Below are 57671 nucleotides of genomic sequence, written 5' to 3'. Positions count from 1 at the left end.
TCCTGAGTATGCTCCGGGCAATCCTTTTCTGATCTTGGTTAAAGGTAATCTACGATTAGGTATAATCTGCCTTTGTGGTCAGTTACTTATGCCTCCTTGTGATAATCCTTTCAATGCATTGGATAAATTCATAAAAACCAATTATAATGAAGATGGTGAACAGAAAGGCGTTTATACATTACCATTCCCCGTTATCCTGGATTTTCATACTGAAACGACCAGTGAAAAAAGAGCCATGGGTTGGTTTGCGGATGGCAAATTAAGCGCTGTTTTAGGAACTCATACCCATATTCAAACAGCCGATGAAGAAATTTTACCGGCAGGGACAGCATATATAACCGATGTAGGTATGACTGGCTCTCATGATAGCGTAATCGGAGTTAAAAAAGAAATTATTGTTGATAAATTCAGAACCTCCATTCCCATCCGTTATGAATCTTCCGATAGTGGTTTACAGGTAAATGCCGTTGTTCTGGAAATCAATTCAGAAACCGGCTTGGCAACAAAGATAACCCGCGTGAGAAGAACTTTAGAGTAAAAATATATGGAAAAAGTATTAACCGGAAAACCGGTTGCCAAACTAATTAACCAAGTATGCCGAGAACTAATCGCTCATTATGAATTACAGCCAAATATGCAACTAATTCAAGTAGGCAGTGATCCTGCTTCCAGCTATTATGTGCAAAGTATCATCAATAGTGGTAAAAAGCTTGGCTGCAACTGCACACTGCAAAATTTGCCCGCTAATATTACGGAAAATGAGTTGTTGGCTATTTTGAGTTCCGCTAATAATGATTCCGAAATTCACGGTATAATGCTACAAAAACCACTGCCCTCGCATCTCAAGGACAGCACCATAAATTTTGCCCTCCATCCGGATAAAGATCTGGATTGTTTACATCCTCTTAATCTGGGTAAAATTATCAGTGAAGAAGATGGTTTTTTACCTTGCACGCCAGCTGCGGTGCTTTTTTGTATGCTCTATTATGGAATAAAACCGCAAGGTAAAAATACAGTGATTTTAGGACGCAGTAATGTAGTGGGAAAACCCTTGGCAAATATTTTACTGTGGAAAAAACCCTTTGCAAATGCTACGGTAACCGTGTGTCACAGTAAAACAGATAACCTTAGCGATATTGTCCATAATGCAGATATCCTCATTTCAGCCATTGGGAAGGAAAATTTTGTAACTCCTTCGATGATAAAAGAAAATGTAGTTATCTTGGATGTAGGTATTAATGAAATAATATCTCCCAACGGCGCACTTGCTTATGTTGGAGATGTTGATTATAACTTATGCCTGGATAAGGCATTAGGCATAACTCCTGTCCCAGGGGGAATTGGCGTAATTACTACTTCAGTTTTATTTTTAAATTTGGTTAAGGCATGCCTTGAACAAAGAAATATACACAAAACTATTGACGAATATCTTGACTTGATTTTTAAGGAAAAATAATGAACCATACTAAATATGAAGTTTGGGAGGAATAATGCGAGTAAAGAGGATAAAACTCTTATCTATCATTATGTTAACTATATGCACTTTACTGTTGGTATCGGGTTGCGGTAAATCCGGAAACCGATTTGCTAATCAACCACCGACAATTAAAATAACATCTTACGAAGGTTGGGACAGCACTTATGTTACAGCTGGTTACGACACTACATTAGTTTATAGTTTCCAGCAACGAATTTACTGGCACGCTACAGATCCTGACGGTATCATAACAGGTTATGCTTTTAGAATTTTGGACGAAAATAACAATCCTATCCCCACTCCCGGTTATGACTATATAGACACAACAGGAGAGCTTACGCCTGATAATTTACTTCCTTTAGGAAAGGGTTGGGTTATTCATTATTTGTCCGGAGCTGATCAAACCATTCCTTTGGATAATCCTGCTGCGCGTCGTTCTATTTGGACTTCCCAAAAATATGCAGTTATTAATTTCCCTTCTGCTGACGCGAATGGAAATCCCATCAACAAATATAATAGATTCGAAGTTGTGGCAATTGACAATAGAGGGGATATTACACCGCAAGTTGCTTGGCGCAATTTTACTACCCATTCAGACAGACCCAAATGCTCAATTAGCACTACTAAAGGAAATCCTAATGACAAAGAAGTGGGTTCGGGACTAAAACTATCCTTTTCGATGAAAGACACTGATCCGTTCATTACACCTGCTCCTTATAAATATGAATTTAAAATGATGAAAGTTACAGCCCCCGGGGGTGTTGTTAAACCGGAAACCGAAACAGATTGGTTTTCCACTACTGCAGAAGATAATGAAACCGGAAAGATAAGTGAATATCTTTTAACTGCTCACACAACTCCACAATTAACTTATGATTACAATGAAGAAACAGGTGTCGCTTTACCGCAGAAAACCAGAATAACTGCTCGCGTTACAGACCTGGCAGGAGTTGTTTCTATTCCCGATTCCAATACGGTTATTAACTTCCGCGTTCGCCCCGGTTTCAGACCTCACACTGTCATTTACCCCACAAAAACTTATGCTCTTACCAATAATCACTTTGAGGATTATGGCGATGATTCAACACCTGAACTAACCGTTTTACCGAGAACTATAACTCAGGGCTCCATTCATTATGCCACTCCGTTATTTAAGGATACTGAGCATAGAAACACGGCAGTATATTCCTCCAATATAAAACTTTGGGTCCGTTGGGGCTGGTGGGGTGAATATGGAGACATTCGCGATAATTCTGCAGATTATGGAGATACAACTAAACTTAATTCTATGCCTTATGGTAAGAAAGTAGATGTAGTTTTAGACAGCAGAACAAGTAGCAACTACTTCAGTGAAATAACCGCTTATGATATTCGGTTCGACGGTGAGCCATATAGTTATCCTCCTTATCCTTTCAGCGAATATGGTGTTACAGATCAGGATGGTAAAAGATGGTTGCGGCTTCCCACTAATTCACCTTTAGGACAAACTATCGTCTTAACGAGCAGTCAGCTTCCTGCTCCAGTTGGAACTGAACCTGGAGAACATACTTTTGAAGTAAGGGTGGTAGATTTACAGAATGAATATGATCCTACACCCGCAGTTTTCACCTTCTATTTGTTCCCTTATATTGAACCAGCCAATCGGAATGGAATTCTTGTTATTGACGATGATTTAGATTCAGCTCAAGCTCCAGATGATAAAATAGATGGAAAATATGCAAATATGTTATCAGAATACTCTGGAATAATAGATGTTATCTCGCGGACACCCCATTTGAAAGGAAAAGTTAATCCTGATGAAGATACACGCGGCAGAGCATTAGCTTTCAGTGATTTACAGAAATATAAGCTTATCATCTACCATAACGACAATGTAAATGATACGGGTAATTTAATGTATGATTCAGATGGAATTAGTTTATACTTGATGAGAGGTGGAAATTTGGTAATTTCTCATACTCATAGGTTAAGCCCAATTTTAACTGAGATTTCCAGACAAGGCGTTAGAACAACTTTAGTTAACTATCTCGGTTTTGAAAATCTACCCAAAATTTCCTATGTTGATAACAATAATTTAAAAGCTTTCTTCCAGAAGGCAGTTCCAGCAATGACAAATTATAATGAAATGAATCTTCAATTTGGAACTGGAGATCAAGCCGCTTTTTATAGTATGGTTAATCTCCGTCAGGGTTTGGGATACTTATCCTATTTTGAAGATACCCATTTCACTGGAGAACCGCTTTATACATTTGGTTGTAAACCAACTAATTATTCTGTGTATCCTCCCACTCAAGCACAGTATGATTTATATAATGGTAAGACAGTTGCTTTCCGGAAGGTAAATTCTAATAACAGTCATGTATATATCTTTGGTTTCCCTCTATCCTTTATGAAGGATTCAGAAACCAAAGCAACAATGAATCAGATACTTTCAGAGATTATGTAGAAGGAGGATTCCAATCCTCCTTCCCAAAAGTGTTTTAAATAGTTACCTATAATTCGGTAGGAACTTCAGAACTCGGTTGTCAGGATGACGATGCGAAGATCGTTTTCCAGATAACCGAGTTTTTATTTGCGCTAAAAATAATGGCTAATTTACTTTATTTCTGTTTTGTATTTTTCCCATTCGCTAATGATGTCATTTCTTATCTTATTTAAACGAAGTTTTGCCTCAGCCCAGTCACTATAATGATAGGTCTCTTTCACTTCAATGGTTTCCTTATTTTTTAAGTGAATCGCAAAACCAATATGCTGTTTCTCAACTATATTTTCTGCCTGCCCGTAATCCCTAATCTTAGAAATACTTTCCACCCTCGCGAAATCCAATTTTTTGCCATCTGGCAATGTGTAGAGCATATTCTCCACCTTTATAAAGTATTTCCTACAAGCTCATAATTATTGCCGAGGTTTTACTGTCAATGTTTTTTTCACCAAAATAAAGAAACATTTTAAAAGTGAAAGGGAAATTAAAATCACTTTAAATTGATTTGCTGTTTAAAAAAAATTACTTGAGACGAAAGAGCCGTTATAAAGATAAAAGCTACATAAGAAACGAAGAGTTCGTCCAAAATCTTCTCATAAAACAAAAATTGCTGCTCCAATCCTTTTTGCTCTCTTCTAACTAATCACTTTTATCTTCAATAACGGAACAAAAAATGTAAGTTATGCTTGACATTATCTCCAACTGAAATAATATATCAATAAGGAGCAGATAATGAATGATAAATTGACCGCTATTTTCAATGAGATAAGAGCAGAGCACGAAAGCAGTTTAGGCAAATATGCATTTTACGATTCCAACTCTTGGCGAACCAAAAAAGAGGAACCGGATATTATGCGTTCTCAATTTGCGGTTGATAGAGATAGAATTTTATATAGTGGAGCGTATCGTCGTTATCATGGCAAGACCCAAGTTATTTCTTTCACCAATATGATTGATGAGGAGATGACCAATCGCAATTTACATATTGCCTATGTTTCTCAGATATCCCGCACCATAGGAAAATACTTAAAGCTAAATACCGAGCTTATTGAGGCAATCGCTTTAGGGCACGATCTTGGGCATTGCCCTTTTGGTCATGATGGTGAAAATGCTTTATCTCGTTGTTGCGAACAAAATGACATCGGTCAGTTTCATCATAACATTGAAAGCTTACACATAGTGGATCACATTTCCCGCAAAGGAAAAGGATTGAATCTTACTTTTCAAGTGAGGGATGGTATTATTTCTCACGATGGAGAGGTTCATAATACTCGTTTGATTCCCGATGCAAAAAAATCAGAAACAGATATCCAAAATTATATCGCAGCCAAAAAATCCGGTAAAAATTTAGATTCTATGCCCTCCACTTTAGAGGGCTGCGTAGTTCGCATTACGGATACCATTGCCTATATCGGACAGGATATTGAGGATGCCATTCGTTTTAATATATTGCGTCGAGAGGAGCTTCCAATTGAGCAAGCAGCTTATTTGGGAAACACTAATAGTCAGATAATCGATACTCTTATAAAAAGCGTGATTACAAACAGTTATGATGAAAATTTTGTCGCTTTCGATACTGAAACCAGTAAACACCTCTTAGCGCTGAAAAAATTCAATTACAAAAGAATATACACCGATGAAAATGTGAAAAAATCCAATTCCATAATTTACCGAACTATGCCAATTCTCTTTGACATTTACTTAAATGACATCAGAGAGAACAATCGGGAATCCAAGATTTTCAAACATTTTCTTGATCACAAACGCCCCGAATATTTGGAGCATTTTTCGCCTCCTGAACAAGTGCGCGATTTTATCGCCACTATGACAGACCGTTATTACAATGAAGAAATTAAAGCATATTTGCTACCTTGGAAAGGATAGACCAACAAACTAATATAAACGAAAACATAAGGAGTACTAATGAAAAAAACCTTGCTAACCCTCATATTTACGGGTGTTCTGCTATTTGCCTTTGCAGTTCCCCGCAATCTGGTAGTAGTAGAAATAGCTACTGGAACTTGGTGTACTTATTGTCCCGGAGCGGCTATGGGAGCCGATGATTTAATAGCGAACGATCAACCGGTAGCGATCATCGAAAATCATACTGGCGATACTTTCGCTAACACTTACTCTAATGCACGCAATACCTATTACAACATTAGTGGAGTTCCCACCGCTTATTTTGATGGATTAAGTCCAGTGGAAGGAGGCAATCATACTCAATCGATGTATAGCCAGTATCTTACAAAGGTAAATGCCCGCATTGGAGTTGCTTCTAAATATACTATTTCCGCAACCGGTTCTCTTACAGGTAACACTTTAAATATTTCTGCCACGGTTGCCAAACCGGAAGCCGATACGAATACCAATGTCCTGTTACATTGTGTCATTACTCAATCCAACATTGAATTTTCCTGGCAGGGAATGACGCATCTTAATTTTGTAAATCGTTTGATGATGCCTAATCAAAATGGAACAGCAGTAAATCTTGCCACAGGTGAACAGCAGACCTATGAGTTATCGGGAACTTATAACCCTGCCTGGAATATAAACACTTGTGAAGCAGTGCTCTTCCTGCAAAATAACTCAACCAAAGAAATTCTGCAAAGTGTTAAGTATTCTTTACCCGGCCTGGTGGGAGTGAATCCTGTTTCCGCTACCGAACTTAATTTCCCTGATACTTATGTGAGCGGGCACACCAATCTAAATATAGACCTGAATAACTTCTTTGAATATGAAGTGAATGGAACTGTCACTTCTTCCAATCCTGTTTTTACTCCCGAACCTGCCACTTTTACGATCCCTCCCTATCAATCATTTACAGTCACCGTAGAATTTGCCCCAGAAGCAGCAACTGATTATACTGGAACTTTAACCATCAACAGTAATTTAGGTGGATATCCTCAGGTGCAAATTCCTCTTACGGGAACAGGATTTAACAATGCTGCTCCAGTTGCCAATAATGTTCATTTGGACGGTCCTCCGGTCATTTACCAAACTTTAACCGCAAATTACGAATTTTCTGATCCCGATGGTAACACGGAAGGTGCAACTCAATTTCAATGGATGCAGATGATCAATAATCAACCTGTACCCATTGAAAATGCTACAGGGCAGACCTATACTATTGCAATTGCAGATCTTGGCTGGTCGCTTGCTTGCCGCGTAACCCCTGTAGATCAATATGGTATGCCGGGAACTGCCGTGCTTAGTGCACCCACTTTACCCATTGAAGAATTGCCTTATCCCCAAAACTTTACGGGAACTCTTGTTCCTCCCAATTCCATTCGCTTGCAATGGGCAAAACCAAATCACTTTGACAACAGAGGTTTTATCGGCTATTGCTTGGTTCGCAACAACTCTGTTTTACAAAATATTATGAATCCGAATACTCTTGAATACTTGGATAGCGACCTTCCAGATGGAACTTATGAATACTGGATCAGCTCTATTTTTAGCAATCCACTGCAATATTCCAACCCTTCCGAAATCGTTTCCATTGTTATCAATGTTCCAGTTAGCGATGAACTTGCGCCTGCTTTGGCAAGTGTAAATGTATATCCCAATCCCTTAAAAGCAAATACCACTTTCCAAATTTCGGGAAAAGCCAATAGACCTCTTACCGTGGAAATTTTTAACCTGAAAGGACAACTTATTCAACGCATTAATTCAGTTATTGATCAAAACGGTTCAGCAAAATTAACCTGGAATGCTTTGGACACTTTATCCAAACCTGTCCCCACCGGTATTTACCTCTATAGAGTAATTAGCGAAGGGACAAGCCAAAACGGAAAACTGGTAATCGTTAAATAATCCTAAAACTAAGTATAAATAATCATTAGAGTAATTCCCGTCGGCAATCTAAACCGACGGGTTTTTTTATGCCCAAAATACGGTTTATTCAATTGAAGCAGAACAGATTGCAGATTTATTCTTTGGTTATTATAACTGGTATTGCTAAGCAGGTCTGCCCTATCTTTTGTCATCTTTGCTTGCCTACTCATAATTTCTTGTCCCTTAGTGCATTATGTAACAATTCTCTTACACTGAAGTAACACTGCTCTAATATCATTACTGAAGTGTTAGGTGATTGTTACTTTGCTATCAGATGATGAAGCGAGTATCGGATTATTGTTTTGGGGTCGAGGGGTCTGGAAGTCGAGAGGTCTGGAGGGTCTGGAGGTCTTGAGGTCTGGAAGTCGAGAGGTCTTGGGGTCGAGAGGTCTGGAGGTCGAGAGGTCTTGAGGTCGAGAGGTCTGGGGGTCGAGAGGTCTGGAGGTCGAGAGGTCTGGAGGTCTTGGGGTCGAGAGGTCTTGAGGTTAATCACAACCTCAAATTATTAAGCTGTATTCAAGTTACTTAATTAGATAATTCCTGTCAATTTTATCTTTGCTTTTGATTCTTTTTCCGTTGCCAAAACTGGTGCATCTCAAAGTTCCGTTTCCATATATAATAATCAGAAAACCAAGTTAACAAATTATCATCTAAAATCCCCAAAATCCCATAAATCCTGTTCATCCCTTACCTATTCAAATCTGTGTCATCTGTGAAATCTGCGAAATTTGCGTGAGATCTTTATCCGTGTTATCTGTGAAATCTGTGAGAGGAAAAACAGGAACGGCGTCCACTGGTTCAATGTGATTTTTGTACCGGCGCTCGCTGTAGCGCCGCAAAAGGTACTTTTTTTTAAAGGAAGAACGAATTCCTCGTCGTTCCCCTGACAACCAAATTATGCAGTTTCCACGAAATTTTTAGGATTGCTTGAGAGTTTGTTTGTTGTGGTTGACGAGGAAGTCAACCCTCCTATATTTTAGCGCCGGGTTAAAACCCGTTGCAATTATCTGTCGTCCCGCTGGGACTTATATAAAGGATACTCAATGCGCCGGGTTAAAACCCGTCGTTAGTATGTATCGTTCCTATCGGAACTTTTTTTTCGAAATCCTATAACTCCCATAAATCCTGTTCAACCCTTTCCTATTAAAATCTGCGAAATCTGCGTAATCTGCGTGAGACCTATTCGGTGGCTTATCAATAAATCCCCAAAATCCCATAAATCCTGTTCATCCCTTACCTATTCAAATCTGCGTTATCTGCGTGAAATTTTCATCTGTGTTATCTGTGAAATCTGTGAGAGGTAATTATCTAATTCAGGCAGTTTCGGGTTGGCAAACTTTTTGCGGCTTGACCTTAATGATAAAGTAAAAAGTTCCCAACAAACCGCAAACGGAAGCAGTGAGGAAATTTAATTGGGGACTTTTTTGCCAGAGAAAAGCGCCCCCGAAAGCAGCAATAGAAACAATCACATCGCGGATGAGATAATAGGTTCCAAAGGTGGATGCTTTGGCATTTTCGGGAGCCATATCCATAATCAATGCCTTACGAGTGGGTTCTCCGAATTCTTTCAAGCCCCGAATGATAAAGGCAACTACCATAGCGGCAAAATTATGACAAAAGAACAAAACGAGCGGGAAAAGGGTAAAATTAGCAAAAGTTATAGCTACATAAGGTTTACGGGTGCTACGATCAGCAAGATAGGCAACCGGAATGTAAATCAGCATAGCGGTTATCATTTCTATGGTGGTTAAAATTCCAAATTGCAATTCATTAATGTGATTATTTTCCACTACCCAAACCACTACAAAGGCATAAGGAATCTGTTCGCAAAAACGGACTAAGATATCGGATACAAGCAAATGACGCAAATTGGCAGAAAAGCGACGGGAACCTTTACTAACTTCTGTCTTCTCTTTTTGCGGTTGTTCATTGATAAATTTACTTTGAACCAATAAAGCTACGCCCGCCAAAATAAAAGCAACGATAAAAGCATAACGGACGCCTTGAATTCTTCCATAACGCAAAATAAGAGCTCCACCCAAAATTGGACCTAATGACATAGGAATGCGTTTTACAATGGAATTCATCGAAATTCCCATAGAACGGCGATTCACCGGAACTACGGAAGAAATTAAACTCATCGTTGCAGGCAGGGAAATAGCCGTCCAGGAAATAAAAAAGACAGCCCCCACCAAAACGGCTATCCAAGAAGGAAATATAATCACGATTAAATAACCAAACATAGCCATCAGATTGAAAACAGAAAGGGCTTTCTTATAACCGATTTTTTCAGCCAACCAACCGCCCGGATATGAATATAAGGCACTAAGCAAATTATCCATACCATTCAGTAAACCAATGATGATGGGAGTTCCCCCCATCGCTATCAGATATAAAGGCAGAAAACGCTCTGCCATTTTTTCGCCCATTCCCACCAAAATTACCATTATCAACATTCCCAGCATACTGCTATTGATACTGAAAAAGGAGATAATTCTATGGCTTAGACCCTTACTTTTCGGTTTGAGATCGTCATTTCCAAGCATATTCTTTGCTCCCGTTTTCATTATTGACATTATGAAATATAGTTACTTTACAGTCAAGCAGAAAAGATCTGCCTAAAATGTGTCTTACATTATATAGGGGGTGACAAAAATGGATTTGTCACCCGTAAAGATAAAGATAAGATTAGCCAGAGTGCTTTTCTTAGTTTGAAAAAGTCGGAATTCTTCGAACTGCAAAAACACCCGCTAAAGGTCTTAGATAAAAAAAGGGCAGAAAACAAATTTGCTCTCTGCCCAAGCTGTAAAGGAATTTAACTATTTGGCTTTTTTCACAGCTTCTTTAAGTTTTTTACCAGCTTTGAAAACCGGAACTTTGCGTGCCGGAATCTTCAAAGGTTTCTTGGTTTTGGGGTTGATGCCATTGCGTGCTTTACGATGGGCAACACTAAATGATCCAAAACCGACCAATGTAACTTTTCCACCCTTTTTAAGAGTGTCGGTTACGCCCTCTAAAAATGCATTGAGGGCTAAACTGGCAACTTTTTGAGAAATGCCAGCACTTGCTGCGATCTTTTTTACTAATTCGTCTCTGCTCATTTTACCTCCTTATTGGTTTTTGTATAAAGAGTGAGAGATCAATCAAAGTTAATAAAAGTGCGCTCCGAAAATTCTGTCAACTAAAATAATACGAATTTTCGTTTTTTTTACGAATTTATGCGGTTTATAACATTGTTATGAACTTATATGTCTTTATTTAACAGCCAATTAGCCATTAGCTAAGAAAGCAAAAAATATTTTCAAAATAACTCATTTTTTTTCTTCTTTTACTTTTTAAGTTGACAAAATTAAGACACCTTAAGACAAAGGAACATATAAAATTTTGGAGGATTTACCAATGAAAACTAAAATATTAACCTTCATAGTCCTCGCTCTTTTAATGCTGCTTAGTGCTTGCAGCGGCAATAAAAAAGAGGAAATGAAGACAGAACCAGAACCGGTTCGCAATCCTTATGTCTTGGCTCATCAGGATGCTACTGCAGGAACAGAGGCATATAATAATCAGTCATATAATGAGGCAATAAACTCGTTCACGGAAGCAATATCTTTATTTAATGAGGCAGCTGCTAATGCTGCTCCAACCGATTCTATCGCCGAAAACATAGAAAAAATGAATCTGAACATTGCTAAGTCCTATATACAGCTGGCAGATGAAAGCGGTAAAATGAATAGTTATGATGAAGCACTCTCCTATTACAATCAAGCTTTGAACATCTACAAAACCATCACTCCCATACAGATTTCTCAGGAAGAGCTAACTCAGGACATAATAGGTACCTATAATAATATGGCTATAATAGCCAAACAGGCAGGTAAATATGAACAAGCGCTGACATATTACGATCAGATATTGAAATTGAATCCTAAAGATGCAGATACTATCTATGCTAAATTCTATGTTTTAAAAGATAATTTGAAGAATGAAGCCAGCGCTTATACGGTTTTAATTGATTATGCAGAATTGACCAAAGATGCCAAGGCATTTATCAATATTGGAGATTTTTACTTGGAAAAAGGAAATCTGGTGGAAGCAGGAAAATATTACCAGAAAGCTCTTGCCATTGAACCCGGCGCTGATATTTATCGTCGTTTGGCAAATTATTATCTTAGTATGAAGGATTGGCAAAATGCCAACATTTATCTGCAAAAAGTAGTTGATACCAATCCGCAACCTTCTGAACTGGCACAGATCTATATAATGATGGGCAAGAATTATGATGCACAGAAAGATAAAAAGAAAATGGTGGAATATTACGAAAAAGCATTAAGCATTGATCGTGATCCTCAGCTTGCCTTGCTCCTTGCCAGTTATTACAATACCCAGAAAAATTATGCCAAAGTGATTAGCAACGCAAATATTACTCTCAGTATGGATGCCAAAAATACGGATGCTGTAATGTTGAGGGGAGTAGCTTATTTTCAAACCAAAAATTATTCTGCCGCAAAAGCCGATTTGGAACGCTTGCAAAACGATCCCAAATATGGAGCACAAGCAAAAAATCTGCTTAAGAATATTCCTAAGTAACAAAAAATGAATTAGGGACGGGCTATCAGATTAAGTCCGTCCTTACTTTTATAATGAAATGAAACTACATAGCGACGGTTCAGTTAAAGCCATTTACTCTGTTGAGGAAGGAAAAAAGCAATACCGTCCCTTGATGAGTTCCAAAATTGCTGCAGGTTTTCCTTCTCCAGCTCAGGACTATATAGAAGGCAAACTTGATTTAAATGAACATCTTATAGCGCATCCTGCTTCTACTTTTTTTGTTAAAGTAGATGGATTTTCTATGCAGGGAGCAGGTATTTTACCCGATGACTTATTAATTGTTGATAGAGCAATTGAAGCAAATAATAACCACATAGTGATTGCTATCGTGGATGGTGAATTAACGGTAAAACGCCTTAAAATAAATGGGACTGATTACTTTTTAATGCCTGAAAATGATGAATTCCAACCCATACAAATTCAAGAAGGGATGGATTTCATAATTTGGGGTGTTGTAACCTTCGTTATTCATAAAGTTTAATCAGTTGGCAAAAATCAAATTCTGCTTACTTTTATTGCTATTTATAACTGGAATTTCGTTTCTTTATTCCCTGTCATTATATCAACAACAGAATATCATTTTGGAAACTGACAAAAAGGTCTATACTTTTGCCAAATCGCCCGTAATTAAGAACAGCGTTTGTGTATATGCTGATTCAATTTTATATAGAGAAGGAATCGAATATCAAGTAAACCATCAAAAGGCAGAGCTGATTTTATTGACTGTGCCCACTGTATCTGCTTTGAGAATTGAGTATTTATTAGTCCCTTTATCATTAACTGAGCCGTTACAGGAATGGAAAGAAATTGCATATAGCGATACTATGCTGACGGAAATTAAAAAAAGAACAAATCCGATTTTAGCATCTGACGCTCGTTTAGACATTCAAGGCACGAAAACATTCGCCATCACTTTTTCCGATGAATCCACTTTTGATTTAAAACAATCTCTCTTTGTTAATATTTCAGGCGAACTGGCAAAAAATGTAAATATCAATGCCCGTCTTTCGGATAGTCAATCCAAACTGTCTCCGGAAGGCGATTCCAAAGAATTAAGCTCATTGGATAATGTGTTCATTCGCATTTACGGTCCAAAATATGAACTCGCCATGGGAGACCTGGAATTGAAATTCTCGGGAACTCGTTATCTTGAATATTATACAAAATTTGAGGGCTTGAATGCTTGGATAAAAGGTAAACATTATGTTCAAACAGCTTACTCGGCCGGCGGAGGTAAAAATGCTTCCATCAAAATCACTATTGTGGATGGAAAACAGGGTCCCTACTATCTAAAAGCAAATGATACTCAATCCAACTTTCTGATCATCGCCGGAAGCGAAGAGATATATATTGACGGCAGACATACTGAACGCGGAATTGATTACAGCATAGATTACAGTGAAGGCAGCGTGATGTTTAAAAGCTTAGTAAGTGCGTCCAATTCCGTAATTGCCAGATTTCAATATTCCAATGAATATTATCCGCAAAGCAATTATCTTACTTCCAGTCAAATAGAGCTTGCAGAGCATCTTACTCTTACCCATCATTTCATTTGGCAACAAGATGATAAAAAAAATCCCTTGCTTTCTGAATTCAGCCCAGCGGATTTGGATTCGCTAAATAATGCTGGAGATGTATATGTTTGGGGTGAAGGCGTTTCCGAAGTAGAAGCAGGAACCGGAGAATATAAAAGGTTACTTAATTCGCAGAATGAATATTATTATGAATATGCTTTGGGAGATACACTTGCCTGTTATGATGTTATTTTCAGTTATGTGGGAAGTGGACAGGGCGATTATGAAGAATTTTCTGCCGGCAAATATCGTTACATAGGAGCAGGAATGGGTTCTTGGCTCCCTCGAAAACGATTGATTCCTCCAGAACAAAAAGGTAATTTGGATGTGGAGCTGAAATATGAAAATAATGGATTTAAGATCGGAATCGAAACATTGGGTAGTATCAACGACAAAAACACTCTATCTGCCAAAGACGATTCCGATAACGATGCAGGTATTTTTTATACCTATCTGGAAGTACCTTTTTCGCTATATGCCTTAAACTTAAATTATGAACAGCGGAGTGAAAAGACCTTTCTTTTTGGTCAATATCGTAATCTGGATGCAGAATATGATTTTGCCTCTTTGGAAACAGCGGATTCTTTGGCTCAACAAGAAAGTAATATTCAAATCAGTCGCGAACAACAAAATTGGACTGCCTCGCTTTTATATCGCTACCGAAATATTTACGATCTCTATTCTCTTATGGCTTTGCGTTTTATATCTATCTCTTCAGGGAAAGGCCTTTTACCCGCCATTAATATTAGAAGTACAATTTCTAAACAGGATTACAAACAAGAAGACGATAATGACGGAATAATGCAATATCATCAGGGAGATTTATCTTGGGCATTGAATAATTTGCGTTTGCATTTCGAGGCCCTTTATAACCTTCTGGATAATACCCAATTCGGCAACAGTTACTTAAAAATAAGCCCCGGAATCACTTTCGGCAAGGCATCTTCCTTTCTTACCCAATTTTCTCATAGTAATGATAAAACCCGGATTAAAGAAAACGAGCTGTGGAATACTACTTCCAAAACACAGACCTATAATGTAAAGCAAATGGTGAATGTAGGTTCGCAAAGAATTGATCTGGATGTTACTCACCGTGAAATAAAACAACCGGATTTAATTTCCAGTTCCAAATCTAACTATGATCTGATAACCTTACATTCCAGCAATAGCTTTTTTAAAAATGCCATCGGTATTTATAGTAACTATCAGTTGAATCAAACGGAGTTCTATCCCAAAATAAGAGAATTACAATATGTTGGATCTGGCTTAGGATATTATGACAGCACCGGTGTAAGTGTTAGCGACGGAGATTACGATTGGGTATATATTACCAGTTCCACGGGAAGTTTATCTTCCGAAATCAATTGCCTTCTGAATGTTTATCTGAAACCGGGCAATGTTTCCACCAATGATTTCTGGCAGCGTTTACAAAGTGATACATCCATTAATCTGAATGAACAAAGCTCGCAGCGAAATAATTGGAGAAGTTACTTTTTTCTGCCAGGAAGCGTTTATAATGACGATACTACAATATATGGCAGGCAAAGTATTGATGAAGTTTTTTGGCTGGATTTAATGCGCAATAAAATAACTTCAAACCTTCAGATATCGATGGAACGAACTTTGGATAAACGATATCAGACCCCGGAAAGAAATTTAAGCTGGTCTCAAATAGCCCAATTTGATTTCAAAGATATCATTTCTTGGAATACCCGTTTACGCTTTGGGAGAGAAAATAGCAGTGATACTCGTTATTTGAACGAAACGAATACTTTAAGCGCAAGCGCTATGATGCAAAAAATATTAAATCCGCAAAGCAATGTTCAGGCAGAACTTAGTTATAGTTCTGAACAAGGGAAAAAACAAGACGGTAGCGAAAATTATACTCTCGAGACCTTGGCTTTGGCTCCTGCCTGGAAAAGCGTGTTTATGCAAAAATACCGTTTGACGGCAAGCTTGGGAATAACATATAATAAGCTTTCCGGTAGCGATTACTTTGCTTTCCTCCCTCAAAAAAGAGCCGGCTGGATTCCTTCCGCAACCATAAATGGCGTTTATAGGATAAACAGTTTCAGCGTAATTACTCTCGACTATAAGTTTTACGATTACCCTAAACAAGACAGTTCGCATGAACTAAAATTAGAATTTAAAGCGGAAATTTGAGTTATGACTGGTGTTGTATTATCCCCGCTTGATTATGCAATCGTTCTTCCTTTTATCTTTCTTGCTGGTTTTATAGATTCCATTGCCGGGGGAGGCGGATTAATTTCTTTGCCAGCATATTGGAGCGCTGGAATTCCACCCCATCTGGCTTTGGGGACCAATAAATTTTCTTCCAGTTGGGGAACTTTCTTTTCCACCGCCAATTATTTCAAAGCGAAAATGATCGATATCCCCGTAGCTTTGTTAAGCGCAGGAATGGCTTTGATTGGTTCTTGGCTGGGAGCTACAACTGCTTTGCAGATATCATCTTCGGCGCTAAATTATTTACTGATTATTCTCATTCCTATTATAACCGTCTTTTCTCTCTTTAATAAAAAAATGGGGATGCAAAGCAATGCCCAAACAATGGCGAAAATTTTCAGAATGATATTGGGAGCGATTACAGGACTTGGCATAGGTTTTTATGATGGCTTTTTTGGGCCTGGAACCGGAACCTTTCTTATCCTTATTTATACATCCATAATGCATTACGATTTTGTAACTGGAAATGGCAATACGAAAGTAGTAAATTTGGCTTCCAACTTGGCAGCAGTTGTAACATTCGCTTTTACATCCAATATTTATTATCCTTTAGCCATTCCGGGTGCTTTATGCGGAATTGCGGGAAATATTATCGGTTCAAAACTCGTTATCTTAAGAGGAAATAAACTGATCCGAAAAGTATTTATTCTTGCTTTAGCGTTGTTATTTGCCCGGGTTATTTATAATCTGTTATTGCCTAAATGAGCGTAATTTATTATTATTTTTCAATCTGATAATAGCAGATAAATTGGCTGTTCCAAATTAGGCAAAGTATAGAGCTTGTGGTTTTAGCTATGAAAAATTCTTGACTGAATAGCACACCCAATTTTTATGCCTTAAAGCTAAAATATTTAGAGGAGATTTCCTGATGAAAAAGCTTTCACTCATTTTAACCGTGATACTGTTAATAATGCTTGCCGCTTGTTCAACCGCACGGCAAAAATTAAGTCCACAGGGTAATGTAAATTTAAAAACTGCTGATGTTTACTATTCTCAACAGAATGTAGATCAAGCAGAGATTTATTATTTAAAAGTGCTTGAGGATAATCCTGAACATATCATTGCTTTGCGTCGTTTGGGGGATATCAATTTATTCAAAGCTGAGAACTTCACCGCAAAAGAAATTGACTATTATAAAGATGCATATCAATACTATTCAAGAGCCATAAGCGTTTGTGAACAGTTTTCGGAACTTACAGACCAAGAACGCATTGATCTGAAAGATATGAAAAAAAGAAAAGAAAGAGCTTGGACTCGCATTTTCCTAGCTGCAAACAAAGAAAAGGAAGCTGGAAACACAAAAAGAGCAATGGAAATTTACGAACTGGCTCATCAACTGGAACCAGAAAGACCTGAACCTATGATTCAGCTAAAAAATATCTATCTGGTTGATCTGAAAGATGATGTAAAAGCTGAACAACTCCTTTTACAATTATTGCAGAAAGATCCTCAAAAAATCGATTATTTAATGGAATTGGGAACCTATTATTATACTAAGGGAAACTATGCAGAAGCAGTTAAATACTTTGAGCAAGCAAGACCTCAGATTCCCACTAATATTGATAACTTAATGAATATTTCCGCCTGCTATTATGAGCTGAAAGATTACACCAAAGCAATGGCTGCCACAAATGCCGCTTTGGAAATTGAACCCAATAATCCTGACTTGTTAGAAAATGCTCGTTCCATTGCTGATCAAATTAATGATATTGATCAAAGTATTGCTTATTTGAAAAGATTGATCCAAATTCGTCCCACCGAAGAAACATATAGTTTACTGGCTGGACACTTGATGCAAAAACAAAACTGGTCAGAATTGATTAAATATGCCGAAGAATGGTATAATTGGGATAAAAACAGTAAAATAGCCGTTGAATATATTATCTGGGCAGCTCAGCAATCGGGAGATAAGATTTTAGCTACTAAATATAACGACATAAAAAAGACAATGCCTTAATAGAATAACTGGGAGGATACCCATTCCTCCCCAATTTTGTGTAGTCGGAGAATTCCATCCCTCCGCCCTAATAAATGATTAAGCCACATAAAAAAAAGCTGAGCATTGGAAAGCTCCGACTACATTAGGAAATTTTAGTTATGCCACAACCAACAAAGGCATATCTTTATGCCGGTTGTTCAATTCTTGCCTGGTCAACTATCAGTACCGCTTTTAAGCTCTCTTTACAATACTTAACATCTATCGGACTATTATTTTTTGCCTCGCTCACTGCTTTTCTCTTTTTAGGAATTACGAATGTTATTCAGCATTCTTGTTTTCAATCAAGCCAGAGATGGTATCGAAGTGTTTTTAGCAATCTAAAGCAATCTCTGTTACCAGGACTGCTGAATCCTTTTATTTACTATTTAATGCTTTTTGAAGCATATTCACGCTTACGGGCTCAAGAGGCGCAAGCATTAAATTATACTTGGGCAATAGTTCTTTCTCTTTTCAGCATCTGGTTATTGAAAGAAAAATTCCGTTGGGTAGATTTGATGGCATTACTTATCAGCTTTTTTGGGGTTTGGATTATTTCTACCAAAGGCAATATTACCTCGCTTAAGTTTGATGATGGGTTTGGTTCATTTTTAGCTGTTGCTACTTCTTTAGTTTGGGCTTTTTACTGGATCATCAATATCAAGGATAAGAGGCCGGCTCTCACCAAACTTTGTTACAATTTCCTGATCGGTTTTTTGCTGATTGCTCTTTTTGCTTTGTTTACGAATGCTTCTCTTTTTACTAACCCAACAAGTTATGGATACGGCATTCTGGGAGGTATTTACATAGGTATTTTGGAAATGGGTTTAACTTTTCTACTTTGGAATAAGGCACTGGAACTGGCAAATAACACAGCATCCATTTCCAATATGATTTTTTTTACTCCCTTTCTTTCGCTGCTGTTTATCTATTCCATTTTGGGAGAAAGCATTCATCCGGCAACCTTCATCGGACTTTTGTTAATTGTCTTTAGCAACTTGTTACAAAAAGGTTTTGCCAGTATTTTAAAGCGGCAGGATTAGCTGTTCATCAGAGACGATATTTTCCAATTTACTAACCCCCAAACCCAATAGACGAACTTTCCTATTATTATCCCAGTTGGCAATTAAAAGCTGTTCTCCATACTGATAAAGTTCCTCTTTTTTATTGGTATAACTTTGCATATTACAGCTACGGGTGATCAATTGAAAATTATCATATTTCAATTTCAGAGTTATGCCATTTCCTTTTATGTTTTTTCTTACCAGGCGTTCTGACAGCCGCACCGAAAGGTGTTTTAATATGGCAAGGAGTTCTCCCAAGTTATCACTATCGGTATCAAAAGTTGTTTCACAGCTAAGCGTTTTGGGCTCAAATTCCGTAATTACTTCTCTCTTGTCTATGCCTCTAACTACATAATAATAAAATACGCCGACTTTCCCAAAAATCCTAATCATATCGTTCAATTCCATTTTATACAAATCAGCTCCGTTATATATGCCCAATTTTTTCATCCTGGCTGAAGTCACCTTGCCAATTCCGTGAAATTTTTCTATCGGCAAGGCAAAAAGAATTTCCTGAGCTTTTTCGGGAGGAATATAAGTTAAACCATCTGGCTTATTCAATTCACTACCTATTTTGGCTAAGAATTTATTATAAGAAACGCCAGCAGAACAGGTCAAATTGGTTTTTTGCTTAATCTCCGCTTTGATTGACTGGGCAATCTCCACCGCGTCTTCAACCTTCGCTTTATTTTCCGTTACATCTAAATATGCTTCATCTAAGGACATCGGTTCCACTAAATCTGTCCATTGATAAAATATTTCTTTAATTTGACGAGAAACCTCCATATATAAATGAAAGTGAGGATAAACAAAAATTGAATCAGGACACAAATTCCATGCCTGATAACTACTCATTCCACTATGCACACCAAATTTTCGCGCTTCATAAGAACATGTGGAAACCACGCCTCTACTATTTGGGGGTCCTCCCACAATTACACATTTTCCTTTCAACAAAGGATCTTCCCGAATTTCGATCGCGGCAAAAAAAGCGTCCATATCTATGTGAATTATTTTCTTCATTTTGTCTTTATTTCCCAAAAGACCTTTGTTCGTCAAGCAAAAAGAGAAAACAGATAAAAAAGACCTATTTTGGGGATTACTTCTCCCTATCAGCCAAAAAACATCGGGATAATGCTCTTGCTCCTATTTGTGCAGTGGTTTTAGATTGTTAGCTCTGTTTGAGAAAATGCCCTTTTTGTTTGTCTCTCCATAACCTTATACCAATCAATAAAATCCCGAATCCTTCCCGTATCGCGATAAGGGTTGGATTCGGGATGGATTCGGGAATCAAATGATGAGCAAGTTAGAAGGGACTAAGACGATATTTATAACAATTTATGCTATATTGAGTTAGCTGTATTATTTAGTTTAAAATTCTGAAACCTGGGTTAGTTCCATTTAGCAGAGATATATCTTGCGGAGGAATGGCGTTTTCAGAGGATATATCTTGCGGAGGAACAGCGTCCTCCGACTACACTTTTTGCGGAGGAACGGCGTCCTCCGACTACACTTGTGAAAATTCTTGACATAATCATAGCTTATGGAGATAAAGATTTTTCAAAGAAGAGGAGAAGCAAGAAAAGATGAATGAGCTGACAAAAAGAATAAAGAAATACAAGCAAAAAATAAACTTACGCTTTGCTTTACGGGCAGTTATCCAAGCTCTGATCAGCTTTATGTTAGCTTTGCATCTCTATTTTTTATTGTGGTTAAATCTTCCTTCGGATTCAATGGTGCTTTTTTATGCGAACATTGGCATACGAACCTGTTTGATTCTGGTGATAATCTATTTTCTTTTAAGCGGTTATCGTAATTTCTGGCATAATTTGGCAGTAGCGCGTTTTCTGGATAGACAGATTGACTATCAGGATGATCTCTTTCAGAATACGATGGAACTTGCTGAAAAAGAGCAAGATAGTCCGATTGTGAAAACCTTGGGAACAATGGCAAAAGAGCGAATGGAAACCAATCATTATAAAATCCCCGCTCTTTATTCTTCTCGGATTATTTTTGCCTTGCTCTTTCTAATTTTAGGATTAACAAGTATTTGGGCATATTCTTTTGAGGACTTTCGGCTTGCCGTTAAGCAATTTTACACAAACAAAGGTGAGGAAATCATCTATAAAAATTACATAGAATTAAGCCCTGGAAATATGCTAATCGGTAGAAATCAATCAGTTGAGATAAAGATAATAAATCCCGATCCGCATTTAAAACACCGGCTTTTTTATCGGATAGATAAACAATGGCGAGAATTGGGTTTGGCGGATAACCGCTATATTTTTCAGCGACTTGATAACAGTATAGAGTATTATGCAGAAAATGAGGTCTGCAAATCTCCCGTGTTTAAAATTCAGGTTTTGGACGAACCGATCGTGAAAAAGTGGTTTGTACAATATAATCCCCCTGCCTATTCCGGTTTGCCAACTTGGACTGATACTTTAAGTTACGGTAATATAGAGGCATTGAAACATAGCATCGTAAAACTTTCTTTTACTACAAATATACCTGTGGAATCAGCAGTTATGGTTTTTGACGATGCCAGTCGCCAACCTTTGCAAGCCATTGATAAAAATAATTATATAACTCAACTAACTATTGAAAAGCCGCGCACTTGGTATTTGGAACTAACCGATGCCTTAGGACGCAAAAATAAACCGGAAGAAAAGACCATAGAAATTCAGGAAGATAATCCGCCTGAAATTAATATCACTTTTCCGGGCGAAGATGTAAATTTGAATCAAAATATGCTGCTGCCGCTAATTATTGAAGCGGATGACGATTACGGATTAAAAAATTGTGCTTTGAACATCCAAGTTATGGCTTCCGAACCGCAAGTTATTAATATCCAAAGTGTTATTTCCGGTAAAATGTTCTCGACCGATTTTCTGCTGGATTTGAAAGAGGCAAATTTATTCCCCGGTGATGTAGTTACCTATTGGGCTGTTATTTACGATAATTCTCCGGAGCAACAAAAGGCAGAAAGTACTAAATTTAAAGCTCGCTTTCCTTCCATTGAAGAAATCTACCGAGAAATTGAAAATAAGGAACAAGAAAAGAAAAGCGAATTGCAAAATGTTTTAGATAAATCCAAAGACCTGCAAAAAGAATTTGAAAACAAGCGACGCGAACTGCTGAAACAGGATACTCCCAAGTGGGAAGATAAAAAACAGCTGGAAAAGATATTACAGGAACAGGAAAATCTTACTCAACAGGTTCAAAATATTGCCGATAATTATCAAGAACTAATCAATAAAATGCAGGCAAATGAGACGCTTTCTCCTGAGACCTTGCAAAAAATGCAAAAAATTCAGGAATTGATGCAAGAAATTAATAACGAGCAACTTCAGGAAGCAATGCAGAAATTTGAAAATGCCTTAAAAAATATTAAACCCGAAGACCTGAAAAAGACGATGGATAATTTCAAATTCTCTATGGAGGACTTTGCCAAAAAGATAGACCAGACCCTTGCCCTGTTAGAAAGCATTAAAAAAGAACAAGCAGTTCAAAAGGCATTGCAGATTTCCCAAGAAATGGAAAAAATGCAAAAAGCATTGAGCGATCGGACTTTGGATGAAAAACAAAACACCAAAGACCTTGCCTCCGACCAAAAACAAATTAGCGACACTTATGATAAACTGCAACAGGAATTGGAAAACATTAATAAAATGCTGGAATCGCCTCGCGACAATGCAGTTCAAAAGCAAATGAACGATTTAAAACAAGATATGCAAGATAGCCAACTAAAACAAGATATGCAAAATAGTCAGAATGCTCTGAACCAAAATCAACGCAATCAGTCCCTTACGGCACAAAATCAAGCGCTGGAAAAAATGCGCCGCTTTTCTTTAAAATTAAATCAAATGAAGGAATCTATGGGAGGAGGAAATCAACAAAAAACGATGCAGGCAGTGCAAACTGCAATAAGAGAATTGCTTATTTTTTCCAAACAACACGAATCAACCGTCTCCCATTATAAAAATGATCCTTATGTTATTGTCCCAGATCTGATTGCGGAATCGGAAGGAATCCAAATATCTCTGAATAAAATGTTTAGTGAAACACAAGTGCTGATGATGGTTCCCCCCAAATTTTTTATTGATTTGACTGATACCGACAAAGCATTTAGAGATATTTTTAGCTCCATCAACGAATCGCAATTTTATCAACTTAATAATTACCTGAATATAGTTCAAAAAGGTATAAATTTAATGGTTTACGATTTGAAGCAAGCATTGCACAATGCTTCCTCCCGAAGTGGAAGCGGTGGAGGTATGCAATCCCTTTTACAAATGCTGGAACAAATGAGTCAAGAACAAATGGCTTTAAATATGTTAACCGAACAATTAATGATGCAAATGCAAGCACAGGGCGGAAAAATGGATGGCTCCATGCAACAACAAATGCAACGCCTCGCGGCTGATCAAGAACGACTTGCGGAAAACTTGAAAAGAGCTCTGCAAAACGATCCTGAGGCACAAAAACAAGGAAACGCCATTAAACAAATAACGGAAGAAATGGATGCCATAACTCGCCAACTGAAAAATAACCAGCTAAACCAAGATATTTTGGAACGCCAGGAAAGAATTATCAGTAAAATGCTGGATGCTCAACGCTCCATAAATAAAAGAGAATTTTCGGAAAAACGCAAAGCGGAAACCGGACAGGATATATATAATCAGAATAAAGCCAAAATTGATTTGGAATCCTTAAAACGCAGCGGACTTTTAAATGACGGCTTACAAGGTTATCCTAAAGAATATCAACAGGTTATTATGCAATATCTAAAAGCGCTAAATGAAGCCGCCAATCACTGATAATGGAGAAAAAGTGATAAAGGATAAGAAAGAGTGAACAAAAAAGTTCTCTTGATACTGATACTATTTGCTTGCCTTAGCGCTATTTACGCTCAGTATGATGAAAAGCAAATTATTACTCAGCAAGCAAATCAATTGCTGATTCAGCGTCAGTATGCTCAAGCGGAACAACTTTTCTTACAAATCTTGGAAAAATATCCTAACGATCTAAATTCCATCTATCAGCTGATGAACCTATATTTTACTTTGTCTCAAACAGATAAGGCAGAGGCAACTTTAAACAAATATCAAAGAATTTTACCTCCTCAGACCTATAGTGAATTACACATCCAATTATTAGTTTTGCAGGCAAATGTAGATACCGCTTGGCAAGAAACGATGCGTTATCTGGAAACCTTTGGTGAAGATGAATTTAAATATCGGCGCTTGGCAACTTTTTTTGAGCGCAAAGCATTTTACGATAAAGTGATGGATCTTTATACAATGGCCAGAAACCGTTTGGGCAAACCAGATTTATTTCGTCTCGAAATGGCAAATACGGCTCTGAACTATCGTCAATTTGAAAAAGCAATTCGCGAATATATGGCTTACACGGAAAATAATCCACCCTATCTATTTTTTACTAATAATCAGCTGAAAACCATATTGCAAGAGGATTCTTCGTTAATATCAGTTGTTTCTGCCATTGCCGATAGCAGCAATAGTTCCATCTTAAAAGAAATTTATGCAAATGCGCTAATTCAATTGCAAGATTATAAAACGGCTTTGGATATATACAAACAACTGGAACCCCAAAAATTGTTGCGTTTTGCGGAAGATCAATCCGCTGCCGGAAACGATAGCATTGCTTTTGAGGCATATAACTATCTGGAAAGTAGAGAAACGGATATGGTTAAAAAGATGGATTTGCTTTATCGGCTGGCTGAATTAAAATATCAAGAAAGGGATTTTTCAAGTAGTGAAAAGATAATTTTGGAATCCCTCTCTAAGCCATTTTGGAAAGATAAAAATTTATCCACTCGTTTTAGCGTGGGAGTTAAACTACGCAAACTGATGGCTGATCTTAAACTGGCAAAAAATGAACCCGTGGATAGCGTTCTATTTTGGTTGAACGAGGCAAAAAAATATTGCCGCAACAATCTTGAGACACAAGAAATGGATGTGGAAATTGCCCGACTGCATATTTTACAGGGTGATAAACAGAGTGCGGAAAATATCTTGAAGACCATAAATTATAGTAACTTACAGGAAAAAGTGGCATACCTTAACTTTTTTAATGTGCTTCTTGCCGGAGAAACATCTTTGGCAGATACTTTGATGAATGAATTTATCATAAAATATCCTGATAGCATTTATGCCAATGATGCTATCTATCTGATGATGTTCACTTTAAATATTGCAGATCAAGATAAAAATAGCTTTTATTCCGCTATCCGTCTATTACAGTTGAACAGACAAAGCGGAATTGACACACTGGAAGTAATTTTCAGCCATAATCAAGATGAAGAGATATTGCTGTTGGCAATTGAATGGGCAATTGCCTTCGGGAATGTTCAAAAAGCTGAAACACTTTTACAGTATGATTTTAAGGATGATGTTGCTTCCGATTATGCTGCCTTGTTGCGTTTAATATTGGTTCTTGATCCGGTAGAAGAACAACGCATAGCTAAAGAATTTTTAAAAAATAAGCCCAACAGTGTTTTCTCGCCTGATTTCAGACAAAAAATAAACCGCTGGGCTGCATCCCGTCCGAATTTATAACATACAGGAGATAATATGAAATTGCGCAAAGCTTACACCTTTGATGATGTTTTACTCGTCCCTCAGGATTCAGAAGTTTTACCTTTGGAAGTGGATTTGAGCACCAAAATTACTGCCAAAATTGCCTTAAGGATTCCTATTTTGAGCGCGGCAATGGATACCGTTACCGAATCTTCGATGGCAATAGCTATGGCAAGAGAAGGTGGCATTGGTATCATTCACAAAAACTTATCCATTTCAGAACAGGCAAAACAGGTAAGTTTAGTTAAACGCGCTGAAAGCGGAGTGGTCACTCATCCCTATATTCTTTCGCCGGAAGATACTTTGGAGAATGTATTGGCTTTGAAGGAAGCACATCACATTGGTGGTTTTCCCGTCGTGGAAAATGAATTACTGGTTGGTATATTAACCAATCGTGATATCCGCTTTGAGACCAATCCCCAAGCCAAAGTTAAAGAATTGATGACTCCCAAAGAAAAGCTCATCACAGCAAAAACAGGTATTTCAATGGATAATGCCATAGACCTTTTACAAAGCCATCGGATTGAAAAACTTCTGTTGATTAGTGAAGACGGAAAGCTGGAAGGAATGATAACTGTGAAAGACATTATGAAACGCCTGAACTATCCCAAAGCAGTTCAAGATGTGAAAAATCGTTTATTGGTGGGAGCCGCGATTGGAGTTACGGGTGACTATCTGGAAAGAGCACAGGAACTTATTAAAGCAGGGGTAGATTTGTTAGTTATAGACACCGCTCACGGTCATCATAAAAATATTGGAACGGCTTTACAGACGGTTAAAAAGAATTTGAACTGTCAAGTTATTGCTGGCAATGTAGCTACTGCCAATGCTTGTCGTTATCTTATAGATCAGGGTGCAGATGCAGTTAAAGTTGGCATAGGTCCCGGTTCAATATGCACTACCAGAGTAATTGCTGGAATTGGAGTTCCTCAATTAAGCGCGATTATGGATTGTGCCTTAGAAGCAAATAAAGATAATATTCCTATTATAGCCGATGGAGGGATAAAATTTAGCGGTGATATCGTAAAAGCAATTGCTGGAGGTGCATCCGCAGTTATGATTGGTTCTCTTTTTGCTGGATGTGATGAAAGCCCGGGTGAATCAATCATTTACAATGGACGCCGATTTAAAAGTTACCGCGGAATGGGTTCTTTGGCTGCGATGAAACAGGGTAGTAAAGATCGCTATTTTCAGGATGCGCAAATGGAAGAAAGCAAATTGGTAGCCGAAGGTATTGAAGGAATGGTTCCCTACAAGGGTCCTTTGAAAGATTTCCTTTATCAATTGATGGGCGGATTGCGTTCCGGAATGGGTTATTGTGGAGCAGCAACATTAAAAGATTTAACTAAGAGAGCCGAATTTATCGAGATCACTTCAGCCGGCTTGAAAGAAAGTCATCCTCACGATGTCCACATCACTAAAGAAACCCCGAACTATTACAGCGGGGATTGAAGAAGACCTTCCGCCTTCTTTAAAAAGTTATCTCTCCAGCTTTATTTATCACTTGAAAGTAGAGCGGGGGATGGCCAAAAACAGTATCGAAAGTTACCGTAGGGACATAGGTGACTTTTTACTATATAGCCCAAAAGACATTGGCAGCTACGAAACAAACGATTTAATTCAATATCTTACTTCCTTACAGGAAATTGGATTGCTAAACTCCAGCATAGCCAGAAAAAGAGTTGCCATAGGACAATTCTTCGGTTTTTTGCAAGAGAATGACATTGTTACCAAAGTGGATATGGATTTGGTGCCCAGAATCAAGTCATCCGTGCATTTACCTGATGTATTAAATGTGGAAGAAATGTTTCAGCTCCTTAATTCTTTACCGCTTAAAACTCCTCTGGAAATACGCAATAAATTTATGATGGAATTACTTTATGCTACAGGAATGCGCATTTCCGAGCTGTTGGATTTGTCTTTGCATAATATAAATTTTGAGGAGCATTTAATTCTCGTGCAGGGTAAAGGTAGCAAGCAACGATATATTCCCTATGTAAATACGCTGGATAAACTTTTTGCCTCCTACTTAAATCGAAGCCGTCCCATACTACTAAAACTGAAACAATCCGAAATTCTTTTTTTAAATAACCGCGGCGAAAAAATGAGCCGAATGGGATTTTGGAAGATTTTAAAGAAGGCAGCTCTAATGGCAAACATCAAAAAAGAAATTACTCCGCATACTTTTCGTCATAGTTTTGCCACTCATTTACTGGAAGGAGGCGTGAATTTAAGAATCGTGCAGGTTTTATTAGGCCATTCTTCCATTGACACCACTCAAATTTATACTCATATAGATATGAAACGGTTGGTGGAAACATATAAACAATTTCACCCACGAGCATAAGAAAAAAGAGATGGATATGATGAGAGAACTTTGTTCAGTAAAAGAACTTTGTTCATTCAGAATTCGAAATAATGAATCTAAGAGGAGAAAATATGAAATTCCATAAACAGCAGCTAAATCCGTATCTGTATTTAATTTTAGCCATTTCATTATTTGCAGGGCTAACTTCCTGTAAATCACAAGCTCCAAAACAGGAGCAGAAAGAAATTCAGAAGATTTCCATCACTTTGGATTGGACGCCCAATACCAATCATACCGGCATTTATGTTGCCAAAGAACTTGGCTATTTCAAAGAACAGGGTTTGGAGGTAGAAATTCAACAACCGGGTCAAAATATCACCGACCAAATTGTTGCCACCGGTAAAAGTGAATTTGGCGTAAGTTATCAAGAAAATGTGATTAGAGCAAGAAGTGAAAATATCCCTTTGGTATCTATCGCTGCCATCATTCAGCATAATACTTCCGGTTTTGCCTCCTTAAAACAAGCAGGGATAAAAAGTCCCGTAGATTTTGAGGGCAAAAGATATGGCTCTTGGGATTCACCTTCCGAACTTGCCATTTTAAAAGCGGCAATGGAAAAATATGGCGCCGATTTTAAAAAAGTAACAATCATCTCTGGCATTTATGATTTCTTTTCCACAATTGGCAAAGATGCCGATTTTGAATGGATTTATTATGGTTGGGATGGTGTGGAAGCAGAACGAAGAGGCATTGCCATCAACTATATTCCCCTGAAAGAAATTGACCCTGTTTTTGATTATTACACTCCTGTTATTATCAGCAGCGAAGCATATCTATCCAATAATCCGGAAACAACCCAAAAATTTCTGACGGCACTAAAAAAGGGGTATGAATATTGTATTGCCAAACCTGATTCAGCGGCAGACATTTTACTGAAAAGCGTTCCCGAATTGAATTCCGAACAAGTGAAACGCAGTATGCAATTTTTAGCCAAAGAATATCAAAGCGATGCTTCAGCTTGGGGTAAGCAAAAACAAGATGTTTGGAAAAGATTTTGTGACTGGATGTATCAGCAACGCCTCATTCAGCTTGCAGTTGACCCCAATAAAGCATTCACCAACGAATTTCTTCCCCAATGATATGTTTCTGAAAGCCCAAGACATTCGCAAAACATTTTTCCTAAAAAGTTCGCCGGTTGTCATACTGGATAAAGTGCAATTCCGCATTGAAGAAGGTCAATTTGTAAGTATCATAGGTCCCAGCGGATGTGGAAAAAGCACTTTTTTAGAACTTTTGGCAGGAATCACAAAACCCGATAGCGGAAGCATTATTTTGGATGGAAACGAGATAACCGGAAAAACAGGTTTTTTAGGTTATATGCCACAAGACGATTTACTTTTCCCTTGGCTAAATACAATGCAAAATATTTTGCTTCCAGTTAAAGCCACAGGTAAAGATGAAAAATTGGCAAAGCAGAAAATTACCGAATTGCTCCCTTTGTTCGGTTTGCAAAATTACACGGAACATCTTCCCTATCAGCTTTCCGGTGGATTGAAACAACGGGTGGCTTTATTAAGAACTTATATGAGCAGTGCCTCGATTTTACTTTTAGATGAACCCTTGGCAAAATTGGATGCCTTAACTCGCAGTCAGTTGCAAGCGTGGCTTAAAGATATCGTTCATTTGTTGAATCTGACAGTTGTATTGGTTACGCATGATATAGATGAAGCAATTTTGCTGTCGGATAGAATCGAACTAATGGGCATAAATCCCGGAACTTTTGTGGAAAGTATAGAACTAAATCGCAATATACCTTTGGATGTAGAAAAACACATAATCCTAAAATCCAAACTCCGCAGCAAATTAGTGAATGAAAATATATAGCCACAAGATAGTATTATAGCGTTACAATGCTAATTCTGTTTTCAAGCACCTAAATAAAATATATGGCAACTCGATGAACTTATTCTCCCAAATTATACATTATATCCATTAGCAAGCGGTGTTTCCACATATTTTCCGAGCTCTCCAAAACCCCAATATTTTACCCAAGTTTGGTTGCTTATTTGGCACAGATAAAAGTGACCAGCCCACTCTTCCAATTTGCCTCTTTGAAGCATAGTTAATTGCTTGTTATACAGTGGTTTCTCTAACGCTACAGTAACACTTCCGTAACACCGCTGTTATCTCGCTACTGGATCGTTACTGATTTGTTACTGCGTCATAAAAAGAAGATGCCGGCAAACATTGTCAGCGAAGTCGGTTATTGGATAGAAGATGGCGAATTGAAAGGAAGTGCGCTTTATCCTGTTGTGAGCTGTAAAATTCCACCCGTGTTATACTTGCAAATGGTGGACACTGTCCTAAATGCTGTGCAAAAATAATATCGCCTTACAAAATCAGATCATAAAAAGAAGATGCTTGCAAGCAGGTTATCTAATTGCTAAGACAATTCATTTTGTGGCAATATGTTAGGTAAATTCGGCAATCTCGGCTTACACTGTATAATCAATTTCCGAATTTTCCGCCCATCATTCTTTCGATATGTTTCATACCTTGAGGCGTATTAACTTTTTTCAGCATTTTTTTCATTTCTTCAAATTGACGCAACAGGCGATTAATTTCAGTGACACTACGCCCACATCCTTTGGAAATTCGCAAGCGTCTGCTGCCATTTATAATTTCTGGATGCTCTCTCTCCTGCTCTGTCATCGACTGGATAATTGCCTCAATATGTTTTAGTTCCTTATCGTCAATTTTAAGATCGGCGGGAAGTTTATGACCTAAGCCCGGAATCATTTTGATTATTGACTCCAGAGAACCCATCTTTTTTATGCTTTGCAGTTGTTTCAGAAAATCATTGAAAGTAAATTGATTTTTCAGCATTTTGCGGGCAAGTTTTTCTTCTGCCTCCGCATCCATTGCCTCTTCTGCTTTTTCAATGAGCGTTAAAACATCGCCCATACCCAAAATTCGGCTTGCCATACGATCCGGAAAAAAAACTTCCAAATCGCTAACTTTTTCTCCAATGCCTACATACGCCACCGGTTTTCCCGTAACTGCTTTAATTGATAAAGCCGCTCCTCCGCGTGCGTCACCATCCATTTTGGTTAAAATGACGGCATCAAAAGCAAGTTTATCAAAAAATTCCCGGGCAATGGTAACGGCATCCTGACCTGTAGTTGCATCGGCAACAAAAAAGATATAATCTGGCTTAATGTGATTTTTCAGCCGAACCACTTCTTCCATCATCGGTTCATCAATATGTAAACGCCCCGCTGTATCAAAAATAAGCAGATTGACTAATTCCTTGTCTGCCATAGCCAGTGCTGAATCCGCGATTTTAAGCACATTTTTGGTATCTTCGGACACTACGGGAACATTGATTTGCTTACCCAAAATCTTCAATTGGTCAATGGCGGCGGGACGATAAACATCACAGGCAACAAGCATTGGCTTAATATTTTTCTTGCGGTAAAACGCGGCAAGTTTAGCACAGGCGGTGGTTTTTCCTGAGCCCTGTAAGCCAACCAGCATAACTTTAGTAAGACGGTTGTTATAGACCTTGAACTGGAAACCCTCGGTATCCATAAGGTTTACAAGCTGTTCATAAACAATTTTTACAACCTGCTGACCCGGAGTTAGTGATTTCATCACTTCCTCACCCAATGCCCGTTTTTCCACTTCGCTGATGAAATTCTTCACAATTTTAAAATTTACATCTGCTTCCAGCAGCGCCATGCGAACTTCTCGTAAACCAGCTTTGATGTTATCTTCAGTTAAATATCCTTTACCGCGTAAGTTACGAAATATTTTATCCAATCGATCGGAAAGATTTTCAAACATTATTTATCCTTATTGTCATTAAGCATTTTTCAGGGCTGCGATGGCTTGATTATAATCCTCACTCTTAAAAATATAGGAGGCAGAAACCAGAATATCCGCACCTGCTTCTTTAAGCGCTTTCGCATTGGAAGCAGTAATGCCTCCGTCAACTTCTATCAAAAATCGGTAATTGTTCTTTTTCCGCAAATTGAATAAATCCCAAATCTTATAGATGGCAGAAGGGATAAAATCTTGAGCTGCAAAACCAGGATTTACGCTCATTACCAAAACATAATCCAAATCTGGCAAAATTGCTTCCAAAGTCCCTATCGGAGTGGATGGATTTAGTGCCAGACCTGTTTTTATGCCCTTCTCTTTTAAAATTCCTATCAACCGATGACTGTGATAACAGGTCTCCTGATGAAAACTGACCCACTGCACACCCATATTCAATAACAAAGGAATATGAAAATCGGGATTGGTAACCATTAAATGCACATCCAGAGGCAAAGAAGTTAAATTGCGAATGGTTTTTAGCAACGGAAAACCAAAGCTCAAATTGGGCACATAGTGTCCATCCATAATATCTAAATGCAGAATATCCGCACCGGCATTTTCTAAAGCGGTTATCTCGGTGGCAAGATGGCCAAAATCAGCCGCTAACAAAGAAGGGGCTATTTGTGTTTTTTGCATTTGCGTTTCGGACTGCTGATGAGAAAAACAATCTCAGCAATCTCCTCCTTGTAAATGGATTTGTATTTGGAAATTATTTCATCTTTAATCAAAATCAGTTCCTGCATCCAAGTATTATTCTGCACTGCTACGAAAAGAACTCCGTTTTCCAACTTTTCGGGATACGATTTGGAAGCTAAAAGCTCACCTACAACTTCCTTCCAATAAAGAAATATGTGGATGAAAGACCTGTATTTATCGCCTCCCAGCCGATACATTAGCTCTTCTGATAATTGAGATATGGAACTGAAAGCCATTAGATAAATAAAAGCTCTTCACCGGTAAATTGAAAAACCGGTGAAGAGGATAATTTTGATTTTGATAGCTTATTCTTGGTTGGTAATCAATCCGTAACCACTGTATGCCAGAATCAAAGCAATCAAAGCTACATAATATACGGAACCGATACCAATTGTGGTTTTTTCTACCCTGCTCATAAATAATCCAGGAAGAATCGCCGCTACCAAGTATAAAATATAGCCAAGGATTCTGTTATTCTTATTGCTTCCCCGCTGATTGATAAAATAAACGGCAAACAGAGTTAAAGCAACAAAAACAATGGTGATTCCTATCACGATTGCTGCAACTAAACCTTTGGATACTGCCTCCGGCAAAGCTACTAAATTAGTAAACAAAACAATAACCGGTGGTGTTATTAAAGATAAAACCAGCAAAATGATGCCAAACACTTTTCTAAAAGTGCCTGATGTCTGTTTAACTGCTTCAAAATGGCGTTGACGCTTTCGGGTAAGATAAAACATAATAGCTATTACCACTAAAAAAAAGACACCATAAGCAACAATCATAATAGGTCTGCCGCTAACCATTCCCAGAAGGGAAAGAACCAGGACAAATATGCACAATGTTAATATTTGCCTGATATTATACCATTTATCAGACATTAAAACCTCCCGGTTTTATTCTTGTTCCGCCTCAATGGAAATATTGAGCGAACAAATTATATCTTTATGCAAACGCACTGGCAAAGTGAATTCGCCCAGTTCTTTAAAATGCTTGTCCATTGCCAAAGAGTCCTTTTGAACCGCTAATCCAAGTTCCTGTAAACTATGGACGATATCCATTTCGGAAACTGAACCGAACATACTACCGCTTTCATCAATTTTGCGTTTGAAAACCAATTTTGTATTATCTATTTTTTCGGCAAGATTTTTTAATTCGGCAAGCATTTTCTGCTCTTCATCAGCCAGTTTGTTTTGAATAACGGTTAGGTTTTTCATATTGGCGGGAGTAGCATAAATTGCAAATTTGCGGGGAATTAAATAATTTCTGGCAAAGCCCCGTTTCACATTAACGACTTCACCCTGCTTCCCGACTTTTTCAATCGTTTTCAGCATAATAATTTTCATACTGCATTTCCTCCAGAAGTAAAATTTCTTTTCGTATGCCACATATTGGCAAAGCCCAATAAAACAAGTAAAATATTGGCATAGAGAACGATAATTATCATAATAATGCCGCTTATAATCCGGTTAGCAAAAATTAAACCCAATCGATGCCAAACCAATGCCGCTCCCTGAAAAAAGGGAATTAAGCACAAAGATATAATCAAATTAATGAAAAGCACCTTCGTTTGGCTGAATAAATATAGAGGTAACGCCGCTATTATGAGCAAATTATAATATGCGGAAAACCTCAAATTATCTATCCGTTCAGGTATTTGGAGCTGTCTTTCAAAAAACAAATAGCCAATCAGCAAGGCAATTCCTTGAGCAATAATCCAAATGGATGAAATCACTTCTTTCCACATCGGTAACATTTGCCCCATCATCTGTGAATTTAGCACAGCTGGCATTTTGTCTTTAACCATTTGCAAACCCTGCTCAAATAGCTGATCCTGATATGTTCTGAAAAAATAATACCTCAATATGCCCCAGGCAACTATCATTAAATAGGAAACCAAAAAGGCATTATTAAGAATATGATGGTATTGCAATATTAACAGAAATACCAAAACCGGCAACCCGACAGCAAAAATGGCATCCAAACATAATATGCGGGAACTAACTTGCTTGTCTAAAATCAGCATCACAACCGGAACCAGTATAAACAGCAAAAATGCCTGCAGCGGCTTTCTTAAATTCAATTCAGCCGCGCGAGCAATATAAATCATATACACTATTAAAGCCAAAAAAGGACTTAATAGTGACAAAGCTCCAAGGATTAGAGGATATATAGGCATTTACTCTATTACATAAGGAATTAATGCCATCTGACGAGCACGCTTGATTTCCCTGGTTAATTTGCGCTGATGTTTTGCACAGGTACCAGTTAAACGAGCCGCTTCTATTTTTCCTACCTCAGAAACATACTGTTTTAGCATATCCACATTCTTGTAGTCAATCTGTAATTCTTTATTGGCACAGAACTTACAATATTTTTTACGCGAGTATTTCTTTTTTCTATCGTTTGGATTCATTCTTAACTCCTAAAAGGGAACATCATCAGTTGTTGTGTTATGAGGAATGGACTCTTCAGGAGGAAGAGGAACATCCTCGCCGGGAGTTACAGAACCCTCTTCACGAGGTTTCCATTCCAGAGAGTGAAGAGTTTCTACAATAATTTCAGTGGTCTTGCGGTTTTGGTTGTTTTGATCTGTCCAATTACGCGTTTCAATTCTTCCTTCTACAAGAACTGGACTTCCCTTATGAGTTTGATTGGCAATAAATTCAGCCCATTTATTCCATGCTACGCAATCAACCCAACTGGTAACTGTTTGCCACTGTTCAGCTTCATCTTTGTAACGGCGATCGCAGGCAACGACAAAACGGACTACAGGAGTTCCTTTGGGAGTATATTTTAGCTCAATTTCATTGCCGATTCTACCGCAAAAGATACATTTGTTTAAGCGCGGAAGTTTTAAATCTGCCATTTTTTTCTCCTCAATCCTTTGCCACAAAAATGTGACGAATAATGTTTTCGTTAATATTGAACAACGCTTTCCATTTCTTGATTAGCAAGCTGTCCAGTTTAAAATAATCCACGAAGTAATATCCCTCGCGAAACTTCTTGATGGGGTAAGCCAACATTCGCTTTCCCCAAGGGTCAATCTTAATAATCTCGCCGCCGTTATCTGTTACAAAAGACAGTAAACTATCGTTCATTGCCTTTGCTTCTTCTAAACTTAAAGCGGGAGTTAAGATTAGCATTAGTTCATAATCCTTGGTCATTAACTTTCCTCCTTTGGACTTATGATTCCGGAACTTTCTGCTCCGGAACAGGATTTTTTCCATATACTGTATTCATTCAACACAGCATTGAAATCGTATTTTATGTAAATATCAATAAATTTGCCTGCCAATGCCAAAACAGAATTAAGCAATACCTTTTCTTCCGGCAAAAAATCGCTTAAAACATAGTCACGCGGAGCAATGGCTTTGTTTCTGCCAACCCCGATTCTGATTCTTTTCAATTCCTCTGGCGGTATAACTTTCAATAATGATTTAATTCCATTATGTCCACCATCTCCTCCGCCCTGCCGAATTCTGATTTTGGCAATGGGTAATTCTATGTCATCATAAACTACCAGAAATTCGTTTACTTTCCACTTTGCCAATACCTGTTTAACGGCTTCTCCAGAATTGTTCATAAATGTTTTGGGCTTTATTAAAATCACATTTTCCATTACAATATAATCAAAATCTGCCCCTTTGGCAAATTTCTTCTCCCTGCTTTGCGCCCATTGATCTAAACAGATAAAACCCAGGTTATGACGATTGTTGTCATATTCTTTTCCCGGATTTCCCAGTCCGATTATGAGTTTCATATAAAAGCATTATTTTTCAGTATTGGGAGTGGATTGTTCCTCCGGAGTGGAAACAGGAGTGGTTGTTTCACTTACTTCTGCTTTCGGAGGATGAATCGTTACCAAAGTTACATCTCCGTGTTCTTTAACCTGCCAATTACCTGTTGGAATGTCTCTTATATGCAAAGAATCACCAATTTTCAAATTGCTGACATCCAAAGTTAATTCATCCGGAACTTCGTTTGCTTTGCAGGATATCTTTATATGGCGCTGAACAATTTCCATCATTCCGCCTTCTTTAACTCCCATTGATTCTCCAGTGTAATTAATGGGGACTTCAATTTCAATTTGCGTTTCCGCTGCTATCACCATAAAGTCAAGATGCAAAATTTCTCTGGAGACAGGATGCACCTGCTTGTCTTTCAGGATAGTGTGAAATTGTTTACCATCGCAGTCAATGTCCCAAAAACTGACTTCTTCAAAGCTCTTTTTGAACATTTGGTTAAATTCGCCTTTATTAACGCTAATGGGAAGGCAATCCATTTTTGAACCGTATATTACGGCAGGAATCATTCCACTGGCGCGCAAAGTAGTCAGATCTGATTTTTTAACTGTTTCTCTGGGAGTGGTTTTTAGGTTAAATATCATTTATTCCTCCATCTTCTATCTAAATAAGATACTTATTGATTCTTCCTTATGAATTTTTTTAATCGCCATTGCCAGCATTTCAGCAATAGATAACTGTTCAATTTTAGAACAGTTTTGTTTCTCTCCGGTAAGGGGTATTGTATTCGTAATGTAAAGTTTTTCAATCGGAGATGCCTCAAGGTTGGTTATGGCATTACCACTTAAAACACCATGGGTACAAGCTGCAAATATTCTTTTAACTCCTTTATCTACCAATGCGTTAGCCACTTTTATCAAGCTACCGCCTGTATCAATAATATCATCATATAAAATAGCCGTTTTACCGCTTACATCTCCAATAATATTTAGCAGTTCCGCTTTATCTTCATTTCCCGTTCTGCGTTTATCGCCAATCGCCAAGGAACAATTTAAACGTTTTGCCAAAGCTCTTGCTCTGTTTGCTCCTCCCGAATCGGGAGAAACTACCACTACATCGTCCATCGGCATAATATTTTTAAAATGCAGAGCAAAAGTCGGAATCGCATACAAATGATCAACTGGTATATTAAAAAAACCTTGAATCTGGTCTGCATGCAAGTCCACTGTAATAACTCTATGGGCTCCCGCTATCGTAATCAAATCGGCAACCAGCTTTGCCGTAATCGGAACTCGCGGTTGATCTTTCTTATCTGAACGAGCATAAGCATAATAAGGAATCACACAGTTTATCCTATTTGCTGAAGCTCGTTTTAAGGCATCCACCATAATCAGTAAATCCATCAAACTATCATTTACTGGATAACAGGTTGGCTGAATGACAAAAACATCTGATCCGCGCACATTATCGTTGATTTTTACAAACGATTCATCGTTGGAAAATTTGAATAAATCAATATCTGCCAACGGAATACCTGCATATCGAGATACTTCTTCTGCCAAAGGACGATTTGCATTACCTGTGATAAGCTTTAGCTGAGAAAACACTTGTTTCCTTCCCTTTTGTTTCCTTATCCTTGTTATTAAACTTTTTCTCCAAATTATGTCTTTAATCGGGATATTGTTTTTTCTTTCCAAGTATCCCAATAGTAATAATAACTTACTAATTTCCTAAGAGTTATAGCTACCATAACCACTATAATTCATTTTGTCTTGCCAGTTTTTTATAGCTCCCCTTTTTGTCAAAACTTATTTCTCGGAAGCCGATAGATTTCAAGCACTCTTTTAAAGAAAAGGCAGAAGGTGGAAAAACAAAAAAGGGAAACTCTGCCTAAGTAGATTTTTTGTATTTTACAGGTTAATTTAATTCCTGCTTCCATTTAATTTGCTTGCCATAAATTACCCTTCGGATTATATTGTTAAAAAAAAGAGACGGGAGAGAAAATGGCTACTCTTTTCTTTTGTACTGATTGCGGTTTTGAAACCAGTAGATGGAGCGGAAAATGTCCTTCCTGTGGTGCTTGGGGAACAATGAAAGAAACTGAACGCATTACAGGAAAAAATAATAAATCGATGGACACCTTGCCTCGGGCTAAAGCGGAAAGAATTATTGACTTGAAATATGATGATTTTTCCAGAATGCAAACAGGAATCAAGGAATTTGATCTGGTTTTGGGAGGTGGCATCGTAAAAGGAATGGTTATTTTAATTGGAGGCGAACCCGGAATTGGCAAATCCACTTTAATGTTACAGCTTTCGGAATGGGCAGGAAAACAAAATAAAAGAACCCTTTATTGTTCAGGAGAAGAAAGTGCAGAACAAATTCGCTTGCGGAGTAAAAGATTACAGATCTCAAGTGAAAATATTTTTTTGCTGTGCACCAATGATACCGAACAAATTATTGAAACGATGGAAGATACCAAGCCAGATTTGGTAATCGTAGATTCCATTCAGTCCGTTAGCATTCCTTCCATCGATGCTTTTGCCGGAAGCATCAGCCAGCTTAGAGAAAGTACTAACCGTTTACTTAGGACTGCTAAAACTATGGGCATCCCTCTTTTTTTAGTTGGTCATGTTACCAAAGAAGGATTAGTGGCAGGTCCCAAAATATTGGAACATATGGTAGATACAGTTCTTTATTTTGAAGGCGAAATGCGCAGCCAATATAAAATTTTGCGTGCCGTGAAAAATCGTTTCGGCTCCACCAATGAGATCGGACTTTTTGAAATGACTCACCTTGGTTTAGTGGAAGTGCACGATCCCAACCAAATTTTCTTAAGTTACGAGCAACAAGATATCGGAACAGCGATCTCTTGTATAACGGAAGGTAGCCGCAGTTTCATCGTGGAAGTTCAAACCCTGGTTAATACAGCCAATTATGGGACACCCCAAAGAGTTTCCGTAGGGCTGGAACAAAAAAAAATGGCTATGCTACTGGCAGTTTTGGAAAAGAATTTAGCGCTATATTTACGCAGCAGCGATGTTTTTTTAAATTTGACGGGAGGAATCCGCAGCACAGATCCTGCTCTTGATTTGGCTATTTTAGCCGCTCTTATTTCCAGCATAAAAGATAAGCCATTAACTGAAAAAACCGTTTTTATCGGAGAAGTTGGACTAAACGGAGAAGTGCGTCCCGTATCTCAATTGGATAAACGCATCAGTGAAACCATCAAGCTTGGTTATAGCAAAATTTTTGTTTCTCACTATGCAAAAGTGAAAGCCAATCAGAAAGTAATTAAAGTAAAAGATATAAAGGCACTCTTTTCCGCATTGCAATAAAAAAAATTGCTTGTTACCTAAAAATGCTCTATGTTTCCCCTTTCAATATTGCTAACTAATTATCTGATTAACACTTACTTAGAAGTTATAACAAGTGCTACAGGGGAAAACTTGTCTAATTGATTTCAAAGTGGAAAGTTCAAATAAGAAATCTAATTGTTCAATGATCTTGTATCAAAAACAGCTATTTGGAAATAAAAATTATAGCAACAGCTGGCAGAAGAGAAATTTTCCAAATTATGAAAAAATATTTTGCTCTTTCGGAAAATTGCATTATTATATGGAGAGAAGATTATTTATAAAAGGAACTGGAAGTGTGGGTATATTCTACTCTCGCTTGCAGTTGGTGGATAAAACGCAGGATAATTTAAGGTTTCGGATGAAGTTTTATACAAAGAATGATGAGTTTAGGAAATTTTGCGGTGCAACAGAATTTGTTCCGCAAAAGCGGAAGGGAAGGTATTCCGCCACGCTGGATAATTAACTTTCCAAAGGGCGGTTTTGATTCATTTAGGATCAACCGGTTATAATATTTACGAAACAATTAACTAAGGAGAATTAAATGGCTGATTATGCTAACAAGTTCCACGATCTTATCACTCGCTTACAAATGGTATTAAGCGAAATTGATTATGCACAAAAAGCTTGCTTACAGGCAGGACGAATGGAGTGTATGTTATTAAATCATCTTTACAAAACCAATGGTCCCGCCAATATGAATGAACTGGCGAAGGTTCTGAATGTTTCTCACAGTCGTGTAACCAGGATTATGGATAACCTCGTTAACAAACAATTGGTTATGCGCGAACCTTCAGAAGAAGACCGTCGTTGTTGGTATGCCCTGATTACAGAAAAAGGTAAAAAGCTGGCAGCAAACAGCTTGCAGACAGTTTTAGACCAACAGGCGAAAATCCTAAAAAAACTTCCTGAAAAAGATGTTGAATCAGTTTACAAGGCACTGAAACAATATGTAGATAAATACGAGGAAGTTTTGAAAGAGACAATTGAAGGACTATAATGTCCGCCCTCGTTAGAACTGAGTGGTCTGGAGGAATGAAATTCACTGCAGAAGTGGATGGACACCAAATAGTTATGGATGCCGATTCTCAATTTGGAGGCAGCAATGCTGGTCCCAGACCAAAACCATTATTGCTGGCAGCTTTAACTGGGTGTTCAGGAATGGATATTGTATCCCTCCTCAAAAAAATGAAGGTTCAAAATTACAGTTTGGCAATGGATGCTCAGGCAGAAGTAATGTCTGAGCATCCGTCCATATATCGAACAATCACACTTTTTTTTTATTTTCGTGGTGCAAACCTTCCCACCGATAAAATAAAAAAAGCCGTAGATTTATCTTTAAATAAATACTGCCCCGTAAATGCTATGTTAAATAAAGCCGCAGATATCACTGCCAAAATAATAATCAACGATAGGGAGATTAACTGATGAAATGGATTTTTTTACTACTTATTACCACCGTTATTACTATGCTGGGCTGCACTCCTACAGAAAAACCTGTAACCAGCGATGATGTATTAAATAACCCCGAAAAATATGCGAGTGAGGAAGAAGATATGAACCTAAAACCTGGAGAATGGCTAACTGACTGGGATCAGGCATTATCTATGGCAAAAAAACTTAATCACCCAATTTTAGTTGATTTCACCGGTTCCGATTGGTGCATTTGGTGCCAGAAACTGGAAGGTGAGGTCTTCAGTAAGGATAAATTCAAAGATTATGCCAAAAGTAATCTAATCTTATTGAAATTGGATTTCCCTCGTTCCATCCCGCAAACTGACGAAGTGAAGAAAGCAAATCAAGAAAAGATGAAGGAATTTAATGTTGAGGGTTATCCAACCGTTGTGCTCCTAAATACGGAAGGAAAAGAAATAGCCAGAACAGGTTATGTGCCCGGTGGAGCGGAAAAATATGTTCTCCATTTGCAGGACTTGCTGAAACAAGCGACCATTAAATAATTATCTTTCCCAAATTACCCTGTGCTAACAGAAAAAGTTCAGCGCAAGAGCTTATGCTTGAAATGTGCATAGAAATGAGTGTTTGAGCAGGTTTAGGATGAAAAAGGGATTGGAGCGAAGGGCATCTCAGTAAATCAGGATGTATTTCCAGAGCAAGCTTATCTTGAGCTTGGCGCTATAAAATACTTACTTAAGCCCTTACCCGGAGCATTCTTATTTATGACTTCTTCCAGCTATAACGGAAAGTAAGCATTAGCAATTTAGCTATATTGCCTCCCCGTTTTAGGTTATGATAAGTAGGAGCTTACATAAGTTCCGCAATTTTTCTATTTGCTCTAAATAGGACTTATGCCTAACTTAGATGCTTAGCTTGGCTTCTTTTACTTTTGCAATGTATCACTTGCTCCCAGCATCATCTTCTGATGCTCACCTAACAAATCAGTAACGATGCCGTAACGAAATTACTGCAATGTAAGAGATGTGTTACGGCAGCATAAGAGAGTCGTTCAATAAGCTTCTATGTTACAAAGGGTTGGATGTTTAATAATATGCCCAAATTGGGCAAGGAAAGTGATAAAGGAAACAATCCAACCATTGGTTACCGATTTATAAATTAAGAAAAACCAAATAAGGCATTTATCACTTTTTTCATAGACAAATAGAGTAACCTCTTATTTGTTGGTTTCCAAATTGTTAAAAGGACTTGTTTATGAATAGCGATGCGGATAGTCCGCTTTCTAAAATACGAAATATAGGTATAATGGCACATATCGATGCTGGTAAAACGACCACCACGGAACGGATATTGTTTTATTCTGGTTACTTGCATAAAATGGGTGAAGTGCATGATGGAAATACATTTACGGATTGGATGGAACAAGAACGCGAAAGAGGAATTACTATTACTTCGGCAACGGTAACTTGTTATTGGAATGATCGCCAAATAAATATTATCGATACTCCCGGCCATGTAGATTTCACTGCGGAAGTAGAACGCTCGCTAAGAGTTTTAGATGGAGCAATTGGTGTTTTTTGTGGCGTTGGGGGTGTGGAACCACAATCAGAAACTGTTTGGCATCAAGCAAATCGATATCATATTCCGCGTTTGGCTTATGTAAATAAAATGGATAGGATTGGGGCAGATTATTATCATTGTGTGTCAATGATTCGAGAGCGTCTTACCCCTAATGCATATCCAGTAAATATTCCGATCGGCAGAGAAGATAATTTTGAAGGTGTGATAGACCTGCTAACAATGCAGGCATATTATTTTGATCCTTTAACTTGTGGTTTTGAAGTGAAGCACTCTCCCATCCCGGAAAAATATCTGGAATCCGCTTTAGCGATGCGCGAAGAACTTCTGTATAAGGTTAGTGAATTTAGTGAAGAGCTTTTGGAAAAAGTGCTGGAAGGGGATGATATCCCTTTGGATTTGCTGAAAGATGCCATTCGGAAAGGAACGATACAATGTAAGTTAATTCCTGTTTTTTGTGGTAGTTCACTGAAAAATAAAGGAATACAACTTCTTTTAGATGGAATTTGCGATTTTTTGCCCTCGCCATTGGATATTGGTGCAACTCAAGGTTTTGATCCTGTAACACATCAAACCGTAGATATTGCTCCCGATCCGGAAGGTAATCTTGTAGCGATGGCTTTCAAAGTTCAAATAGATAAGTATGTAGGCCGTTTAGTTTACATTCGGGTATATTCTGGAACGCTAAAAAAGGGCTCCTCATTCATAAACCAAAGTAACGGTAAAAAAGAAAGAGCTGCCCGCATTTTACAGATGATGAGCAATCGTAAAAATGATTTGGATTGCCTTCAGGCAGGCGATATAGGTGCCCTTGTCGGTTCTCGTTTTTTAATTACGGGAGATACAATAACCGATGAAACGCAAAATGTTTTGCTCTCCAAAATGCACTTTCCGGATACAGTTATCGCTATGGCGATAGAGCCAAAAACAAAAGCAGATCAAGAAAATCTGGATATTGCCCTCAAGCGTTTGGAAGAAGAAGACCCAACTTTTCAGGTTCATATAGATAAAGACACAGGGCAAACTCTCATTTCAGGAATGGGAGAATTGCACCTGGAAATTATTGTGGATCGATTAAAGCGGGAATTTGGCATTGCCGTTAACCAGGGCAATCCGCAGGTCTCTTATAAAGAAACCATAACTAAAGAAGTCGAAAGTGCTGAGGTCTTCCAACGCGAAATGAATGGCAAAGGAAATTATGCGGCAGTAGAATTTCGCTTAAGTCCCCTTATAATAAAAGACCCCTCCGAGGATGCAAAAAATACATTCATCAATAAAGTAACCGAGGAACAAATTCCCCCTGAATATTGGAAACCGATTGAAGAGGCAGTTTTTAGTGCTCTAAATGATGGTCCTCTAATTAGTGGCAATGTGGAAAAAGTAAACATAGAACTTATCGGAGGAAACTACAATCCGGTGGATTCCAATGAAACGGCTTTTAGAATTGCCACTGGAATAGCTATCGGAAAAGGTCTTAGAGATGCCTCCCCTGTATTGATGGAACCTATAATGCTGATGACGGTTTTGTCTCCGGATGAATTTGCCGGTGATATTTTGAACGATATTAACGCCAAGCGCGGAAAAATAGAAGTTATGCGTCGGCATAATGAATATCAACAAGAAATTGTGGCAGATGTTCCTCTTTCAGAACTTTTTGGCTATGCTACCCGGATTCGTTCCTTAAGCCAAGGAAGAGCCATATACACTCTGGAGTTTAAAAAATACGAGATTTGCCCGGTGCAGGTTCAAAATGCAGTGTTAAAAAGAATTCGCGGTTATGTGGAATAAATGCTTGACATTTTAGATGAATTTAAAATAATAAAAAAAAGAGAGGAGGTAACAAAGATGAATATTGATCTTTCCATTGATGGCAAAGTGGCTAAAATGAAGATTGAAGGCATCTTGAACAGTGAAAATGCCTATCTGCTTCAGGAGAAATTAAATGAAGTTCTAAAGTCCGAGGCAACTCTTCTGGAGCTTGATTTACTTGACTGCAGGAATATTAGTTCTACAGGAATAGGGAAAATTTTGTTGTTTTACAAAGATTTCATTACCAAAGGAGGAGAAATTGAAGTAGTTCGCAGTTCAAATAGTGTATATGAACTGTTCTCAATGTTAAAATTGAATCAATTATTTACGGTTAATTTGGGCTAATATGGAACAATTTCGCATTCTGGTAGTGGATGATAGCAGGTCTGTAGTTGATGATTTGGCAAAATCATTGAACACTAATGGTTTTATAGCTGACATAGCTTTTAGCGGAACAGAGGCATTACATAAAATTGAATCCGCAGAGTATAATTTGGTTATCTGTGGGATAGAAATGCCCGAAATAAACGGTTTGGATTTTCTTGCCAAAGTGCGTAACGATTATGATCCAGATTTAGATGTAATTTTAACGAGCAATGTTTTGGACCATAGATACTTTAGTGAAGCCATCCGACTGGGTGTTTCTGATTATATACGCAAACCAATAGAAACCAAACAGTTACTTCGTTCTGTTCAGGCAATTCATAAACGCCAAATGAAACGCAAGGACTTTAGTGAATTTTATAATAACCTGGAAAAAGCAGAATTTAATTTTGTGCTTGATCCTCGCAATTTTTCCAAATTTGCCGTATCTGAGTTGTTCAATAATTTCCTGCAACAAAACTTCAATATTTCACACAATTTGCTGAACGAAATTCTCATCTGTGTAGATGAGATGGTTTATAATGCCTATATTCATGGCACACTTGGATTAAGCGTGGAAGAACGAATGCTTGATCATAACGAACTGTATTCCATTATAAATGGACGGCTTAAACAACCTGAAATTGCCGCTAAACGGTTACGCTTCCAGTTCTTTATTTGCCATAAAAGCAATACGATTAAAATAAGCGTGGAAGATGATGGACCCGGTTTTGATTATGAGAAGTGGTTAAAAAAAGTTACAGAAGAACCAAAACTGAATTTGGAAGAAAGCGGGAGAGGGATTTCTATGCTATATCATCTCTCCGACAAATTGGAATTTGACAAACAAGGCAGGAAGGTTTCAATAAGTAAAAAGTTGCTGAATAACACTCAGATATGATTTTAGCTGAGCTTATCTCCGAAGTCCAGAAAAAAGCTCTGGCAGAAGGTATTCCAGAATCAGATTTTTGGTATGTGATTTCACACTATCTGAACTTGAGCAGAAATGAAATTTTTCTCTCGCGAAAGCGGATTCTAACAGAATTGGAAAGAAAAACCATCGCGGAAGCTATTTCCCGTCTGGAAAAAGGTGAGCCGCCTCAATACATAACAAATGTAGCTTATTTTTACGGTTTGGAATTGAAAGTTAATCCCGCTACTTTGATTCCGCGCCCCGAAACGGAACATTTAGTGGAAATAACTTTGAACCACTTAAAGGGAAAGGAGAAAATTTTGGATATCGGAACAGGCAGTGGAGCAATAGCAATTGCCTTAAAATATAATTTGCCTTCTCTAAATGTCTTCGCAACCGAGATCAGTAGTTCTGCGCTAAATATTGCTAAAGAAAACGCTCAAAAATACTCTGCCGACATCCATTTTTCCCTCGCTGATTGTTTTCCCGTAGATGGTGAAACTTATGATGTCATTATATCCAACCCACCTTATATCAGGTCTAATGAATTATCCTCACTGGAAACGAAAATCAGAGATTATGAGCCAACCATAGCTTTGGACGGTGGAGAAGACGGTCTTGCGTTTTATAGAAAACTGCTATCGTTAAGTTCTGCCTACCTTGCAACTGGCGGTTTTCTTGCTCTGGAATATGGTGAAACCCAAAAAGAAACTATTATGGCAACAGCTGAAAAAGAGGGCTGGACAAAAATCGACCCCTATAAGGACTGGAACGAAAGAGACAGATACTTGTTTCTCTACAGATAAAAAAAGGATAAACAATGGAACGATTCATTATTGAAGGAAACCGTAACCTAACTGGAACAATATATGTAAGCGGAGCTAAAAATGCCATTCTACCTGCAATGGCTGCTTGCCTACTTACTACAGGAAAATCAGTATTACTTAATGTTCCCGATTTGATAGACCTTAGAACGATGTCACATTTATTACGCGTTCTGGGAGCCAGAGTAGATTATGAAAATGGCACAATGAGCATAGATTCAAGAGATGTTTGTTTTTCCGAAGCTCCTTACGAATTGGTTAGTAAAATGCGCGCTTCCATTTATGTTTTGGGTCCTATCTTAGCCCGCTTAAAAGAATCAAAAGTATCTTTACCAGGTGGATTCGCAATTGGGACCAGACCCATAGAACTACATTTGAAAGCGATGGAATCTTTGGGAGCCTATATCTCCGTTGAACATGGATATATAAATGCCCAAACCAACGGTTTGAAAGGAGTTGATCTCTACTTTACGAAATCCAGTGTGGGAGCTACTATCAATGCTCTGATGGCTGCAGTTTTAGCTGAGGGTAAAACGCGTTTGCAAAATGCCGCGATGGAACCGGAAGTAGATTCAACGATAGATTTATTGAACAAAATGGGCGCCAAAATTAAAGGTAAAGGAACCACAACTTTGGAAATTGAAGGTGTGCAACATCTTTTCCCGGTTGAGATGCAGATGATTCCTGATAGAATTGAAGCCGGAACTTTTCTGATTGCAGGTGCCCTTAGTAAAAGTCCTATTACGGTAGCTAATTGTGAACCAGCTCATTTAAACGCGGTCTTGGAAAAGTTAACTGAAACAGGATGTGAACTGGAGATTGAAGATAATGCCATAACAGTTATTCCTCCCGATTCAATTAAACCTGTAAATTTAATGACTCTTCCCTATCCGGGCTTTCCGACTGATTTACAAGCGCAATTTACAGTTTTAATGTCTTTGGCGGAAGGGGTTAGTTTCGTAGAAGATACAATTTTCCCAGAACGCTATATGCACATCGCGGAATTGAACCGTTTACAAGCAAATATAAAAATGGAAAGAAACATTGCAGCTGTGTGTGGAGTGAAAGAACTTAGTGGAGCGGAAGTGATGGCTACCGATTTAAGAGCCAGTGCAGCACTTGTTTTGGCAGGAACAGTAGCTAAAGGAACTACAATCGTTTCCAGAATTTATCATATAGACAGAGGTTATGACAGAATAGAGAAAAAGCTTAATTCCATAGGAGCTAAAATTACCAGAGAAGTAGTGTAATCCTAATACAGGTTTTAACGAAAATGATGTAGCCGGAGAAAGATTTATGTTCTCCGGCTACTTTAATGTTCTCTTATTATCAACTGTTACTTTACGAAAGGTGATCCTTTTCTTACTTGATCAGCAGCATTTTTTTCTGAAGATTATTATTTCCATTGCTTAAGCGGTAAAAATAAACTCCGCTGCCAACCTCTTTTCCAAGTTCGTCAGTTCCATTCCATATAAAACTGTATTGACCCTTTTGCAAAGAACCATTATATATCTTCTTAACCAACTGTCCCTTAACATTGTAAACGGATAAGTTCAGGGATGAAGTATTATCCTTCAAAGAGAATTTAATCGTAGTTTCCGGGTTAAAGGGATTGGGAAAGTTTTGGTTTAAAACCATATCTTGTAACGAAGGAGTATTTTCATCAATGATGGGTGTTCCATTATTCAATTTTTGAGCATATAAACCTAAGATTTCTGTTTTACCGCTGGAGCGTCCATCTGCCCAAACAATATATGCTTCATCATCTAAAATAGCAGTTTGAGGCCTATATTGAGATTTGGCTACATCGCAAAGAACTTCGCCATACTGATTGCCAATCATTTCTCCGTTTTCACGAATGTATTTGTAATATAGGTTGCTTTCCGTATCATAATCTTCCCAGCTAACAATATAACCATTATTGGAAAAACAGGCAAGAGAAGGATAAGATTGGGTGGAATCTTTTTCCACAATATAGATGCCGTTATTGTTCCATAAGGAATTTCCCTGAAAGGAATATCTCTGAGCCATAATATCAAGAGTGCCATCAATATTTTCACACCAAGTAAAAGTGATTCCATTGCTGTTAACATTAACACTGGGAAAATCTTGCTCTCTGTGATTATCAGCAAGATTAACTCCTAAAGGATCCCAAAGACAAGTTCCATTTCCGGAAATATGCTGTCCCCAATAATTGAGAACATAATCTACTCGCCAATCCTTCCACATAATAAATATTCCTTCCGGTGTTACTTTAGCAGTAGGAACCATTTGTTTCAGGTCATCGCTGTTATTATATGTAGAAGTTTGTAAACCTTCTTCATTCCAACCGTCCATCGCGGATCCATCTTCTGCGACTCTTTTAACCCATACAGTTCTTGTATCTAAAGAAGGATTTATTCTTTCCCACACATAATAATTATCATTTAAGCTATAGAGAGTGCATTCGTTGTTCATATCGCTCTGAGCAACGGTGGAAATCAATACTCCATTTGGTCCCCACATCTTTTGTCCGTTCATAATTCTTTGACCATAAATATGGTAATAGAAATTGGTTCCCAGCTGATCTGACCCCGACCATCCAAAGTAAAATGAACCGTTGTAGTAAGTTATATAGGGATCTTTTTGTCTTATCGGGGAATTGGTGGTAAGTTTAATGCCTTGATCACCCCAAAGATATTCTCCGTCTGCACTAATTAGTTGAGCATAAACATTAGGATTTTCTCCCCTGGTATCTTCCCAAATAATGGCAACTTGGTCATCGGGAGTAACTACGGCAGCAGGAGTCAATTGATGTCCTCCCACTGAAGCGGTTACAGGATGTCCATTCGGTTCTAAATCTACGCTGCCATCTGGATTAAGAAACTGAAAGAAAATGCGATAGCCATCATTAGCAAAACGTGTATCTTGCCAAATTATAACTACATCTGAACTACGCTTTAAAATGAGATAATTATCAATTGGCGTATCACCACTTAATCCCCAAAATACTTCCACTCCATTTGCCGCCAGAAGAATTGTACCATCATAAGTTAGTGCTTGATAATATATACCTACACTGCCGTTGCGTGCATCCATCCAGTTGATAAAGACATCATTATTGCTTACTTTTATCAAACTGCCGTTTTGTTGATTGGGGGCAGTGCAAATTGGCTTTCCATTTGCCTGCCATAAAGCAACACCAGTTGAAGAAAGATGTTGAGCATAAATATCATCATTGGGAGCATTGCCATTGCGTAAATCATCCCATACTACAAAACAACCCCCATTATTATCTGCAGCTAAACGAGGACCGGTTTGGGCAAATTCTGCCGTGCATAAAGCAATGCCTTCTTCATCCCATTGTTTAATGCCTGCTGATGACAATTTTTGAGCGAAAAGGTCTGGATTTTGATTATCTAAACGGTAATCTTCCCAGATTATGATAACTCCGTTATCTGAAGTTTTTACAATACGAGGGTTCTGCTGCGGAATCAGCAAAGTATCCTGATCACTGTAAACAACTATATAATTTCCCCAAAGTAAATTCCCTGCCAAGTTAATTTTCTGGGCATAAATATCGGTATTGGCGTTTCTCTTATCCTGCCAAGTAAAAACAAACTCTCCATCATTTAAGGAAGCCATTTTGATCTCAGCTTGACTCCCCTCAGCATTACTAATGATCAATGGATTGGTCCAAGCCATAGTCCCTGAAGCATTAAAACGCTTGGCATAGAGATCATCATTATCGGCATAAGTGTGAGTGTAGGCAATAACAAAACCACCTTGACCATCAGGTAACATTGTATTCTGAATTTCATCTCCCTGCCCATCAGCAATAGGAATGCCATTCACTAACCAAAGTTGGCTACCTGTTGACGATAAATGCTGGCCATAAAGATCTTTACTCGGGTGGCGACTATCTACCCACACGATATAAACTCCACCTTCAGCATCAGGTTCCATATTTAGTGAAATTTGCATCCCAGAGAGTGTGCAGACAGGAATCCCTCCCTGCTGCCATAATAAATTTCCTTGATTGTCTATTTTTTGGGCATAAACATCTCCATCCATATCGGACGAAAAATCTATCCAGGCAATAACAAAATTATTATCAGTGGTTCTGGTTATTACAGGATCTTCCTGGCGATCTGGTTTACCATCTATCAGAAGTGGCTCTCCCCAAACCATATTTCCATTTGCATTAACTTTCTGAGCCCAAAGATCTCGCTCTCCCAGTTTTGTATCTGACCAAACATATACGGCTCCACCATCGGTTGTTTCGACACCGGTTCTAAACCATTCAATGTTAACTCCATGCCTGATTGCTACGGATTCATTCCATTCCAAAATGGCAAAAAGCCCTGAAGCAATAAGGGCAAAAAGTGCCAATATGGCTGTTTTCTTCATTCTAACATCTCCTTATGTTGTAAACTCGCATTACCTATCCTTCCGCATTTCTTACGGAATCTATTCTCCATTAGAAAGATAATTTCGTCTGTTTAGACCACAGAAATCACTATCCAATCATCATCTTAACCACTTATGCAAGTATAAGCGGAGCAGTTACAGATAATTCACGATAGCAGTAAATTTCTCTTGCTTTTTTTAATAATGCAAGATTTCTTCCAAACGGAAAGTTATTCAAAACTGAGAGGTCAATTTTAGATAGACACTTAGCTATAGGTCTTTCATCCCATTGCAGTAGATAAAAGAATCGGTTTACCGAAAACTGAACGCTGAATTCAGAATACTATATCCAATTGCGCCGGGTTTGATTATTTTAGCAAAATCATCTTTTTGGTATCAGAATAGGAACCAGCTTTCATTTTATAGAAGTAAATACCTTCAGCGACAAGCTTGCGGGAATTATCTCTGCAATCCCAATCTATACTGTATGCACCGGGAGCTTTATTTTCCTTTAACAAAGTTCTAATTAATTGCCCCTTTAGGGAGTAGATTTCTATCGTAACCGGTGTATTTTCTTTTATGCTGTAGTTTATGGAAGTTGACTGCTTAAAGGGATTAGGATAATTGGAATGCAGACCTGTTACTAAAATAGGTGCAGTGAGATCTTCATTGGCAACGGGAACAATTACTGTAAGAGACACAGCTGCGGATTCCCCGGTTAAATATAATGCCGTGACTGCATACAAATATTCACCCGCAGGTAAGTTAGTATCTGTATAATACCTAATGACGGGATCAATGATATGCGCAATTAATACACTTTGACGATATACATTAAAACCGATCAAATTGGGTCCGCTACAGTCCCAACTAAGATGAATAGTGCCATTATCCACTGTAGCAGTTAAATTTTGCACAGGGGGATTCTCCGGAATGGTAGGTATGGCTGTAATGATTTCTGTAGGTGATGTTTGAACCTGATTATCATAGACCGCCGTAATACAATATTTATATTGCTGTCCGTTTATTAACCCTGTATCTGTGTACGATGTTTCAGATGCTGCAATAGATATAAGTGGATAAGCATCGCGCCAGATAAGATATGAGACAGGGAGAATGTCTCCTGTCACGGGTGTCCAGTTTAAAATAATTGATTGATTAGCTGGAATGGCAGTTAACCCATTGGGTGATAAATAAACATCATTACTGAAACGATTTTCCATCACGCCGCGTGTTCGCAGTGCAATAAATAATTGGTTAGTACTTGAGCCCCAAACAATTTGCCAAATATTGGCTCCGCTTTCCAAGTTCTGAGTTAGGGAACTGGAAGTTACACCTTCATCCATACTATAGCTTACTCCATTGTCTTTACCGGAAACCACTTGTTGTGAATATCCGGATAGAACACTCCAACTGAATCCAGTCATAGAAGTAAGCGAATAGGTAGCTCCATTATCAACGGATTTATACACACCCGCATTACTGGAAGCATAGATTATTTGAGGTTGATCACCTATAATTGGTCGCACAGCAACCATTGGTTGATAGGTGGTTCCTTCCATACCTGTGGAAGGTTGAAAATTTACCCCCAGATCGTCAGAATACCAAATGGCAGTGGCACTACCTTGAAAGCACAAAAATAGGCGGAGATTACCTGTTGGTCCTTTGCCTAATTTCAACCGGGGAGCAAATCCAAAAAAGCCGCCACCCGATAAATTAAAACTCTGCCCACCATCAGTAGTATATTTAATTTCTCCCGTGGCAGACCCAATCCAAAAGATATCAGGATTGGTTGGATGAACTTCACAAGCCGAAACTTGGCTGCCTTGGTAGTGGACATAAGACCAGGTATTACCATTGTCTAAAGAAGTATATACACCATCCAAAGTTCCAGCTAACATACGACCTGACTGGTAGAATAAATGGTTTGTAGGTTGTAATTCATAGATCATCCAATTACCCAAACCGTTAACACTCTGTTGCCAAGTTGCTCCATTATCAGAACTTTTGTAGATACCGCTACCTTCGGTTCCACCCCAAAGTTCGTTAGTATCACTATAATATGCCAAACCGTGAACCAACGCTAAATTAAGACCTGTATGCGATGCCACAACCGGTTGTTGGTAAGCCGTGGCACGAAAAATTCCTCCCCAATGACCCAGCAAAGCTCCAGAACCTGTACTGGTTGCTGATTGCCAAGTTGATTGAACTACGGGAGGATTAGATACCAGCCAAGTAAGTCCTTGGTCGTTACTTTCATAAATTCCCCCGGCATTATTAGTGGCATAATAGATACCGTTATATTCAGTTACGCTGCGAAATGTTCCTGTGGATACATTAGTCCAATTTGCACCTCCGTCCGTAGTTCTGTAAATGCCATTAGCATGAGCAATTAAGGCAAATAAACTATCCGTTGGAGAAATGAACATACCCCATCCGTCACCTGCCGGACCCCAAGCAGACCATGTTTGGCCATTGTCAATGCTGGACAGCACAGAAGAAGTTGAGCTTCCCATTACAACAAACATTCTTTGTGGATTAGCAGAACAATATGTAAACATACGCATAAAACCTGAATTTACACCAACGGCATTAAAAGTACTTCCACCATCCGTAGAAACGAGAAAACCGGTATTACTTGATTTGCCCATCACAATAACATTGCCATTGTTAGCTTGCACTCCCAAACCAAGTATGTAGGAAGATGTTTGGCCAAAAGCATTCCAAGTTACACCAAAATCAGTAGTTTTATAGAGACCGTTACGAGCGCCAGCATAAAAAGTTCCCGGTTGAGAAACTGAAGCTGCCACTGCATTATATGCCTTCCGGGGCAAAGTAGTTGGTTGCCAATTAATTCCACCATCACTACTAAAATAAACACCACCTTCCACTGCTGTGAGAGATGAACCGCAAGCGGCAAATACAAGTTGATTATTAGAAGGATCAGTTGTCAGGTAGCGAACATTGCCTCCCCAAGGACCTGTTCCACTCCAGGAATTTACATCCCTACCTTCTTGAGGAGAGTAATCTGGCATCTCATTAGAATAAGAATCAGATACGACAAATTCTGGTATTGTTTCTCCTGTATCAGGACAAATCCTATTGATTCCACTTAAAGTAGTTAGTAGCATCAAAGTGATAACAAGCATAACTATGTTTTTCATTTTAGAACTCCTTATATTTAAATAATTATTCTATAGTGAATACAACAATTTCTTGTTTAAATCAATTATTTTTGCTTTCCATTATCTGGTCAAGCTCAATCTTCATAAGGTCTAAAAAGACCGTTTGACCAATAAAAGAGAGGGCTTATGTCACATTTAGCAGGAATAGAAAAACTCTCCTAAACCACTATGTAACACTTTGAATAGTTCTACTACAAAAAATCCAGTTACAAAAAGCGTTGAACTACTTCAATTACTTCTGGCAAGTCCATTCCGATTTTCTGTAAGTGCTCAATTTGGGGGACACCTTCTCTGTTCCATCCTTTGCGTTCATAAACTGCATCAATCAATTGCTGATATTGATCTTCGCGGTAATTACGCAAAATCGCCATTTTTTCTTGGGTACTTTTTCCTTCCGGGTCAATTCCTATCTTCTCTTTCAGTTGTTTATCATAGCGTTCTTGACGGGAAAGAAATTCTTCTTCCGTAACAGGCCCAACCGCTCTATAGGGTGGCACATCATCAATTCTTCTTCCCTTGCCCATACGCAAACAGAAGACCTTTTGGAAATTATAGACCCGTTCAGATTGTTCAATCAGGGACTTTTTATCCAGTGGTTTACCTGTAATGGCTTTATAGATATCCACATAATTTTGAACATGTTCCGGAACTTTTGCCGGTTCATCGGTTTCAGCATTATCTGCGGGTTCAATGTCGTTCCAAGGAAGTTTACATAATCCCTGTAAACCAAACCAAGTTCTAAACATAGGAAAATAATGCAATGCTTCGGCTTTATCCTTAAAGGTAGGAATCTGGTTATTTACCATATCCATAAAAATTAGCCAGGCCTCATCATGTTGAGGTCCTTTTAACGCAAGAGTATAACCACCTTGTTGAGCAAGTGATTCTTTACTAAGATATTGTGAATATTCCAAGCCCTTGGCTTCCATACCTATATCTTGGAGAAATTTTGGATCGGCTCCATATTTTTCCGCAAAAATATGTTTCATTTTCCGCACGCCCTGTCCAACTATTACTCCAAAACCTTCACCTCTTGCCATTTGATGCAAAAGTTCCAAAGCCGCATCTGCATTTCCCCAAGTTAATTCCAGCCCACCAGTGCGTTCTTTATTTAAAATGCCATTTTCATAACATTCCATAGCAAAGGCAGTCCCGGTTCCGAAAGAAATAGTATCCACTCCGTAGGTGTCACAATAAAAATTTATTTCCACAACATCACGCGCATTAAAAACGCCAATATTACTTCCACAGCCAGCCGCAGTTTCATATTCAGGACCGTCCACACATACTTTTTGCCCTTTATAGGGACCGGTTCTGGGCTCAAAATTATCTACCCCTTTGCAACAAGACATAGAACAACCAAACCAACAACCATCAGGCATTCCTTGCGTAAAAAGATCTATAAATTCACGGGAATGCAAACCCTCCGCTTCCGGGCTTTGACCATATTTAAAATTTCGCACCGGCAAAAGATCGTAATCATTCATAATTTCCATCAAATGAGCAGTTCCCACTTGTCGCATCCGATTTTGGGTAGAATCACCCGCTTCAATTTCCTTATGCAGTTTCAGACCTCTCATTCTAACTGTTTCCAAATCTTCCGGATTATTGGAATCCACTTTCAGACCCGAATATTTCACTACTAATGCCTTTATTTTCTTGTGCCTGAATACACTACCTGTTCCGCCTCTACCTGCTTGTTTTAAACGAGCAACTTTTCTGCGCTTATCCCAAAAAGAAAAATTCAAACAGGTTATCAAAACATTTTCTGCTGCCTTGCCAGTGGAAACAACGGATACATACTGATATTTATTTTCATTATCGGCAAATTCTTTTACCAGTTCTTCCGCCAAAATATGACTATTTATCTCTACATCAGGAGCAGAAAGTATTTGCACCATTCCTTTATCACCATCGATATAAACAATCACTTCCTCTTCTGCAATTCCTTGTAATTCAATAGCATCCCAACCAGAGAATTTGGCATAAGGACCAAAATGTCCACCTACATTACAATCAACCGGAATTCCCGTTAAGGGCGAAATAGTTGTGACAATAGATTTTCCGCTTCCGGGATAACTGGTATTTCCACATAAAGGACCAAAAGAGATACAAATTTCATTTTCGGGACTATCCCATTTTGTCTGATCTTTTACACCGTGCCACATTAAGTAAAGATCAAAACCTTTTCCACCTACGAATTTATCTATCATCAGATCGCTAACCGGTTTTTCCTTAATTTCCTTAGTGCTCAAATTAATGTATAAAGAGCGTTTATTATAACCCTGTATAACAGGTGCCAAGTTATATTTGAATTCGGCAATTAATCTGCGTTCCATTTTATCTCCTAAGCCATTATTATTTCTATTGCTTCCGCAGGACAGGTTTTTGGGCATACTCCACAAGCAATGCATTTGAAAGGATTTAACACACCTTTGGCAAAACGCATTGAATTATTGGGGCAAACAGCCACACACATCATACAACCAATACAGAGAGTTTTATTCAACAATACCACTCCCTGAGCATTAACAGTCAAAGCCAGAGTTGGACAAACACTTACACAAGTTCCGCATTGATTGCATACCGTCATTTCGGGAGGATAAACATTTTCGTTAATTTCTATACAAGATTTTGCTGCACTGTCTTCTTTAAAATAGAGCTTGGAACAAGCGCTTTCACAATTATGACAGGTTATGCATTTGTCCCGATGGGTCTTTAGAACTTTCATTTTTAGTTATTCTCCCTTGTTATTAAATTAAAGTTCAATCATAAATTTCGCCTGTTATAAGTCAACTATATTTTCTCTTCACTCAAGTGGAAAAGGAAAAAAGAAAATTAGGGAAAACAAAGGGACATTATTCTAATGCAAGTTCCTAATATATATGATAATAGATACCAATGTAGAGTATCCACCCCACTAATAAAACAGAGAATATGCTAAAGTGATTTACGCTCCGTTGATATAGTTCTTACTATTTTTACTGCTCACTTTATTCCATATTTTTCTTCACTGTGGCAATGAGGGAAGCAGTGTCCAAACCAGCCCAATGATATAATTCATTGGATTCGCCAGACATCGGGTATTGTTTAACTCCTGTTTTCACCAGTTTTGCGCAAAGAGAATTAGTTGCCAACGCATCGGCAAGGGAAGTTCCCAAGCCACCATTTACAGAATGATCTTCTACACTGAAAATAATGCCCTTATTGGCTGCGGACTTCAATTGGGCAATATCCAAATGCAAAGGCGAAGAAACTTATAGCAGTTCCAAAAATAGACCTTCTTCACGCAGAGTGTCAACTGGCTTTATCGCATTGGCGACAGAGGTTCCACACACCCACATAC

General features: G+C 38.2%; 49 protein-coding genes (1 of these 49 running past the window's edge). 27 read left to right on the top strand and 22 right to left on the bottom strand.

Annotated elements, in window-relative coordinates; all coding sequences use genetic code 11:
- The 3 genes in view from ABFC98_01600 to ABFC98_01590 are tightly spaced (at most 34 nt apart) and all read left to right on the top strand, a layout consistent with a single transcriptional unit that may run on beyond the window.
- A protein-coding gene (locus ABFC98_01600) for a TIGR00282 family metallophosphoesterase (GenBank protein MEN6444723.1) crosses the window boundary here: on the top strand, positions 1-538 show its 3' portion. The gene continues 272 nt to the left of window position 1, outside the view; only the last 538 of its 810 coding nucleotides appear in the window; the start codon falls outside the window, past its left edge; its stop codon occupies positions 536-538.
- A gap of 6 nt (positions 539-544) precedes the next feature.
- Positions 545-1456, top strand: coding sequence for a bifunctional 5,10-methylenetetrahydrofolate dehydrogenase/5,10-methenyltetrahydrofolate cyclohydrolase (locus ABFC98_01595; GenBank protein ID MEN6444722.1), 912 nt, complete (start codon positions 545-547; stop codon positions 1454-1456).
- 34 nt (positions 1457-1490) lie between these two features.
- Positions 1491-3923 (top strand): hypothetical protein, encoded by a 2433-nt coding sequence (locus ABFC98_01590; GenBank protein ID MEN6444721.1) that lies wholly within the window; start codon positions 1491-1493, stop codon positions 3921-3923.
- Between the two features lie 149 nt (positions 3924-4072).
- On the opposite strand, the gene ABFC98_01585 is transcribed toward ABFC98_01590, so the two are convergent.
- Positions 4073-4333 (bottom strand): hypothetical protein, encoded by a 261-nt coding sequence (locus tag ABFC98_01585; GenBank protein ID MEN6444720.1) that lies wholly within the window; start codon positions 4331-4333, stop codon positions 4073-4075.
- 358 nt (positions 4334-4691) lie between these two features.
- Here ABFC98_01585 and ABFC98_01580 point away from each other — a divergent pair, with 358 nt between their 5' ends.
- A complete protein-coding gene (locus ABFC98_01580; GenBank protein ID MEN6444719.1) occupies positions 4692-5843 on the top strand; it encodes an HD domain-containing protein in 1152 nt (383 codons plus the stop codon).
- Between the two features lie 39 nt (positions 5844-5882).
- Positions 5883-7775 (top strand): T9SS type A sorting domain-containing protein, encoded by a 1893-nt coding sequence (locus tag ABFC98_01575; GenBank protein MEN6444718.1) that lies wholly within the window; start codon positions 5883-5885, stop codon positions 7773-7775.
- 8 nt (positions 7776-7783) lie between these two features.
- Here the strand turns inward: ABFC98_01575 and ABFC98_01570 are convergent, their stop codons facing one another.
- From ABFC98_01570 to ABFC98_01560, 3 genes are all read right to left on the bottom strand, one after another.
- Positions 7784-7966 carry a hypothetical protein gene (locus ABFC98_01570; GenBank protein ID MEN6444717.1) on the bottom strand — a complete coding sequence of 61 codons (183 nt, stop codon included), beginning with the start codon at positions 7964-7966 and terminating at the stop codon, positions 7784-7786.
- 1143 nt (positions 7967-9109) lie between these two features.
- Complete coding sequence (locus ABFC98_01565; protein ID MEN6444716.1) at positions 9110-10342, bottom strand: MFS transporter; 1233 nt, start codon at positions 10340-10342, stop codon at positions 9110-9112.
- 273 nt (positions 10343-10615) lie between these two features.
- The gene (locus ABFC98_01560) at positions 10616-10897 is read right to left on the bottom strand and encodes an HU family DNA-binding protein (GenBank protein ID MEN6444715.1); all 282 of its coding nucleotides are present in this window, start codon (positions 10895-10897) and stop codon (positions 10616-10618) included.
- A gap of 298 nt (positions 10898-11195) precedes the next feature.
- Between ABFC98_01560 and ABFC98_01555 the strand changes: the two genes are divergently transcribed.
- From ABFC98_01555 to ABFC98_01530, 6 genes are all read left to right on the top strand, one after another.
- Complete coding sequence (locus tag ABFC98_01555) at positions 11196-12383, top strand: tetratricopeptide repeat protein (protein ID MEN6444714.1); 1188 nt, start codon at positions 11196-11198, stop codon at positions 12381-12383.
- 58 nt (positions 12384-12441) lie between these two features.
- Complete coding sequence (gene umuD, locus ABFC98_01550; protein ID MEN6444713.1) at positions 12442-12885, top strand: translesion error-prone DNA polymerase V autoproteolytic subunit; 444 nt, start codon at positions 12442-12444, stop codon at positions 12883-12885.
- Between the two features lie 100 nt (positions 12886-12985).
- Positions 12986-16141 carry a hypothetical protein gene (locus ABFC98_01545; protein ID MEN6444712.1) on the top strand — a complete coding sequence of 1052 codons (3156 nt, stop codon included), beginning with the start codon at positions 12986-12988 and terminating at the stop codon, positions 16139-16141.
- A gap of 3 nt (positions 16142-16144) precedes the next feature.
- The gene (locus ABFC98_01540) at positions 16145-16927 is read left to right on the top strand and encodes a TSUP family transporter (protein ID MEN6444711.1); all 783 of its coding nucleotides are present in this window, start codon (positions 16145-16147) and stop codon (positions 16925-16927) included.
- A gap of 163 nt (positions 16928-17090) precedes the next feature.
- Positions 17091-18179, top strand: coding sequence for a tetratricopeptide repeat protein (locus tag ABFC98_01535; GenBank protein ID MEN6444710.1), 1089 nt, complete (start codon positions 17091-17093; stop codon positions 18177-18179).
- Positions 18180-18319: 140 nt separating this feature from the next.
- Entirely contained in the window at positions 18320-19240 is a 921-nt protein-coding gene (locus tag ABFC98_01530; protein MEN6444709.1) for a DMT family transporter, read from the top strand.
- Here the strand turns inward: ABFC98_01530 and dinB are convergent.
- The gene (dinB, locus tag ABFC98_01525; protein ID MEN6444708.1) at positions 19223-20284 is read right to left on the bottom strand and encodes a DNA polymerase IV; all 1062 of its coding nucleotides are present in this window, start codon (positions 20282-20284) and stop codon (positions 19223-19225) included. The two genes, ABFC98_01530 and dinB, sit on opposite strands and share 18 nt — an antisense overlap.
- 563 nt (positions 20285-20847) lie before the next feature.
- Between dinB and ABFC98_01520 the strand changes: the two genes are divergently transcribed.
- From ABFC98_01520 to ABFC98_01490, 7 genes are all read left to right on the top strand, one after another.
- Entirely contained in the window at positions 20848-24081 is a 3234-nt protein-coding gene (locus ABFC98_01520; GenBank protein MEN6444707.1) for a DUF4175 family protein, read from the top strand.
- 33 nt (positions 24082-24114) lie between these two features.
- Positions 24115-25842 (top strand): tetratricopeptide repeat protein, encoded by a 1728-nt coding sequence (locus tag ABFC98_01515; GenBank protein MEN6444706.1) that lies wholly within the window; start codon positions 24115-24117, stop codon positions 25840-25842.
- A 15-nt stretch (positions 25843-25857) separates the two neighbouring features.
- Positions 25858-27315 carry an IMP dehydrogenase gene (gene guaB / locus ABFC98_01510; protein MEN6444705.1) on the top strand — a complete coding sequence of 486 codons (1458 nt, stop codon included), beginning with the start codon at positions 25858-25860 and terminating at the stop codon, positions 27313-27315.
- Positions 27269-28210 (top strand): site-specific tyrosine recombinase/integron integrase, encoded by a 942-nt coding sequence (xerA, locus tag ABFC98_01505; GenBank protein ID MEN6444704.1) that lies wholly within the window; start codon positions 27269-27271, stop codon positions 28208-28210. The genes guaB and xerA overlap by 47 nt, the downstream gene beginning before the upstream one ends.
- Positions 28211-28302: 92 nt before the next feature.
- A complete protein-coding gene (locus ABFC98_01500) occupies positions 28303-29310 on the top strand; it encodes an ABC transporter substrate-binding protein (GenBank protein MEN6444703.1) in 1008 nt (335 codons plus the stop codon).
- A 1-nt stretch (position 29311) separates the two neighbouring features.
- Positions 29312-30055, top strand: coding sequence for an ABC transporter ATP-binding protein (locus tag ABFC98_01495; GenBank protein MEN6444702.1), 744 nt, complete (start codon positions 29312-29314; stop codon positions 30053-30055).
- A 350-nt stretch (positions 30056-30405) separates the two neighbouring features.
- Entirely contained in the window at positions 30406-30555 is a 150-nt protein-coding gene (locus tag ABFC98_01490; protein MEN6444701.1) for a hypothetical protein, read from the top strand.
- Positions 30556-30679: 124 nt separating this feature from the next.
- Here ABFC98_01490 and ffh read toward each other — a convergent pair whose 3' ends face one another.
- The 12 genes from ffh to ABFC98_01430 all read right to left on the bottom strand — a co-directional run bounded on the left by ffh (position 30680) and on the right by ABFC98_01430 (position 38102).
- Positions 30680-32017: a signal recognition particle protein gene (gene ffh / locus ABFC98_01485; GenBank protein ID MEN6444700.1), complete on the bottom strand. Its 1338-nt coding sequence runs from the start codon at positions 32015-32017 to the stop codon at positions 30680-30682.
- An 18-nt stretch (positions 32018-32035) separates the two neighbouring features.
- The gene (rpe, locus tag ABFC98_01480) at positions 32036-32689 is read right to left on the bottom strand and encodes a ribulose-phosphate 3-epimerase (protein MEN6444699.1); all 654 of its coding nucleotides are present in this window, start codon (positions 32687-32689) and stop codon (positions 32036-32038) included.
- A complete protein-coding gene (locus ABFC98_01475) occupies positions 32671-32985 on the bottom strand; it encodes a DUF721 domain-containing protein (GenBank protein MEN6444698.1) in 315 nt (104 codons plus the stop codon). Before ABFC98_01475 ends, rpe begins: the two co-directional genes overlap by 19 nt.
- Before the next feature lie 69 nt (positions 32986-33054).
- The gene (locus ABFC98_01470; protein ID MEN6444697.1) at positions 33055-33630 is read right to left on the bottom strand and encodes a hypothetical protein; all 576 of its coding nucleotides are present in this window, start codon (positions 33628-33630) and stop codon (positions 33055-33057) included.
- Between the two features lie 15 nt (positions 33631-33645).
- Positions 33646-34095, bottom strand: a complete 450-nt coding sequence (rplI, locus tag ABFC98_01465; protein ID MEN6444696.1) for a 50S ribosomal protein L9 — start codon at positions 34093-34095, stop codon at positions 33646-33648.
- On the bottom strand, positions 34092-34928 hold the full coding sequence (locus ABFC98_01460; GenBank protein MEN6444695.1) for a hypothetical protein: 837 nt from the start codon (positions 34926-34928) through the stop codon (positions 34092-34094). Before ABFC98_01460 ends, rplI begins: the two co-directional genes overlap by 4 nt.
- Positions 34929-35165, bottom strand: coding sequence for a 30S ribosomal protein S18 (gene rpsR, locus ABFC98_01455; GenBank protein ID MEN6444694.1), 237 nt, complete (start codon positions 35163-35165; stop codon positions 34929-34931).
- 9 nt (positions 35166-35174) lie between these two features.
- Positions 35175-35618, bottom strand: coding sequence for a single-stranded DNA-binding protein (ssb, locus tag ABFC98_01450; GenBank protein ID MEN6444693.1), 444 nt, complete (start codon positions 35616-35618; stop codon positions 35175-35177).
- A 10-nt stretch (positions 35619-35628) separates the two neighbouring features.
- Positions 35629-35916, bottom strand: a complete 288-nt coding sequence (rpsF, locus tag ABFC98_01445) for a 30S ribosomal protein S6 (GenBank protein ID MEN6444692.1) — start codon at positions 35914-35916, stop codon at positions 35629-35631.
- Positions 35916-36512: an aminoacyl-tRNA hydrolase gene (pth, locus tag ABFC98_01440; GenBank protein MEN6444691.1), complete on the bottom strand. Its 597-nt coding sequence runs from the start codon at positions 36510-36512 to the stop codon at positions 35916-35918. Before pth ends, rpsF begins: the two co-directional genes overlap by 1 nt.
- A gap of 9 nt (positions 36513-36521) precedes the next feature.
- On the bottom strand, positions 36522-37139 hold the full coding sequence (locus tag ABFC98_01435; GenBank protein MEN6444690.1) for a 50S ribosomal protein L25: 618 nt from the start codon (positions 37137-37139) through the stop codon (positions 36522-36524).
- A gap of 15 nt (positions 37140-37154) precedes the next feature.
- Entirely contained in the window at positions 37155-38102 is a 948-nt protein-coding gene (locus tag ABFC98_01430; GenBank protein ID MEN6444689.1) for a ribose-phosphate pyrophosphokinase, read from the bottom strand.
- Between the two features lie 396 nt (positions 38103-38498).
- On the opposite strand from ABFC98_01430, the gene radA reads away from it, so the two are divergent.
- The 9 genes from radA to murA all read left to right on the top strand — a co-directional run bounded on the left by radA (position 38499) and on the right by murA (position 48001).
- Positions 38499-39833: a DNA repair protein RadA gene (gene radA, locus ABFC98_01425; protein ID MEN6444688.1), complete on the top strand. Its 1335-nt coding sequence runs from the start codon at positions 38499-38501 to the stop codon at positions 39831-39833.
- A 562-nt stretch (positions 39834-40395) separates the two neighbouring features.
- Positions 40396-40851 (top strand): MarR family transcriptional regulator, encoded by a 456-nt coding sequence (locus ABFC98_01420; GenBank protein ID MEN6444687.1) that lies wholly within the window; start codon positions 40396-40398, stop codon positions 40849-40851.
- 35 nt (positions 40852-40886) lie between these two features.
- A complete protein-coding gene (locus ABFC98_01415; GenBank protein MEN6444686.1) occupies positions 40887-41279 on the top strand; it encodes an OsmC family protein in 393 nt (130 codons plus the stop codon).
- Complete coding sequence (locus ABFC98_01410) at positions 41279-41809, top strand: thioredoxin family protein (GenBank protein ID MEN6444685.1); 531 nt, start codon at positions 41279-41281, stop codon at positions 41807-41809. The genes ABFC98_01415 and ABFC98_01410 overlap by 1 nt, the downstream gene beginning before the upstream one ends.
- Before the next feature lie 709 nt (positions 41810-42518).
- Positions 42519-44630, top strand: a complete 2112-nt coding sequence (gene fusA, locus ABFC98_01405; GenBank protein MEN6444684.1) for an elongation factor G — start codon at positions 42519-42521, stop codon at positions 44628-44630.
- Positions 44631-44687: 57 nt separating this feature from the next.
- Positions 44688-44996 (top strand): STAS domain-containing protein, encoded by a 309-nt coding sequence (locus ABFC98_01400; GenBank protein ID MEN6444683.1) that lies wholly within the window; start codon positions 44688-44690, stop codon positions 44994-44996.
- 1 nt (position 44997) lies between these two features.
- Complete coding sequence (locus ABFC98_01395; GenBank protein ID MEN6444682.1) at positions 44998-45915, top strand: response regulator; 918 nt, start codon at positions 44998-45000, stop codon at positions 45913-45915.
- The gene (prmC, locus tag ABFC98_01390; GenBank protein MEN6444681.1) at positions 45912-46733 is read left to right on the top strand and encodes a peptide chain release factor N(5)-glutamine methyltransferase; all 822 of its coding nucleotides are present in this window, start codon (positions 45912-45914) and stop codon (positions 46731-46733) included. Before ABFC98_01395 ends, prmC begins: the two co-directional genes overlap by 4 nt.
- 14 nt (positions 46734-46747) lie before the next feature.
- Positions 46748-48001, top strand: coding sequence for a UDP-N-acetylglucosamine 1-carboxyvinyltransferase (murA, locus tag ABFC98_01385; GenBank protein ID MEN6444680.1), 1254 nt, complete (start codon positions 46748-46750; stop codon positions 47999-48001).
- Positions 48002-48113: 112 nt separating this feature from the next.
- Here murA and ABFC98_01380 read toward each other — a convergent pair whose 3' ends face one another.
- From ABFC98_01380 to ABFC98_01360, 5 genes are all read right to left on the bottom strand, one after another.
- Positions 48114-51140, bottom strand: a complete 3027-nt coding sequence (locus ABFC98_01380; GenBank protein MEN6444679.1) for a FlgD immunoglobulin-like domain containing protein — start codon at positions 51138-51140, stop codon at positions 48114-48116.
- A gap of 368 nt (positions 51141-51508) precedes the next feature.
- On the bottom strand, positions 51509-54304 hold the full coding sequence (locus ABFC98_01375; GenBank protein ID MEN6444678.1) for a T9SS type A sorting domain-containing protein: 2796 nt from the start codon (positions 54302-54304) through the stop codon (positions 51509-51511).
- Between the two features lie 227 nt (positions 54305-54531).
- Positions 54532-56664, bottom strand: a complete 2133-nt coding sequence (locus ABFC98_01370; protein MEN6444677.1) for an aldehyde ferredoxin oxidoreductase C-terminal domain-containing protein — start codon at positions 56662-56664, stop codon at positions 54532-54534.
- 8 nt (positions 56665-56672) lie between these two features.
- Complete coding sequence (locus tag ABFC98_01365; GenBank protein MEN6444676.1) at positions 56673-57056, bottom strand: 4Fe-4S binding protein; 384 nt, start codon at positions 57054-57056, stop codon at positions 56673-56675.
- Between the two features lie 262 nt (positions 57057-57318).
- Positions 57319-57564: a transketolase C-terminal domain-containing protein gene (locus ABFC98_01360; GenBank protein ID MEN6444675.1), complete on the bottom strand. Its 246-nt coding sequence runs from the start codon at positions 57562-57564 to the stop codon at positions 57319-57321.
- Positions 57565-57671 lie beyond the last annotated feature (107 nt).

This window comes from Candidatus Cloacimonas sp. (genome assembly GCA_039680785.1).
Lineage (GTDB): Bacteria > Cloacimonadota > Cloacimonadia > Cloacimonadales > Cloacimonadaceae > Cloacimonas.
The sequence above is the reverse complement of the archived record's forward strand: the minus strand, read 5'-3'. Positions and strand labels throughout refer to the sequence as shown.

Excerpts from the sequence above, each read along its gene's own strand:
- ABFC98_01595 (MEN6444722.1), top strand. The coding sequence starts at position 545 with ATGGAAAAAGTATTAACCGGAAAACCGGTTGCCAAACTAATTAACCAA.
- ABFC98_01590 (MEN6444721.1), top strand. The coding sequence starts at position 1,491 with ATGCGAGTAAAGAGGATAAAACTCTTATCTATCATTATGTTAACTATA.
- ABFC98_01585 (MEN6444720.1), bottom strand. The coding sequence starts at position 4,333 with ATGCTCTACACATTGCCAGATGGCAAAAAATTGGATTTCGCGAGGGTG.
- ABFC98_01580 (MEN6444719.1), top strand. The coding sequence starts at position 4,692 with ATGAATGATAAATTGACCGCTATTTTCAATGAGATAAGAGCAGAGCAC.
- ABFC98_01575 (MEN6444718.1), top strand. The coding sequence starts at position 5,883 with ATGAAAAAAACCTTGCTAACCCTCATATTTACGGGTGTTCTGCTATTT.
- ABFC98_01570 (MEN6444717.1), bottom strand. The coding sequence starts at position 7,966 with ATGAGTAGGCAAGCAAAGATGACAAAAGATAGGGCAGACCTGCTTAGC.
- ABFC98_01565 (MEN6444716.1), bottom strand. The coding sequence starts at position 10,342 with ATGCTTGGAAATGACGATCTCAAACCGAAAAGTAAGGGTCTAAGCCAT.
- ABFC98_01560 (MEN6444715.1), bottom strand. The coding sequence starts at position 10,897 with ATGAGCAGAGACGAATTAGTAAAAAAGATCGCAGCAAGTGCTGGCATT.
- ABFC98_01555 (MEN6444714.1), top strand. The coding sequence starts at position 11,196 with ATGAAAACTAAAATATTAACCTTCATAGTCCTCGCTCTTTTAATGCTG.
- umuD (MEN6444713.1), top strand. The coding sequence starts at position 12,442 with ATGAAACTACATAGCGACGGTTCAGTTAAAGCCATTTACTCTGTTGAG.
- ABFC98_01540 (MEN6444711.1), top strand. The coding sequence starts at position 16,145 with ATGACTGGTGTTGTATTATCCCCGCTTGATTATGCAATCGTTCTTCCT.
- ABFC98_01535 (MEN6444710.1), top strand. The coding sequence starts at position 17,091 with ATGAAAAAGCTTTCACTCATTTTAACCGTGATACTGTTAATAATGCTT.
- ABFC98_01530 (MEN6444709.1), top strand. The coding sequence starts at position 18,320 with ATGCCACAACCAACAAAGGCATATCTTTATGCCGGTTGTTCAATTCTT.
- dinB (MEN6444708.1), bottom strand. The coding sequence starts at position 20,284 with ATGAAGAAAATAATTCACATAGATATGGACGCTTTTTTTGCCGCGATC.
- ABFC98_01520 (MEN6444707.1), top strand. The coding sequence starts at position 20,848 with ATGAATGAGCTGACAAAAAGAATAAAGAAATACAAGCAAAAAATAAAC.
- guaB (MEN6444705.1), top strand. The coding sequence starts at position 25,858 with ATGAAATTGCGCAAAGCTTACACCTTTGATGATGTTTTACTCGTCCCT.
- xerA (MEN6444704.1), top strand. The coding sequence starts at position 27,269 with ATGTCCACATCACTAAAGAAACCCCGAACTATTACAGCGGGGATTGAA.
- ABFC98_01500 (MEN6444703.1), top strand. The coding sequence starts at position 28,303 with ATGAAATTCCATAAACAGCAGCTAAATCCGTATCTGTATTTAATTTTA.
- ABFC98_01495 (MEN6444702.1), top strand. The coding sequence starts at position 29,312 with ATGTTTCTGAAAGCCCAAGACATTCGCAAAACATTTTTCCTAAAAAGT.
- ABFC98_01490 (MEN6444701.1), top strand. The coding sequence starts at position 30,406 with ATGCCGGCAAACATTGTCAGCGAAGTCGGTTATTGGATAGAAGATGGC.
- ffh (MEN6444700.1), bottom strand. The coding sequence starts at position 32,017 with ATGTTTGAAAATCTTTCCGATCGATTGGATAAAATATTTCGTAACTTA.
- rpe (MEN6444699.1), bottom strand. The coding sequence starts at position 32,689 with ATGCAAAAAACACAAATAGCCCCTTCTTTGTTAGCGGCTGATTTTGGC.
- ABFC98_01475 (MEN6444698.1), bottom strand. The coding sequence starts at position 32,985 with ATGGCTTTCAGTTCCATATCTCAATTATCAGAAGAGCTAATGTATCGG.
- ABFC98_01470 (MEN6444697.1), bottom strand. The coding sequence starts at position 33,630 with ATGTCTGATAAATGGTATAATATCAGGCAAATATTAACATTGTGCATA.
- rplI (MEN6444696.1), bottom strand. The coding sequence starts at position 34,095 with ATGAAAATTATTATGCTGAAAACGATTGAAAAAGTCGGGAAGCAGGGT.
- ABFC98_01460 (MEN6444695.1), bottom strand. The coding sequence starts at position 34,928 with ATGCCTATATATCCTCTAATCCTTGGAGCTTTGTCACTATTAAGTCCT.
- rpsR (MEN6444694.1), bottom strand. The coding sequence starts at position 35,165 with ATGAATCCAAACGATAGAAAAAAGAAATACTCGCGTAAAAAATATTGT.
- ssb (MEN6444693.1), bottom strand. The coding sequence starts at position 35,618 with ATGGCAGATTTAAAACTTCCGCGCTTAAACAAATGTATCTTTTGCGGT.
- rpsF (MEN6444692.1), bottom strand. The coding sequence starts at position 35,916 with ATGACCAAGGATTATGAACTAATGCTAATCTTAACTCCCGCTTTAAGT.
- pth (MEN6444691.1), bottom strand. The coding sequence starts at position 36,512 with ATGAAACTCATAATCGGACTGGGAAATCCGGGAAAAGAATATGACAAC.
- ABFC98_01435 (MEN6444690.1), bottom strand. The coding sequence starts at position 37,139 with ATGATATTTAACCTAAAAACCACTCCCAGAGAAACAGTTAAAAAATCA.
- radA (MEN6444688.1), top strand. The coding sequence starts at position 38,499 with ATGGCTACTCTTTTCTTTTGTACTGATTGCGGTTTTGAAACCAGTAGA.
- ABFC98_01420 (MEN6444687.1), top strand. The coding sequence starts at position 40,396 with ATGGCTGATTATGCTAACAAGTTCCACGATCTTATCACTCGCTTACAA.
- ABFC98_01415 (MEN6444686.1), top strand. The coding sequence starts at position 40,887 with ATGAAATTCACTGCAGAAGTGGATGGACACCAAATAGTTATGGATGCC.
- ABFC98_01410 (MEN6444685.1), top strand. The coding sequence starts at position 41,279 with ATGAAATGGATTTTTTTACTACTTATTACCACCGTTATTACTATGCTG.
- fusA (MEN6444684.1), top strand. The coding sequence starts at position 42,519 with ATGAATAGCGATGCGGATAGTCCGCTTTCTAAAATACGAAATATAGGT.
- ABFC98_01400 (MEN6444683.1), top strand. The coding sequence starts at position 44,688 with ATGAATATTGATCTTTCCATTGATGGCAAAGTGGCTAAAATGAAGATT.
- ABFC98_01395 (MEN6444682.1), top strand. The coding sequence starts at position 44,998 with ATGGAACAATTTCGCATTCTGGTAGTGGATGATAGCAGGTCTGTAGTT.
- prmC (MEN6444681.1), top strand. The coding sequence starts at position 45,912 with ATGATTTTAGCTGAGCTTATCTCCGAAGTCCAGAAAAAAGCTCTGGCA.
- murA (MEN6444680.1), top strand. The coding sequence starts at position 46,748 with ATGGAACGATTCATTATTGAAGGAAACCGTAACCTAACTGGAACAATA.
- ABFC98_01380 (MEN6444679.1), bottom strand. The coding sequence starts at position 51,140 with ATGAAGAAAACAGCCATATTGGCACTTTTTGCCCTTATTGCTTCAGGG.
- ABFC98_01375 (MEN6444678.1), bottom strand. The coding sequence starts at position 54,304 with ATGAAAAACATAGTTATGCTTGTTATCACTTTGATGCTACTAACTACT.
- ABFC98_01370 (MEN6444677.1), bottom strand. The coding sequence starts at position 56,664 with ATGGAACGCAGATTAATTGCCGAATTCAAATATAACTTGGCACCTGTT.
- ABFC98_01365 (MEN6444676.1), bottom strand. The coding sequence starts at position 57,056 with ATGAAAGTTCTAAAGACCCATCGGGACAAATGCATAACCTGTCATAAT.